At 33.2% G+C, this 57,671-nt stretch carries 51 protein-coding genes (2 of these 51 only partly in view); 34 read left to right on the forward strand and 17 right to left on the reverse strand.

Features of this window, described 5'->3' with window-relative positions:
- Window positions 1–969, reverse strand: the 5' portion of a protein-coding gene (locus VDP25_RS07265; RefSeq protein WP_334468279.1) for a DUF1800 domain-containing protein. It extends 393 nt beyond the left edge of the window; the window shows 969 of its 1,362 coding nt (coding positions 1–969); the start codon lies at window positions 967–969; its stop codon lies beyond the left edge, outside the window.
- Between the two features lie 115 nt (window positions 970–1,084).
- Complete coding sequence (amaB, locus tag VDP25_RS07270) at window positions 1,085–2,638, reverse strand: L-piperidine-6-carboxylate dehydrogenase (RefSeq protein ID WP_334468281.1); 1,554 nt, start codon at window positions 2,636–2,638, stop codon at window positions 1,085–1,087.
- 416 nt (window positions 2,639–3,054) lie between these two features.
- Here amaB and VDP25_RS07275 point away from each other — a divergent pair, with 416 nt between their 5' ends.
- The 13 genes from VDP25_RS07275 (at window position 3,055) to VDP25_RS07335 (ending at window position 20,068) form a co-directional block, all read left to right on the forward strand.
- A complete protein-coding gene (locus tag VDP25_RS07275) occupies window positions 3,055–3,825 on the forward strand; it encodes a DUF6090 family protein (protein WP_334468283.1) in 771 nt (256 codons plus the stop codon).
- A gap of 19 nt (window positions 3,826–3,844) precedes the next feature.
- A complete protein-coding gene (locus tag VDP25_RS07280; RefSeq protein ID WP_334468286.1) occupies window positions 3,845–4,180 on the forward strand; it encodes a hypothetical protein in 336 nt (111 codons plus the stop codon).
- On the forward strand, window positions 4,180–4,917 hold the full coding sequence (locus VDP25_RS07285) for a DUF6090 family protein (protein ID WP_334468288.1): 738 nt from the start codon (window positions 4,180–4,182) through the stop codon (window positions 4,915–4,917). Before VDP25_RS07280 ends, VDP25_RS07285 begins: the two co-directional genes overlap by 1 nt.
- Window positions 4,914–5,954 carry a hypothetical protein gene (locus VDP25_RS07290; RefSeq protein WP_334468290.1) on the forward strand — a complete coding sequence of 347 codons (1,041 nt, stop codon included), beginning with the start codon at window positions 4,914–4,916 and terminating at the stop codon, window positions 5,952–5,954. The genes VDP25_RS07285 and VDP25_RS07290 overlap by 4 nt, the downstream gene beginning before the upstream one ends.
- A 29-nt stretch (window positions 5,955–5,983) precedes the next feature.
- On the forward strand, window positions 5,984–6,700 hold the full coding sequence (locus VDP25_RS07295; RefSeq protein WP_334468292.1) for a DUF6090 family protein: 717 nt from the start codon (window positions 5,984–5,986) through the stop codon (window positions 6,698–6,700).
- A gap of 28 nt (window positions 6,701–6,728) precedes the next feature.
- The gene (locus tag VDP25_RS07300) at window positions 6,729–7,472 is read left to right on the forward strand and encodes a DUF6090 family protein (protein ID WP_443089854.1); all 744 of its coding nucleotides are present in this window, start codon (window positions 6,729–6,731) and stop codon (window positions 7,470–7,472) included.
- Between the two features lie 2 nt (window positions 7,473–7,474).
- Entirely contained in the window at window positions 7,475–8,182 is a 708-nt protein-coding gene (locus VDP25_RS07305) for a hypothetical protein (RefSeq protein WP_334468296.1), read from the forward strand.
- Between the two features lie 272 nt (window positions 8,183–8,454).
- Window positions 8,455–9,165 carry a DUF6090 family protein gene (locus VDP25_RS07310; RefSeq protein WP_334468298.1) on the forward strand — a complete coding sequence of 237 codons (711 nt, stop codon included), beginning with the start codon at window positions 8,455–8,457 and terminating at the stop codon, window positions 9,163–9,165.
- Between the two features lie 29 nt (window positions 9,166–9,194).
- Window positions 9,195–9,956 (forward strand): DUF6090 family protein, encoded by a 762-nt coding sequence (locus VDP25_RS07315; RefSeq protein WP_334468300.1) that lies wholly within the window; start codon window positions 9,195–9,197, stop codon window positions 9,954–9,956.
- Window positions 9,957–10,365: 409 nt separating this feature from the next.
- Complete coding sequence (locus tag VDP25_RS07320) at window positions 10,366–15,939, forward strand: MG2 domain-containing protein (protein WP_334468302.1); 5,574 nt, start codon at window positions 10,366–10,368, stop codon at window positions 15,937–15,939.
- A gap of 231 nt (window positions 15,940–16,170) precedes the next feature.
- Window positions 16,171–17,022: an SH3 domain-containing protein gene (locus VDP25_RS07325; RefSeq protein ID WP_334468304.1), complete on the forward strand. Its 852-nt coding sequence runs from the start codon at window positions 16,171–16,173 to the stop codon at window positions 17,020–17,022.
- Window positions 17,023–17,226: 204 nt separating this feature from the next.
- Window positions 17,227–19,578 carry a penicillin-binding protein 1C gene (gene pbpC / locus VDP25_RS07330; RefSeq protein WP_334468306.1) on the forward strand — a complete coding sequence of 784 codons (2,352 nt, stop codon included), beginning with the start codon at window positions 17,227–17,229 and terminating at the stop codon, window positions 19,576–19,578.
- A gap of 49 nt (window positions 19,579–19,627) precedes the next feature.
- Window positions 19,628–20,068: a hypothetical protein gene (locus VDP25_RS07335; RefSeq protein WP_334468405.1), complete on the forward strand. Its 441-nt coding sequence runs from the start codon at window positions 19,628–19,630 to the stop codon at window positions 20,066–20,068.
- A gap of 71 nt (window positions 20,069–20,139) precedes the next feature.
- Here VDP25_RS07335 and VDP25_RS07340 read toward each other — a convergent pair whose 3' ends face one another.
- Window positions 20,140–21,195, reverse strand: coding sequence for an endonuclease/exonuclease/phosphatase family protein (locus VDP25_RS07340; RefSeq protein WP_334468308.1), 1,056 nt, complete (start codon window positions 21,193–21,195; stop codon window positions 20,140–20,142).
- A gap of 137 nt (window positions 21,196–21,332) precedes the next feature.
- On the opposite strand from VDP25_RS07340, the gene VDP25_RS07345 reads away from it, so the two are divergent.
- The 3 genes from VDP25_RS07345 (at window position 21,333) to VDP25_RS07355 (ending at window position 26,121) form a co-directional block, all read left to right on the forward strand.
- On the forward strand, window positions 21,333–24,107 hold the full coding sequence (locus tag VDP25_RS07345; RefSeq protein ID WP_334468310.1) for a TonB-dependent receptor: 2,775 nt from the start codon (window positions 21,333–21,335) through the stop codon (window positions 24,105–24,107).
- 80 nt (window positions 24,108–24,187) lie between these two features.
- The gene (locus tag VDP25_RS07350; RefSeq protein ID WP_334468312.1) at window positions 24,188–25,588 is read left to right on the forward strand and encodes a DUF5689 domain-containing protein; all 1,401 of its coding nucleotides are present in this window, start codon (window positions 24,188–24,190) and stop codon (window positions 25,586–25,588) included.
- 170 nt (window positions 25,589–25,758) lie between these two features.
- Window positions 25,759–26,121, forward strand: a complete 363-nt coding sequence (locus VDP25_RS07355; protein ID WP_334468314.1) for a hypothetical protein — start codon at window positions 25,759–25,761, stop codon at window positions 26,119–26,121.
- Between the two features lie 57 nt (window positions 26,122–26,178).
- Here VDP25_RS07355 and VDP25_RS07360 read toward each other — a convergent pair whose 3' ends face one another.
- Window positions 26,179–26,694, reverse strand: a complete 516-nt coding sequence (locus tag VDP25_RS07360; RefSeq protein WP_334468316.1) for a heavy metal-associated domain-containing protein — start codon at window positions 26,692–26,694, stop codon at window positions 26,179–26,181.
- Between the two features lie 96 nt (window positions 26,695–26,790).
- Between VDP25_RS07360 and VDP25_RS07365 the strand changes: the two genes are divergently transcribed.
- Window positions 26,791–27,669, forward strand: a complete 879-nt coding sequence (locus VDP25_RS07365; protein WP_334468318.1) for a DMT family transporter — start codon at window positions 26,791–26,793, stop codon at window positions 27,667–27,669.
- A gap of 53 nt (window positions 27,670–27,722) precedes the next feature.
- Here VDP25_RS07365 and VDP25_RS07370 read toward each other — a convergent pair whose 3' ends face one another.
- Together VDP25_RS07370 and VDP25_RS07375 are read right to left on the reverse strand one after the other, a co-directional pair.
- Window positions 27,723–29,774 carry a M16 family metallopeptidase gene (locus tag VDP25_RS07370; RefSeq protein ID WP_334468320.1) on the reverse strand — a complete coding sequence of 684 codons (2,052 nt, stop codon included), beginning with the start codon at window positions 29,772–29,774 and terminating at the stop codon, window positions 27,723–27,725.
- Between the two features lie 19 nt (window positions 29,775–29,793).
- Window positions 29,794–31,110 (reverse strand): M16 family metallopeptidase, encoded by a 1,317-nt coding sequence (locus VDP25_RS07375; RefSeq protein ID WP_334468322.1) that lies wholly within the window; start codon window positions 31,108–31,110, stop codon window positions 29,794–29,796.
- A 299-nt stretch (window positions 31,111–31,409) separates the two neighbouring features.
- Here VDP25_RS07375 and rplU point away from each other — a divergent pair, with 299 nt between their 5' ends.
- Both rplU and rpmA read left to right on the forward strand, forming a co-directional pair.
- On the forward strand, window positions 31,410–32,048 hold the full coding sequence (gene rplU, locus VDP25_RS07380; RefSeq protein ID WP_215928236.1) for a 50S ribosomal protein L21: 639 nt from the start codon (window positions 31,410–31,412) through the stop codon (window positions 32,046–32,048).
- A gap of 41 nt (window positions 32,049–32,089) precedes the next feature.
- The gene (gene rpmA, locus VDP25_RS07385; protein WP_179337340.1) at window positions 32,090–32,350 is read left to right on the forward strand and encodes a 50S ribosomal protein L27; all 261 of its coding nucleotides are present in this window, start codon (window positions 32,090–32,092) and stop codon (window positions 32,348–32,350) included.
- A gap of 149 nt (window positions 32,351–32,499) precedes the next feature.
- Here rpmA and VDP25_RS07390 read toward each other — a convergent pair whose 3' ends face one another.
- The 4 genes from VDP25_RS07390 to VDP25_RS07405 all read right to left on the reverse strand — a co-directional run bounded on the left by VDP25_RS07390 (window position 32,500) and on the right by VDP25_RS07405 (window position 37,819).
- Window positions 32,500–34,284 (reverse strand): MutS-related protein, encoded by a 1,785-nt coding sequence (locus VDP25_RS07390; RefSeq protein ID WP_334468328.1) that lies wholly within the window; start codon window positions 34,282–34,284, stop codon window positions 32,500–32,502.
- 80 nt (window positions 34,285–34,364) lie between these two features.
- Window positions 34,365–35,111, reverse strand: a complete 747-nt coding sequence (locus VDP25_RS07395) for a succinate dehydrogenase/fumarate reductase iron-sulfur subunit (protein ID WP_215928238.1) — start codon at window positions 35,109–35,111, stop codon at window positions 34,365–34,367.
- A 7-nt stretch (window positions 35,112–35,118) separates the two neighbouring features.
- A complete protein-coding gene (locus tag VDP25_RS07400) occupies window positions 35,119–37,131 on the reverse strand; it encodes a fumarate reductase/succinate dehydrogenase flavoprotein subunit (RefSeq protein WP_334468331.1) in 2,013 nt (670 codons plus the stop codon).
- A gap of 13 nt (window positions 37,132–37,144) precedes the next feature.
- On the reverse strand, window positions 37,145–37,819 hold the full coding sequence (locus VDP25_RS07405) for a succinate dehydrogenase cytochrome b subunit (protein ID WP_215928240.1): 675 nt from the start codon (window positions 37,817–37,819) through the stop codon (window positions 37,145–37,147).
- A 427-nt stretch (window positions 37,820–38,246) separates the two neighbouring features.
- Here VDP25_RS07405 and VDP25_RS07410 point away from each other — a divergent pair, with 427 nt between their 5' ends.
- The gene (locus VDP25_RS07410; RefSeq protein WP_334468334.1) at window positions 38,247–39,539 is read left to right on the forward strand and encodes an aminopeptidase P family protein; all 1,293 of its coding nucleotides are present in this window, start codon (window positions 38,247–38,249) and stop codon (window positions 39,537–39,539) included.
- A gap of 66 nt (window positions 39,540–39,605) precedes the next feature.
- Here the strand turns inward: VDP25_RS07410 and VDP25_RS07415 are convergent, their stop codons facing one another.
- Window positions 39,606–40,310, reverse strand: a complete 705-nt coding sequence (locus tag VDP25_RS07415; RefSeq protein WP_334468336.1) for a DNA adenine methylase — start codon at window positions 40,308–40,310, stop codon at window positions 39,606–39,608.
- Window positions 40,311–40,317: 7 nt separating this feature from the next.
- On the reverse strand, window positions 40,318–41,868 hold the full coding sequence (locus VDP25_RS07420) for a serine hydrolase (RefSeq protein WP_334468338.1): 1,551 nt from the start codon (window positions 41,866–41,868) through the stop codon (window positions 40,318–40,320).
- 94 nt (window positions 41,869–41,962) lie between these two features.
- Here VDP25_RS07420 and VDP25_RS07425 point away from each other — a divergent pair, with 94 nt between their 5' ends.
- The 3 genes from VDP25_RS07425 to VDP25_RS07435 all read left to right on the forward strand — a co-directional run bounded on the left by VDP25_RS07425 (window position 41,963) and on the right by VDP25_RS07435 (window position 43,372).
- On the forward strand, window positions 41,963–42,739 hold the full coding sequence (locus VDP25_RS07425; protein WP_334468340.1) for an alpha/beta fold hydrolase: 777 nt from the start codon (window positions 41,963–41,965) through the stop codon (window positions 42,737–42,739).
- A 78-nt stretch (window positions 42,740–42,817) separates the two neighbouring features.
- The gene (locus tag VDP25_RS07430; RefSeq protein WP_215928245.1) at window positions 42,818–43,060 is read left to right on the forward strand and encodes a hypothetical protein; all 243 of its coding nucleotides are present in this window, start codon (window positions 42,818–42,820) and stop codon (window positions 43,058–43,060) included.
- Window positions 43,061–43,141: 81 nt separating this feature from the next.
- Window positions 43,142–43,372 carry a hypothetical protein gene (locus VDP25_RS07435; RefSeq protein WP_215928246.1) on the forward strand — a complete coding sequence of 77 codons (231 nt, stop codon included), beginning with the start codon at window positions 43,142–43,144 and terminating at the stop codon, window positions 43,370–43,372.
- Here VDP25_RS07435 and thiL read toward each other — a convergent pair.
- The gene (thiL, locus tag VDP25_RS07440; RefSeq protein ID WP_334468343.1) at window positions 43,356–44,408 is read right to left on the reverse strand and encodes a thiamine-phosphate kinase; all 1,053 of its coding nucleotides are present in this window, start codon (window positions 44,406–44,408) and stop codon (window positions 43,356–43,358) included. The genes VDP25_RS07435 and thiL overlap by 17 nt on opposite strands.
- Before the next feature lie 97 nt (window positions 44,409–44,505).
- On the opposite strand from thiL, the gene VDP25_RS07445 reads away from it, so the two are divergent.
- The 10 genes from VDP25_RS07445 (at window position 44,506) to sufD (ending at window position 53,889) form a co-directional block, all read left to right on the forward strand.
- Entirely contained in the window at window positions 44,506–45,723 is a 1,218-nt protein-coding gene (locus VDP25_RS07445) for a choice-of-anchor B family protein (RefSeq protein WP_334468345.1), read from the forward strand.
- Window position 45,724: 1 nt separating this feature from the next.
- Window positions 45,725–47,059, forward strand: a complete 1,335-nt coding sequence (locus tag VDP25_RS07450; RefSeq protein ID WP_334468347.1) for a hypothetical protein — start codon at window positions 45,725–45,727, stop codon at window positions 47,057–47,059.
- A 3-nt stretch (window positions 47,060–47,062) separates the two neighbouring features.
- Window positions 47,063–47,845 (forward strand): MbnP family protein, encoded by a 783-nt coding sequence (locus VDP25_RS07455; RefSeq protein ID WP_334468349.1) that lies wholly within the window; start codon window positions 47,063–47,065, stop codon window positions 47,843–47,845.
- An 11-nt stretch (window positions 47,846–47,856) separates the two neighbouring features.
- On the forward strand, window positions 47,857–48,918 hold the full coding sequence (locus VDP25_RS07460) for a cytochrome-c peroxidase (RefSeq protein WP_334468351.1): 1,062 nt from the start codon (window positions 47,857–47,859) through the stop codon (window positions 48,916–48,918).
- Window positions 48,919–49,027: 109 nt separating this feature from the next.
- On the forward strand, window positions 49,028–49,267 hold the full coding sequence (locus tag VDP25_RS07465) for a hypothetical protein (protein ID WP_215928255.1): 240 nt from the start codon (window positions 49,028–49,030) through the stop codon (window positions 49,265–49,267).
- 136 nt (window positions 49,268–49,403) lie between these two features.
- Window positions 49,404–49,733 (forward strand): HesB/IscA family protein, encoded by a 330-nt coding sequence (locus VDP25_RS07470; RefSeq protein WP_215928256.1) that lies wholly within the window; start codon window positions 49,404–49,406, stop codon window positions 49,731–49,733.
- A gap of 15 nt (window positions 49,734–49,748) precedes the next feature.
- On the forward strand, window positions 49,749–51,197 hold the full coding sequence (sufB, locus tag VDP25_RS07475; protein WP_334468356.1) for a Fe-S cluster assembly protein SufB: 1,449 nt from the start codon (window positions 49,749–49,751) through the stop codon (window positions 51,195–51,197).
- A gap of 63 nt (window positions 51,198–51,260) precedes the next feature.
- A complete protein-coding gene (locus VDP25_RS07480) occupies window positions 51,261–51,668 on the forward strand; it encodes a hypothetical protein (protein ID WP_334468358.1) in 408 nt (135 codons plus the stop codon).
- Window positions 51,669–51,672: 4 nt separating this feature from the next.
- Window positions 51,673–52,425 carry a Fe-S cluster assembly ATPase SufC gene (gene sufC, locus VDP25_RS07485; protein WP_215928261.1) on the forward strand — a complete coding sequence of 251 codons (753 nt, stop codon included), beginning with the start codon at window positions 51,673–51,675 and terminating at the stop codon, window positions 52,423–52,425.
- 150 nt (window positions 52,426–52,575) lie between these two features.
- Entirely contained in the window at window positions 52,576–53,889 is a 1,314-nt protein-coding gene (sufD, locus tag VDP25_RS07490) for a Fe-S cluster assembly protein SufD (protein ID WP_215928263.1), read from the forward strand.
- Between the two features lie 39 nt (window positions 53,890–53,928).
- On the opposite strand, the gene VDP25_RS07495 is transcribed toward sufD, so the two are convergent.
- Genes VDP25_RS07495 through VDP25_RS07510 form a run of 4 tightly spaced genes read right to left on the reverse strand, consistent with a single transcriptional unit; the run spans window position 53,929 to window position 56,526 of the window.
- Window positions 53,929–55,584 (reverse strand): serine hydrolase domain-containing protein, encoded by a 1,656-nt coding sequence (locus VDP25_RS07495; RefSeq protein ID WP_334468361.1) that lies wholly within the window; start codon window positions 55,582–55,584, stop codon window positions 53,929–53,931.
- Window positions 55,572–55,751: a hypothetical protein gene (locus tag VDP25_RS07500; RefSeq protein WP_092466156.1), complete on the reverse strand. Its 180-nt coding sequence runs from the start codon at window positions 55,749–55,751 to the stop codon at window positions 55,572–55,574. Before VDP25_RS07500 ends, VDP25_RS07495 begins: the two co-directional genes overlap by 13 nt.
- Before the next feature lie 11 nt (window positions 55,752–55,762).
- Entirely contained in the window at window positions 55,763–56,191 is a 429-nt protein-coding gene (locus VDP25_RS07505) for a hypothetical protein (protein ID WP_334468368.1), read from the reverse strand.
- Window positions 56,192–56,193: 2 nt separating this feature from the next.
- Window positions 56,194–56,526, reverse strand: coding sequence for a PadR family transcriptional regulator (locus VDP25_RS07510; protein WP_115817209.1), 333 nt, complete (start codon window positions 56,524–56,526; stop codon window positions 56,194–56,196).
- Window positions 56,527–56,649: 123 nt separating this feature from the next.
- On the opposite strand from VDP25_RS07510, the gene VDP25_RS07515 reads away from it, so the two are divergent.
- Window positions 56,650–57,671: the 5' portion of an aminotransferase class V-fold PLP-dependent enzyme gene (locus VDP25_RS07515; protein WP_334468372.1), read on the forward strand. 193 nt of this gene lie beyond the right edge of the window; 1,022 of the gene's 1,215 nt are visible here — the first part of the coding sequence; it begins with the start codon at window positions 56,650–56,652; its stop codon lies off the right edge, out of view.

Consider the following 57,671-nt stretch of genomic DNA (forward strand, 5'->3'; position numbering starts at 1 on the left):
CTTAATAAGATCTCTTTCTTTTTCAAATGTAACAGGAACTGTATTAGTTAAGCCTACTAAATACTCTATAGGAGATTTAATTTTTGACCCCATGTTTTCGTCGTCATAAAACCAATCAGACAGAAACACAAAACGCATTAGATTTTCAATATTATAATCTTTATAAAACACCTCAGCCATAGCCTGGATATGCTTTTTATTCGGCTTTGGATTTACAAAATAACGGTAGATTTTATCTGAAATAAACACGGCACATTGTTTATTTTCGAGAATAATATCGATAATATCGTCGCCTGAAAAATTCCCCGTTTTCCCAAAAAAGGTTTTTAGACCTTCATCGTGTCGTCGTTTAGCTAATACAAAGTTTCCATCAAAATCATGATTATATCCTGTAAAGGCACGAGCACTTTCTTTAATATCTGTTTCAGAATAGTGTCCTTCACCTAATGTAAACAACTCCATTAATTCGCGGGCAAAATTCTCATTTGGTTTTGCTTTTCTATTTTGATTACCATTTAAGTATTTAAGCATGGCTGCCTCTTTTGAAATGGCTTTCACAAACGCTTTAAAATCACCGAGAGCGTGCACTCTTAATGTATTATTAAACTGCTGAGCATAAACCACATTATTAGACTTACATACAAAATGATTCGCCCAAAACAAAGTCATTTTCTCTCTTAAAAGTTCTTTAGGTTGTGCTAATTGATGTATCCAAGCGTAATTAAGATCTCTAAGTTTTTTTCTGCTTTTGTCTCTTATATCTTTAGCAAATTCAGGATTGTCTTTTATTTTTTTTATCGTCACACCTTCCATAAAAGATAAATCTAATTGTAGTGGTGTTGATGATTTGGAGTCGGTAAAAAGTTGCTCTACGACATCGTTTCTTCTTTTAGGCAAAGCATGCATGGTTTCAGGATGAATTCCAAAGCCTGCTCGCCAATATAAATGCTGTAATTCTTTTAGTGCCATATTACTTAGACTCTTATAATTATAAAACGTTTAAAACTAAAATTGATTGTTATTTTAAATAAAAAAAAGCCATATCTCACGATACGGCTCTCTTTTAACAATTATAAATTTAATTTTATAAATCAAACTTAATGCCTTGTGCTAATGGTAATTCATCTGAGTAGTTAACCGTATTGGTTTGTCTTCTCATATATACTTTCCATGCATCAGAACCAGACTCACGTCCACCTCCTGTTTCTTTTTCACCACCGAATGCGCCTCCAATCTCAGCACCCGACGTTCCGATGTTGACATTAGCAATACCACAGTCAGAACCAGCATAAGATAAGAACTTCTCCGCTTCTTTCATCTCGTTAGTCATAATGGCTGATGATAAACCTTGAGCCACACCATTTTGCATCTCTATCGCATTTTCAACCTCACCAGAATACTTCATTAAGTATAATATTGGAGCAAATGTTTCGTGTTGTACAATTTCAAAATGATTTTCAGCTTCGATGATTGCTGGTTTAACGTAGCAACCACTTTCATAACCTTCACCTTCTAAAACACCTCCTTCAACTAATACATTTCCACCTTCAGCTTTTGCTTTTTCAATCGCCGCTAAATAGGTATTAACTGACTCTTTATCGATTAATGGTCCAACGTGATTGTTTTCATCTAACGGATTACCAATTTTAATCTGTCCGTAAGCACCAACAATGGCATCGCGTACTTTATCGTAAACCGATTCGTGAATAATTAATCGGCGTGTCGATGTACAACGCTGACCACAAGTACCCACAGCACCAAACACAGCACCAGGAACCACCACTTTTAAATCGGCAGTTGGTGTAATAATAATAGCATTGTTTCCACCTAATTCTAATAACGACTTACCAAAACGTTCTGCTACTGTTTTACCAACAATACGTCCCATTCTTGTAGAACCTGTAGCAGATACTAAAGGAATTCTATGGTCTGTAGTCATCATTTCACCTACTTTGTAGTCTCCATTAATGATACAAGAAATACCTTCTGGTAAGTTATTTTCTTTTAGAATATCCGCAATAATATTCTGACAAGCTATTGAGCATAACAATGATTTTTCAGAGGCTTTCCAAACACAAACATCACCACAAATCCAAGCTAAAGCGGTATTCCAAGCCCAAACAGCCACTGGAAAGTTAAATGCCGAAATAATACCAACCACACCAATTGGGTGCCATTGTTCTCTCATCACGTGACCAGGACGTTCTGAAGGAATGGTTTGTCCGTTTAATTGACGTGATAACCCAACAGCAAAATCACAGATATCAATCATTTCTTGAACCTCACCGTAACCTTCTTGCAAGGATTTACCCATTTCATAAGACACTAATTTCCCTAATGGTTCTTTTAAGTCTCTTAATTTATTACCAAACTGACGTACAATTTCGCCACGTTGTGGTGCTGGTACATCTCTCCACGTTTTAAATGCGCTAGTGGCAGCATCCATAACTTTGTCGTAGTCTGCTCTTGTGGTTGTTTTTACTTTTCCTATTAATTTGCCATCTACAGGAGAGTAAGATTCTATAATTTCTCCATTAGAAAAATTATTTGAACCTGTAGAAGATCCTTCATTTATATCTTTTACGCCTAATTGTTTTAAGGCTTCTTTAATTCCGAAATCGGTAGCTACTGCTTCCATATTTGCTTATTTTTTATGAATTATTAAAATTTTATGCGAAGTTACTAATAAAATGTCAGCTTTTCTCATAGCAACCATGTCAAAAAAGAGAACACTAAAGCGCTTTAAAATTTTATCTCTTAAAAGTGTACGCTACTTTAAATAAAGCCAATCACTCCTATTTTTTTAAAGATTAAAATCAAATATAAAGGCATTATTTGTAACAATTTAATATATTTATACACAAATAGTTAACCAACCTCAACTACAACCATTGACCTAATTTACTTTCAACCTAAAGAAAGTAAATGAATACAATATTGCGCCAATTTAGGCATTATCGCAACACAATTTTGATTTTTTCAAAATCAAATGTCCTGTGGACATTTGATGACGATAGCCGTTTACGGACTTTTTATGAATCTAACGTATAGTTTATGATTACGATTTTTAGAAAAATCCGTCAAAATTTAGTATCCGATAACAAATTTTCGAAATACCTCATCTATGCTATTGGCGAAATTATCCTTGTGGTTGTCGGTATTCTTATTGCCTTACAGATTAACAACACTAGTAATTTCAATGAACAAAGAAAACTAGAACAAGAATATCTAACTTCTCTTCAATCAGAATTTAAAACAAATTTGACTAAAATAAACACGGCTATTCAAGAAAATGAACATCGCGTACAAACTCTAGAAAAGCTTTTGACCTTATTTGACAAAAAGGTGCTAGACACAGTCAGTGAACAGACAGTTTCTCATTTGCTGGCACCAATCTTTGGAAGTAATATAAATTATGCTCCTTCAACAGGAGTATTAAGTGATATTATAAGTTCTGGCAAGCTCAGCCTTATTTTGAATAAAGATTTACGACAACACTTAGCCTCCTTTGAAAGTTCATTAGACATATTAAGTACTCAGTTAAATGATGCAGATTTTACCGATAAAAAATTACAAAGTCTTTTTTTTAAATCAGGAAGCGCTCGCACTATTGTTACCGATATACAAATGATTGATTTCGAGTTTCATTCTATTTCTGAAAAAACTAATAACAAATTAATATTCAGTTCTGTTGAATTTGAAAATTATCTATTGGATTATTATCTGTTGGCTAAAACCACAAATGGACCTCGTTTATTTGGCGGCATAAAGGAACAAATAGAAACCATTCTAGATGTAATTGAACAAGAATTGAAAACGCATTAACGCTATTAAATAAAACATCGTGAAAAAGAGAAAGCCAGACTGGACCAAAACCGAATTACAGATTTACATTATGCTACTCTGTGCCAATGCAGATAAAAAAGAAACTGAGGAAGAATTAGAAATGATACAAAACAGTACATCCAAAATCACCTTTCTTAAAATGTATAAAAAATTCCATAAGCACTCTAAAGGTAAACGCTTAGACAAAATTGAAAAAGTGATTCATAATCATGATTACAGCCAAATGGAACTTGCCGCTTTTAGAAGAGAGATGTATAAAATTTTCTTTTCGGACAGTAAGTTTAGTATGCTAGAAGAGCGATTGGACATGACTTTAGATAATATTTTATACTAATGATTAAATTTTTTAGAAAAATAAGATTCAATCTCTTAAAATCAGGCAAAACATCTAAATATTTAAAATACGCCATTGGCGAAATTGTGCTTGTGGTTATTGGGATTCTTATCGCACTACAGATTAACAATTGGAATCAAGAAAGACAGCTGCAAAATGAAGAAAAAATTATCCTAAAAAATATACACACTGAATTTTTAGAAAATAAAGTTGCTTTAAAATTAGGTGTTGAAGAAAACAATCAAGGTTGCAAAGCTTCCATAGCGTTAATGAATCTTGTTGGACAAAAAAGAGAACATATCCTACAACACAATTTGGATAGTTTGATGTATGTAATGCTAGAAACCGGTTCATTCAGGCCTTCAGAAAATACAATTTCAGACTTATTACAGTCAGGTAAATTACAGTTATTACAAAATGAAGATTTAAAAAATTTACTTTATAAATGGACAAGAACCCTAAAGAAAACTGATGTCAGTTATAGTAGAGTTGAATTAAAAATTGATAATGAATTAATTCCTTATTTATCAAAACATTATTCCATGAAAGATATCGATACGCATGGCGTGTTACAATGGAAAAGCAAAACCTTACTAAACATAGACAAGCTTTATATATTCGAAGACATACAATTTGAAAACATTATGGATGATTATTTATACAGGGTAAAATCGGCTAGCAATAACCTGAAGCAGTTAGAAATAATTATTGATGCCATAATTAAAGAAACAGAATGATAAAATTCTTTAGAAAAATTAGACAAAATTTACTCGCAGAAGATAAAACTGGCAAATACTTTAAATACGCCATTGGCGAAATATTCCTTGTAGTTATTGGAATTCTCATTGCGGTAGGTATTAACAGTTTTTATAATGCGTCCCAAAATGAAGCAAAGATAAATACCATCCTTACTCAGGTTCAGCAAGATTTAAAAACAGACATTATAGATGCCAAACGTATTTATAATGTTTATATCGGAAAAGATTCACTGTTTCAAAAAATAATGAATGATTCCATCACTTTTGAGATGTATAAAAAGAACCCGTACCCTTTGCCAATTACTGGAAATTATGTCTCTTTTAGTAATAAAAAAAGCGGTTACAATCGATTATTAAATAACCTGGAAAATTTACCCGAAAAATATAATTATCTCATTCCTTATTTGAATAATCTACACGTTGAAATTCAAAACGAGATCGACGATTACAACACCTTTATTAAAAACACAGTGATGATAGATGGTCGTAAAGACCTAATGGTAAACCCAAAAATTGCCGACTACAGTATGGGAAGATATCTTGATGAGGCGATGGCCTATTATTTTAACGACCCATTTCTAAAAAACAAATCGTCAATATACATGAACGATTTAGGAAACATCTCTAATGCCGCTAACGAATATAGAGTTGAGAGTATCATACTCTATAAAAAAATAGATTCCTTATTGGATAAAACATCTACTGAATATAATGAACCGTTTATGCTATGCCCTAAAAAAGAAAGCATAAAAGATTTTTTAGGCGATTACAAAGGTGCTTCAGCAGTACTTGGTGTAACAGTATCTGTTAGTATGGAAAATGAACGATTAGTATTGAAATCACCAGTTATGCCAGACGTAAAGCTATACTGGCATGAGGGCGATTATTATTTTATTAAAGAAGCTAGTGTTATTGTTAAATTGTATAAAAACAAGCAAAACCAGGCTATTATTGAATTTAGTGGCTTTGGAGGGAATGATAGATTTATAAAAAACAAACAAGAGACTTCTAACTAAAAAGATTCCTGGTTACTCGGGAAATAACTATGATAAAATTCTTCCGCAAAATCCGCCAAAACCTTTTAAACGAAGGTAAAACCAGCAAATACTTTAAATACGCCATTGGCGAAATATTCCTCGTGGTTATTGGAATTTTAATTGCACTGCAACTTAATGATTGGAATGATGCACGAAAGAATCAAAACTACGAACAAGAAATTTTACTATTAATTAATCAAAATTTAGAAAATGACTCCATTGTTTTAACCGATAGATTAAAAAAGTCAAAGCAAGCCAATATATTAACAGATCAACTACTAGAGCAAGTGGCTTTGGGAAATTATGGTGACAGCTTAAATTATTGGATGGGGAAAATCATATGTTTTGAAAGGTTTAAATCTCAATCTAGTGCCTTTGAAGTCTTAAAATCAAAAGGAATAGAAACCATTTCCAATAATGAACTTCAATTAGTATTAATTTCATATTACGACGAAGTATTATACAATGTTTATCAAGCATTTAATGATGTAGAAACCTCATTTAAAGCAGATTGGCATCCCGTAATAAAACAAGAATTTTCAGATTTTAAGTGGCGCGAGTATTGTAAACCTACGGATTCAAAAGCCTTTTTTGAGACTCCATCTAACCTTACATTTTTTAAACTTTATAAAGATAATAGACTTGGTAACGTGACTAATATAGAGCTGGCATTAGAAAAAATATCAGAAATAAAAAAGCTTTCTAAAACAACTAAAAATGATTAAAATTTTTAGAAACATCCGCAAAAACCTCATTATGGAAAACAAAACATCCAAATACTTCAAATACGCCATAGGCGAAATTGTGCTTGTGGTTATTGGAATTCTCATAGCACTTCAAATTAATAACTGGAATGAAAACAGAAAGAATAATCAATACGAACAAAACTATCTGCAAAGAATTCTAAAGGATTTACACAAAGACCAAACTGAACTAGAGATGCATTTGAATAAAGACACGCTAAAACTGGATGCATTTACTCAGATGATGCGTATGATAAGAACAAATTCAATTACATCAAATCAACAAGCTTTCTTAGGAGCTTTAAACAGCGTTCAGGGGGCCAACTGGTTTGAAGGAAATGACGTAGTATTCAGCGAAATGAAATTTTCTGGTAAGCTAGCACTAATAACTTCAGAGGAATTAAGAGAAAGCATACAAAACTATTATAAGCATGTCGAAGAAGTTATAAAGCAAGAAAACACCTACATTTCCTTACAAACAAGTGCATATTACAGGCTGAATGATTATACGGATAATGCCTTTTTAAGGGAGGCTTCTATGGCACCTAGATGGAATTCAAATACTAACGCGATTACTTATGAAGATATCATTCACTTTTTTGATAATCTAAATGAAGATCAAAAAAAAGAAGCACTTAAAGATTTTACAATACTAAAAGAGAATATTTTGTTTTCTAACAAAGTTAGAGTTACCCATTACGAAAAAGGTAAAGCAACAATTAAACTCATAAATGATTATTTAGAAAAGATTTAAACATGATTAAATTCTTTAGAAAAATACGACAGCAATTACTCTCTGAAAACAAATTCAGTAAATATCTAATTTATGCCATTGGAGAAATAGTACTAGTCATAATAGGAATTCTAATTGCATTAGCTATTAACGAAAATGCAAAAGACAAAAACAACTTAGAATTACGCGATTTATATATCATTCAGTTAGAAGATGAAGCCAACCGCAACATAGAACGATTAAATGCGCTTAAAGATTTTACAATAGAAATGCTTAAAGAAGTTGATACTTTAAGTTACATATTATACACCCAAGACTACGATAACCCAAAATTACCACCAAAAGCATTTCGACTAATGGATACAGACTACTTTAACCCATCAACAATAACCTATGAAAATTTGAAATTTTCTGGCGACCTAAAATTGTTTAATGATTTAAACTTGCGTAACTCTATATCTAAACCTTATGAAACATTTAATGATATAAAAGTCAGTGAAAATTTAGATTTTGAAGGATTTAATAATTATTACACTGATTTTTTAGTTAAAAAAGTTAGCTTTTTTGAAATGCAGTTAACCGCAAAAAGTTATGCCAAAGAAATCCATTTTCAGAATTATATTTTAGCAAGACGAACCTCTTTAAATCTAAATAAAGAAGCCTATGAACGTTCCATAGAATCCTTAAAAAAACTAAAGTCCATTTTTGCAGAATTAAAAGATGATAATTAGATAACAAAAGCACAACAATGTAAATCATATTCATGCTGTAAGGCTTAACACCAATTACTAACCAATGATAAAATTTTATAGACGCATGAAAAAAAAACTCACTAATGAAAAACAAAACACTTTGTCATTCCTGCGAAGACAGACAAACCATTAGGTTCAGCGCAGCTAATCCACAAGTAAGTCTAAACTTTAAAATGGATTCCGCATTAAGTGCGGAATGACAAGCGGAATATATTATGATTAAGTTTTTTAGAAAAATACGATACGACCTTATGGAAAAAAACAAAATAGGCAAATACCTTAAATATGCCATTGGTGAGATTGTGCTTGTAGTTCTAGGTATTTTAATTGCCTTACAACTAAACAATCTCAATGATGAACGGAAAACTGAAAATGTAAGACAAGTTTATTATAAACAATTACTACAAGATTTTGAGAATGACAAAGCATATATAGAGAAGACATCTTTAGCCATAGATTCAAATATGGTAAAAATTAGAGCCTTTAAAGACATCTATAATCAACCAAACTTACCAATAATTGAAATAGTTTCTGCAACTGGAAATTTAGATTGGCAACTTTATACTGTTCAATTCAAATCTAATACAGTAAATACGTTACAGAATACTGGTGACATCAAATTAATACCACCAACCATTAGAGAACAATTAATCCGTTTAGATAAATATAAAGAAGAAACAGAAGAGGCTTCTGAATACAATAATGGTGAAGCTGGCAAAGCGGGCTCAATGGCAGCTAATAGATATGGGAGTCCAGAATTTGCCTATAAAAACATACAAAATCAACCCAAACTACGGGAACGGGTATTTGAAGAAAAAAACTTAATTGAGCTTCTTATTACATTAGAAAGGTGCCATTATATGAAGGCTGAATCGGAAAAAGGAAGTCTTAAAAGATTTAAGAAAATTCTATCTGATATGGAAGAAATTGAAATTCTTATTAATAAGGAATTGAAAAAATAACATACTTTATTATTAAAAATCGCTATTCAATGATAAAATTCTTTAGACGCATACGACAGCAATTACTCTCAGAAAATAAGTTTAGTAAATATTTACTTTATGCCATTGGAGAAATTATCCTCGTCGTTATTGGTATTCTTATTGCGCTTCAAATTAATAATTGGAATGAAAATAGAAAACAACAAAGACAAGAGCAAAAATTATTAGTATCATTAAAAACCGACTTATTAGAATCTAAAAATCGTTTACTAAAAACGATGTACATGCAAAAAAATGTGATTAGAAAAAGTAGCGAACTTATTAAAATGTATGAAGGTAAAATACCTCGTGCAAGTAACGACTCTATAAAGGATTTCATCATTTATGGTGCCCAAGGTTGGTATCGCGCTGAATTTTTAACAGGAGCTTACGATGCCTATATTAGTACAGGAAACGCTGAGTTATTAAGCAATAACCAACTTAGAAAAATGCTTGCCGAGTATTTTTCAATTGTAAAATTAGGATTTGAAGATCAAGACAACAGCATGAGTCTTTTAAGTAATATGCAAAATATAAGTGCTCCGGTAAATGCGCATCTAGAATTACCTTCTGCTCGAAAACAAGTGGGTTTAGACACCATTAAAAGCCCTAAAGAAAATATGGCGATTGACTTTATTTTTAAACAAGACGCCTATTTTGGCTATTTAATGAATAGAATTGCCGTTGAGCATCTTAGATATACGATCCAAGAAGAAGTGTTAAACAAAATATCACAAATAGTAGTGCTACTAAATGAAGAAATAGAAGTGTAAAATGATTAAGAATTTTTGATAAATCAGATACAATCTCTTCTAAACAGGAAAAACTGGCAAATAACTAAAATACGTCATCAGTAAAATTATCTCCCTCGTTAATGGGTTTCTCATTGCTTTATAGGTTGGCGGTTAGAAAAAAATCGTGAGCCGAATTACCTCCACATTCTTACCGTTAAAAACAGTACTCATTTTAGTATTTCTCTATGAGCAGGATTGACAAAACAATCCAATTTCACATAAACAATCTATCCCAATTTCATTAACTCATTTGAGTATAATTCTTAACTTTAAGACCAATTTAACAATTCACCTACGTCTAAAACTAAAAATTTAAGCGTACTTATTTAACAAGAAAGCACTTACCTTTGCTTGATAATCGAATCTTTTACTTAAATCCATCAACAACATGAACATCAAAAAGCACCTCGTCCTACTCCTAATTCTAGCATTTGTAAGTTCTTGTAAAAAGAAACCTGTTGAAACGGATAACATTTTTAAATTCAGAGACTATATTAGTTACACCACTTCAGGATTAGTATCTGTTGCAGATCCTATAAAAATTACGCTTTCAGATACAGTAAGCGGATGGGAAATAGATAAAACACTACCAACTGACCTTATCAAATTAACACCTCACGTTCAAGGACAATTAAAAGCCATGAACAATCATACGCTTTTGTTTACACCAGATGAATCTTTAGAACCTGCTACAGAATATACCGTAAACGTTAAATTGGGTGAAATTTATAATACCATACCAAAGGATTTTGAAGATTATACGTTTCAATTTAAAACCATTACACCAAGTTTCAATATTACCACTCAAAACCTACAATCGTATAGTAAAGAATGGCAGTATATGTTTGCGCAATTACGATCGGCTGACGTGATTTCACTTAATGAAGCTAAAAAATTAGTCGCTGCTTCCCAAAACTCAAAATCTTTAAACTTAGTATGGAATGAAGCTAATGAAACTTCAAAATTCTTCGAGTTTAAAATAGACAGTATCAACCGTTTAGTTGAAGACAGTAAAATTGATATCGCATGGGATGGCTCTGCCATAAAAGCGGACAATAAAGGCGAAAACTTTATTACTATTCCTGGAAAAAATAATTTTACGATTGTAACGACAGAAGTTGTTCAGAGTCCAGAACAATTCTTATCACTTAACTTTTCAGATCCTTTAGTAAAGCAGCAAAATTTTGCTGGATTGGTATCGCTTCAAGGTGTTAAAAACCCAAAATATATTGTTGATGGTAATGTACTAAGAGTGTATCCAGACACTAAATTGGTTGGAGATATCCAAGTCGATGTCTTTAAAGGCATTAAAAACACCGATGGTTTCAAATTAAAAACACCGTTTTCAGAACTGGTAACTTTTGAAGAATTAAAACCTGAAGTCCGACTTATTAGCAACGGAAGTATTCTTCCAAATTCAAAAGAATTGAAATTCAATTTTGAAGCCGTTAACTTGAGTAAAGTCGATGTCAGAATCATTAAAATATTTGAAGATAACGTTCTTCAATTTTTACAAGATTACAACCTTAATAGTGGCGACCAATATGCTATTAAAAAAGTAGGTAGACGTATTGCAAAGGAGACCATCACTTTAATTCAAGAAGAAAATCAAAACACCGGAAAATGGAAAGCTTACAGTATTGATTTATCAAAATACCTTAAAGCAGACCCTGGTGCCATTTACAGAGTAGAATTAAGCTTCAAAAAAGACTATTCCCTCTATGATTGTTCATCAAACGCCGAAACGACCAGCATTGATGAAGATGATTACTACGACGATTATTACGAGGAAGATTACTACGCTTCTGAGGACCTTTCTGAGGAAGAAGAAGAGTTACGAGAAGAACGCTATTGGGACAATTTAACCTATAGCTACAGAAACACCAATTACCGTTGGAGAGATAGAGACAATCCTTGTACGGACTCCTATTACAATTACGGCAATCGCGTGGTGTCTCAGAATTTAATCAGTTCAGATCTTGGAATTATTGCGAAACAAGGCGCGGATAATACTTATCTATTTGCGATAACGAATATTCTAACAACTAGTCCAGAAAGTGGTGCAAAAGTCACACTATACAATTACCAACAACAAGAATTAGCAAATGGCATTACCAATAAAGACGGTATTATAAAAATCGATGCTAAACACAGAGCTGCTTTCGCGATTGCGACTAAAGGTAGTAATGTGAGTTATATTAAATTACACGATGGTATGTCCTTATCACTGAGTAAATTTGATGTGTCTGGTAACCGACTACAACGTGGACTTAAAGGCTACATCTACGCAGAACGTGGTGTTTGGCGACCAGGAGATAGTTTGTTTTTAACGTTTATGTTGAATGATGTTGCAAACAAACTACCAAAACGTCATCCTGTAAAATTAGAAATCACAGATCCTGTTGGAAAATTAGTGTACAGAAAAATCTCTATAGATAACCTTAATAATTTCTATGATTTCACAGTACCAACCTCAACAGATTATAAAACCGGAAATTATAATGCAAAGGTTTCTGTTGGAGGAGCTACATTTTCTAAAGGTTTAAAAATTGAAACGGTAAAACCAAACCGATTAAAAATCAAAATCGATTTTGAAAATGATATTTTAACCAACGACAAGCCACTTCAAGGAGATTTAAATGTGACGTGGTTACACGGCGCACCGGCAAAAAATTTAAAAGCTGAAATAAAAGCTAAATTTACCTCAAGCTACACCAGTTTTAAAGGGTATAAAAACTATGTATTTAACGATCCTACACGAACATTCAATTCTGAAGAAACCAATGTTTTTGAAGGCAACTTAGATGCCGAAGGTAATGCGGTCATCAATTCAAAACTGAATATTGGCAAAAATGCACCAGGCATGTTAACAGCTCAATTCTTAGTGCGAGCGTTTGAAAATGGAGGTGATTTTTCCCTTGATGCCTTCACCATGCCTTATGCACCTTACGAAAGTTTTGTTGGGTTACAATCACCAAAAGGTAACAATTATGGTTCATTCTTTACAGATGAAAATCACACATTTGATGTGGCTACAGTTACAGCTGAAGGACAACCTATTCAACGTAAAAATCTAGAAGTAAAGGTTTATAAAGTCGAATGGCGTTGGTGGTGGAATTCCTCTTACGATAACTTATCGAGTTACGTATCGAGCAATTATCACAGACCTGTGCAATCCTTTTCTGTGAATACAGATGCTAATGGAAAAGCAAATTTCAAACTAAAAATCCCAGAAGACGAACGCGGACGCTACTTAATTAGAGTGGTAGATCCTGTAAGTGGACATGCCACAGGAAGAACGGCTTATTTCTATAAAAACTGGTGGTCTACAAATCCTTCAGGTGATAAGGAAGCGGCTAAAATGTTAGTCTTTTCAACGGATAAAGAAAATTATAATGTTGGCGACACAGCAAAATTAACCTTTCCTTCAGGCTCAGAAGGTAGAGCTTTGGTAAGTATTGAAAATGGCTCCGAAGTGCTACAACATCAATGGGTAAAAACCAAGCCAGGCGAAACCACTATTGATATTCCTGTAACTTCAGCAATGGCACCAAATGTATTTATTAATATTTCATTATTACAACCGCATGCTATTACCTCTAACGATTTACCAATTCGTTTGTATGGTGTGATTCCTATGATGGTTGAGGATCCTTCGACAAAATTAGAGCCACAAATTAAAATGCCAGATGTGATTCAGCCGGAGCAATCTTACGAGATAAAAGTATCTGAAAAGCATAACAAATCTATGACCTATACTATTGCCGTTGTAGAAGAAGGCTTGTTAGATTTAACGCGTTTTAAAACACCAAATGCTTGGGATAGTTTCTATGCACGTGAAGCTTTAGGTGTAAAAACTTGGGATATTTTTGATGATGTTATTGGAGCGTATTCTGGAAGTATTGACCAAGTCTTCGCTATCGGAGGAGATGGAAGTGCTGCTGGTGGAAAAAACAAGAAAGCCAACCGTTTTAAACCTGTGGTGACGTATTTAGGGCCTTTCCTTTTAGATAAAGGACAAACAAAAACGCATCAGCTAAAAATGCCAAATTATATTGGTGCGGTTAGAGCTATGGTTGTAGCAGGTAATAATGCCACAGAAGCTTATGGAAGTGCCGAGAAATCGGTTCAGGTTAAAAAACCATTAATGGTGTTAGCGACTTTACCACGCAAATTGAGTCCTGGTGAAAAAGTAACACTTCCTGTGACGGTTTTTGCCATGGAAGACAAAGTGAAAAACGTGACTCTATCCTTAAAATTAAGTGATGGTATTGTCGTAAAAGGCGACACTTCCCAATCGATAAGATTCGATAAACCAGATGAAAAAATGGTGTATTTTGAATTGGACGTTACCAAAGCAAAAGGCATCAATACCATTGAAGTCATCGCTACAGGAAACGGAGAAAAATCAACCTATAAAGTTGAAATTGATGTAGAGAATCCTAATCCGTTTACATCGCGTGTTATTGATAATGAATTAGAGGCAAATGCCAAACAAACAATAGATATCACAACCTTTGGTGTTGTAGGAACAAATTCAGCAACGGTAGAATTTTCAACCTTACCACCAATGGACTTTACAGGTAGATTGCAATATTTAATCCGCTATCCACATGGCTGTTTAGAACAAACCACATCTGGTGTATTCCCGCAACTATTTTTAGCTGATATATTTGATTTAACGCCTCAGAAGAAAAAAGAAGTGCAAAGTAATATTGAAAATGGTATTAAACGTTTAGGCAATTTCCAACAACCTAATGGAGGCATGAGCTATTGGATGGGAGAAAACACCGCTAATGATTGGAGTACAAGTTATGCTGGCCACTTTATGATTGAAGCTGAGAAAAAAGGCTTTGTATTGCCATTAACGTTTAAGAGCAACTGGATTGCTTACCAACAACAAGCCTCTAGAAATTGGAGACCTAGTTATCGTGTTTATCATTCCGATTTGGCACAAGCCTATCGTTTATACACCTTAGCTTTAGCTGGTAGCCCAGATTTAGCAAGCATGAATAGATTGCGTGAGTTTGAAGAACTATCTAACGAAGCTAAATGGAGATTAGCAGCAGCTTATGCTTTAGCAGGACAACAAGAAGCGAGTGATGCGATTTCTAAAACAGCAAACATCAATTTCCAACCGTCTAAATCTAATTATTACACCTATGGTTCAGTAGATCGAAATAGAGCTATGGCTTTAGAAACGATGATTATTACGGGTAACCCAAAAGCTAGAGATTTAGCAAAAACCATTGCTAAAGACTTATCAAGCAATAATTGGATGAGTACACAAACAACGGCCTACAGTTTATTAGCCATGGGGAAAATGGTCGTTAAAAATGGAGGTAAAGATTTAAAACTGACTTATAGTATTAATGGTAAATCAGAAACTATAGACACTAAAAACGCTATTGCGCAACGCAGTATTCCTATTAATGATGGCACTAATCAACTTACCATTACTAACGCAAAAGACAATTTGGTTTATGTGAGAGTACTAAATTCTGGTAAATTGAAATTAGGCGAAGAATTAGCAGAACAACGTGGCTTTACTATTTCAACTGTATACAAAGATTTACAAGGCAACAAAATAGATATTAAAACGCTTCAACAAGGTCAAGATTTTGTAGCGACAGTAAGTATTTCCAACTTAACTAATGACTATGTACACGATGTGGCCTTAACGCAAATTTTCCCTTCAGGTTGGGATATTGTCAATACAAGATTTACAGCTTTTGGAGATACCACAGTAAGTCAAGCGAGATACACAGATATTAGAGATGACAGAGTGAATTTCTATTTCGATATGAATCCTAAAGGCAAACATGGTACCAAAACGTTTACCGTATTGCTGAATGCCTCTTACCTAGGCACCTATTATTTACCAGGCTCACAAGCCGAAGCCATGTATGATAATGACTATTTGGTGAGAAACAAAGGAGAATGGATTACTGTTGAGAAGTAAGTCGATGGAACGAGACCTTGCAGGTTTTAAAAACCTAGCAGGTCTGCTATGAAGAAACGTTATTGCGAGCATAGCGTGGCAATCTGTTTATCAATTACGTTACCATTTATAAGATTGCCACATCCTACGTCCTCGTAATGACAAAACAATTAAACTAAATACTCGCCGTCCGGAAGGCAAGAATCCTAGAAACAAAACCGCTAAAAATGTTTAACCTTAAATCACAAAATTATGATAAATTTAAAGCAGATTTTAGCGATTGGAATGCTCTTCACTGTCGCATTAGTAACAGCACAACAAAATGCTTACGTAGCAGCAGAAAGCGGATTATCCCTTAGAGACCAACCCGATGTAAGTGGCAAAATGCTAAGCAAATTAGCCTATGGCGAGGCCATTGGAGTACTTGAAAAAACAGATAAAAAATTAGTTGTGCTTGATGGCGAAAAAAAAGTAAGCGGAGAATGGGTAAAAGTTGAAACCCGAAATCATATTGGTTATGTGTTTAATGGCTACTTATCTTCAACAAAAATTTCTAAAACTATTCGATTAGATTTAGACCTATTGAATGTTGAAATAAAAAATTTAGCGACTAGCGATTACAAAAGACTTCATAACTTAAAACAAACCGACTCCACAACAATCCATGTCGATTTAGGGGCGTCACCTGAAAAAAAACAAATTGTTTTAATTGATAATGATTATAAACACGTGAGCATCTTTCAACGCTACGAAAATAGCATTTCTTTTATGAGTGCAGATAAAAAATGTGATGCTAATGACTGGAAACATTTTGATTCGGAATGGAAGCCATTAAAACAAACGAGATCTAATACTTTTGAAACATTAGCGTATACTGAAAATGATTGGAAACAATTTATTGACACTTCTGTAGAGGATTTAAAAACCGAAGTTATTGACCAATGTGGAGCAGATTGGTTAGACTATTTTAAGACGATAAAAAATGTGAAGGATTATCCTATTGGAGTTGCAACAAATCGTGTTTTTCTTAAAATCATTTTGACCGATTTTGAAGATAATATCACTGAAAAAATCATAGAATTTGATATGCCAAATGGCTGCTAGTTTAATATAAATAAGACTTGATAGGTTTAAGATCTGTCAAGTCTTATTTTCATTTACTTCACTTTAATTAAAACGTAACATGAATTTACTTTTAGTTTAAGTTGCGTCATAAATATTTCAAAAGTCCAAGAAAACATTTAACAGCTTTAAATATATAGATAACTTTGCTTAACAAGTTTTAAGTAAGCGTTCGGTAAATTATTTATGCATAGATTAATTCATTTTTTTAAGCGAAATAAAATAAAATCCTTAGTGGTTTTAATACTTTTAGGTGCTTATTATTTTTGTTTACCAAAGACATTATTTAAAGATCCAACAGCAACTGTTATTACAAGTCAATCAAATGAATTATTAGGCGCCTTAATTGCCGACGATGGCCAGTGGAGATTTCCCGCTAATGATAGTGTTCCAGAAAAATTCAAAACTTGTATTCTTCAATTTGAAGATGAATATTTTTACAAACATCCTGGTTTTAATCCGGTTTCAATCTTTAAGGCTTTAAAAGGTAATCTAAGTTCTGGCACTATAAAACGAGGCGGAAGTACCTTAACACAACAAGTCATTCGATTATCTCGAAAAGGACAATCACGTACCTATTTTGAAAAACTAAAAGAACTCATTTTAGCCACACGATTAGAGTTCAGATTGTCTAAAGATGACATTTTAAATCTTTATGCCAGTCATGCTCCGTTTGGAGGAAATGTTGTTGGCATAGACGCAGCATCTTGGCGTTATTTTAATCGAAATGCCTATAATTTATCTTGGGCCGAAAGTGCCACTTTAGCGGTTTTACCCAATGCTCCAAGTTTAATCTATCCTGGAAAAAATCAAATACGATTATTAGAAAAACGCAATCGGTTACTAAAAAAGCTTCATAAAAATGGCACGATAGACGAACTTACATATAAGCTATCTATTGCTGAAGGCTTACCGCAAAAGCCCTATCCATTACCACAAATCGCACCTCATTTACTTCAAAAAACAGCAAAAAAACATAAAGGTAAACGTGTAAAAACCACGGTTAACATAGCGCTTCAAGAACAAACTAATAGCATTGTAAAGCAACATTACAACCGCTTAAAACAAAATGAAATTTATAATATTTCCGTTTTGGTTTTAGATGTAAAAACAAGAGAGGTTTTAACTTACGTGGGCAATTCGCCTACAGACAAAGCCCATCAAAACAGTGTTGATATTATTGACAAACCCAGAAGTACAGGAAGTATATTAAAACCCTTTTTATATGCTGCCATGTTAGATGCAGGTGATGTATTACCCAACACTCTAATTGCAGATGTACCTACACAATTTGGAAGTTATCACCCCGAAAACTATAACCAAACTTACGATGGCGCTGTACATGCTAATGAAGCGTTATCACGTTCTTTAAATGTTCCTATTGTTAACATGCTTCAAGAGTTTGGATTAGATCGGTTTTATCATTACCTCAAAGCGCTTCAACTTAAAGATTTAAAATACAACGCCAACCATTATGGCTTGTCTTTAATACTTGGAGGTGCAGAAAGCAATCTTTGGGATTTGTGTAAAAGTTATGCTGCTATGTCTTCGACTTTAAATCATTTTAATGCCAATTCTAGTCAGTATTTCAATAATGAATTTTGCCAGCCAATTTACAATTCAAAACAATCTGTTGATTTCGGAAAACTATCTACAGAAAAAGAAGTCTTTGATGCCGCTTCCATTTATCTCACCTATGAAAGCATGAAACAAGTTAACCGACCACAAAGTGATGAAAGCTGGGAATACTATGATTCTTCTCAGGAAATTGCATGGAAAACAGGAACAAGTTTTGGTTTTAGAGATGCTTGGGCAATCGGAACCACCAAAGACTATGTGGTTGGCGTTTGGGTTGGTAATGCCGATGGAGAAGGACGGCCTGGTTTAGTTGGAGTGCAAGCATCTGCACCTATTTTGTTTGAAGTTTTTGACTTACTACCAAAAAGCGACTGGTTTGCAATGCCATATGACGAAATGTTAGAAGTTAATATCTGTAAAAAAAGTGGGTATCGTGCATCATCTATTTGCGATGAAACCGAAATGCGTTATATACAAGCAAGCGGAAAGAAAACCGAGCCTTGCCCTTATCATAAATTAGTCCATTTAGATGCTTCTGAACAGTTTCAGGTAAACACTTCATGTGAAGCCATTTCAAACATTAAAAATAAATCTTGGTTTATTTTACCTCCTTTACAAGCCTATTATTTTAAAACTAAAAACCCGTTTTACAAACCGTTACCACCTTACAGAGCAGATTGCACTGAATCCATTGGAACTCCCATGGAATTTATTTACCCAAATCAACAAAGTACTATTTATTTGCCAAAAGATTTTGACGGTAATATTAATGAGTTAATCTTAAAAGTAGCGCATTCGAAACCTGAACTAGAATTGTATTGGTACGTTGATAGTGAATATATTGGAAGCACAAAAGACATTCACGACATGGCTATTCTTCCAAGTTCTGGAAACCATATCATCACCGTTATAGACGAATTAGGAAACGAACTAAAACATAAAATTACAATTTCAGAGTAATTACATTCACCCTTAAATCCTTATTTTTACAGAAATTAATCAACTTATTATTATGGAAACTGTACAGTTTATACATTCAACATGGGCTTATTTAGTACTTCTAGTATTAGTACTTGCTACATTTAATGCACTAATTAAATTTTTTGGCGACAAGGAATTTGATGCAAAAGATTTTAGAATTTCATTATTTGCACTAATAACAATGCACATTCAATTGCTCATTGGTATTGTATTGTTTTTTATGAAAGATTATTTTTCAGTAATAGAACAAGTTGGAGGTATGGGAGAAGTAATGGGAAACAAAGCTTTAAGAAATCTCATTGTAGAACACCCACTAACTATGATAATTGCAATAGCGTTATTAACTATAGGCTATTCAAAGCACAAAAAGAAATTAACATCTAAACCAAAATTTAAAATGCTAGCTATTTTTTATACCTTAGCTTTAGTTTTAGTCTTGGCTAAAATTCCGTGGAACCTTTGGTTTTAAAACCCAACTTATTACATATAAAAAAAGCGTCTAAATAGTATTTAGACGCTTTTTTAGTTTCACAATTTCGCTTATTCTATTTCTTTAACTAAGTAGATATACACAGGGAAGTGATCGCTATAACCACCCGAAAGTCCGGCATCAACCATACGATAAGGATAGTCTTTATAACGTCCTTCTTTATTAGTTAAATAAGACTTATTAAAAATTCCTGCTTTATAAAATCTAAATGAAGAATAGTCTTTTTCTAAAAATGGTTGCGTGAATAAAATCATATCAAACAAACTCCAAGCATCTCTGTAACCAGTTGTTCCTAAACCTTTTTTCTTATATAGGTTTTCATAAGGGTTATAAACACCTTTTAACTTTACTTTATCTTTGTCTGCTTCGGTTTTTAACTCCTTTTTCATACTGTCATTTATAGGGTTATCGTTAAAATCTCCCATTGTAATAACTTTAGCATAAGGATCTATAGATTGTAAAGAATCTATAATACGCTTGTTTAATTTTCCTGCAGCAACACGTTTAAATCTACTTCTTGCTTCGCCTCCACTTCGAGATGGCCAGTGATTAACAATAATATGAATTAAATCACCTTCTAATTCACCACTAACCAATAACTGATCTCTTGTATATACACGTTCTCTTGAAGAATCATCATAAATAAGTAACTCATGAGAGCTTGTTTCAATAGGCTTAAAAAGTGCTTTTTGATATAGTAAAGCGACATCAATTCCTCTCTTATCAGGAGAATCAAAATGAACAATACCATAATCTTTATTCAATAACTGAGGGTCATTAACCAAATCTACAAGTACTTGTCTGTTTTCAACTTCAGAAACTCCAATTATTGCAGGTGAGTTTTTAGTGTCTTTAAGACCTATATCAGCAACTACTTTTGCCATATTTTTAAGCTTCTTTTCATAAGCTTCTGCTCTTAGAGCTTGATTTAGCTCCATAATAGGACTTGCTTCATCATACTTAGTAGTATCATTTATAGTGTCAAATAAATTTTCTAAGTTATAAAAAGCAACCGTATGGATTTTATACTTTTTCTTTTCCTGTGCATTTGTACTTATAAACGCAAAAAGAAGCATTACTATTAAAGTGAGTTTTAAATTTTTCATTTAGTAGATGTTATGTTAACATTAATTACTTTACAAATCTTGAGCCAAAAGTAGATATTTATTATAAATAATGTAAATTTGCACGCCTTAAATAACTTTTATTTAATGTACAAAGATTAATAACTTTAAAATTAGGTATGAAAAAAAGTTTAATTATTTTATTATTTGGAATTTTTTCTTCCTTTACAATGATGGCGCAAAGCACCATTATTAAAGGTAGTGTAAAAGATGCTACATCCTCAGAACCAATCCCTGATGTAACTATTACCATTGAAGAAACTCAACAATCAACTTTAACAAATGGTTTCGGTGAATTTATTTTCTCTAGCAACGTACCATTAGGAGAACAGGTTTTAAAAATCTCAAAAACAGGTTACGAAACAAAACGTTATCCTATTATTGTTAACGAAGGACAAACCGTGAATATTACGGATATGACTTTAGACTTGGACGTTTCAGACGTGCAAGATATGTTTACAATTACACTTTCTGACGACGAGCTAAATGACGACACAAGTGGTGCAGATAATATTTCTGGATTACTATCTTCTTCATTAGATATTTTTCAAAGAACAGCTGCTTTTGAATTTAGTTCTTCATTCTTCAAAGTAAGAGGTTTAGATTCTGAAAACGGTTCAGTTTTAATGAACGGTATTGAAATGAATAAGCTTTATAACGGAAGACCACAATGGAGTAACTGGGGCGGATTAAATGATATGATGCGTAACCAAGTATTAACAACTGGTCTTACTCCTTCAGATTATAATTTTGGCGGTATTTTAGGATCATCTAATATTATTACAAGAGCATCTTCTTACAGAAAAGGTGGACGTATAACATATTCATCATCTAATAGAAGTTATACAAATCGTGCTATGGCTAGTTATGCTTCTGGTTTAGTTGAAGGAGGCTGGTCTTACGCTTTTATGATTGGAAGACGTTGGGGAGATGAAGGTTTTATAGACGGAACATTATATGATTCTAACTCATTTTTCGCTTCTATAGAAAAGAAAATAAACGACAAGCACAGTATTAACTTTACTTCGGTTTATACTCCTAATAGAAGAGGAAAATCTTCACCAAATACACAAGAAGTTTATGACCTAAAAGGGATTAAATACAATGAGTATTGGGGAAATTTAGACGGAGAACAACGTAATTCTCGTATTAAAGAAGTTGAAGAACCAATTTTTATGTTGAATCATTATTGGGACATTTCTTCTAAAACAAAATTAAACACCAATGTTGGTTACCAATTTGGTAAATTAGGAAACAGTAGATTAGATTACAGTGGTGGTGGTAACCCAAGTCCTGCTTATTACCAATTACTACCTAGCTATCACGAACAAAGAGATGATCTTGTAGGTGCTTATTTAGCACAACAGAAATTTGTTGATGATGGACAAATAGATTGGGAACGTATTCTAGATGCTAACGTAACCAACAACATTAATGACATTAGCTCTGCATATGCTTTATACGAAGACAGAGCAGATGACACTCAATTAACAGTTAACTCAATCTTCACTTCTGAAATTAATGACAACATCATTATTAATGGAGCTGTAAACTACAAAAATTTAAAATCAGAAAACTTTGGTGAAGTTTTAGACTTATTAGGATCTGAGGTAGGTTTATTAAACGTAGATTCTTTTGATGGTTTTGAGTACGATAATAAAAACCCTGGACGTTTAGTAGGCGAAGGAGATAAATACAGATATAACTATAACTTATATGCAGATGTGATCTCGGCTTATGCACAAGGGCAGTTTAAATACAATAAAGTAGATTTTTATGTTTCTGCTAATGTAACAAGCACAACATACCAAAGAGAAGGTTTATGGGAAAACAGTAGATTTGACGGCCTTGATGGACGACCAGAATCTTATGGTAAAGGTGAAGAACTTTCTTTTACTGGTGTAGGTGCAAAAGCAGGATTTACGTATAAAATTTCTGGGAAACACTTAATTGATGTTAATGGAGGGTACCTTACAAGAGCCCCTAACCTAAGAAACACATACTCTAACTCTAGAGAAAACCATAATATCGTAAAAAATATTAGTGAAGAAACCGTAACTTCATTTGATGCAAGTTATATTTTTAGATCTCCAATTGTTAACGCTAAAATTACAGGATTCTATTCTAAAATTGAAGATGCTAATGAAGTTGGATTCTATTATGCAGATGGTTTAAGTGGAGGAAATGATATTGAAGATAATGACACGTCTGCTTTTGTACAAGAAGTTTTACAAGGTATAGATAAAAAACACTTAGGTGTAGAATTAGGAATTGAAGCACAAGTAACACCAACTATTAAATTAAAAGGTGCTGCTTCTGTTGGTCAATATACTTATGACAACAATCCTGATTTATATTTAACCTCAGCTAGCTTTAATACAGCAGATGGTTCTATTCCTTATGGTAAAGCTAATCTAAAAGATTATAAACTTGCTGGTGGACCTCAAAGAGCTGCTTCTATTGGGTTTGAATATAGAGACCCTAATTTCTGGTGGTTTGGTGCAACAGCTAACTTTTTCTCTCATGCTTACATAGATGTAAATGCATTAACAAGAACAGAGAATTTTTATTTAGATTCAGACGGATTACCTATTAATGATTATGATGAAGAATTAGCTACTGAATTACTAAAACAAGAAAAGATTAGCGACTATATGGTGGTAAACCTTGTTGGTGGTAAATCATGGAAAGTTGGTGATTATTATATCAGTCTTTTTGCTAGCGTTGGTAACATCTTAGACGAAGTTTATAAAACAGGTGGTTTTGAGCAAGGTAGAAATGCTAACTATAGAGAACTTAGAGATGATAATGCTGATGGCAACCCTAGGTTTGGCTCAAAATATTGGTATGGTCGTGGTGCCAATTATTTTGTTAACTTAAACGTACGATTCTAAAAAAAGAAAAATTAATAAATAAAATTACTATTATGAAATGTTTAAATTTCATAAATTCAATAATTATAAATAAAAAAGTTATGAATAAAGCGATTAAATCTTTAAAATTAATGTTAATCCTAGTAGCTTCCGTAGCTATTACATCTTGTGTACAAGATGACGATTATACTATTCCTAGTAGTTTAGGAGACGAAGAAAATAAAGCTCTTACATTATTGCTAGAGACTGGAAATGAATTATCGTTCGCAGAAGTTAAAGCATTATATCAAGGTGGAGAGTTCATTGAGCCTGAAGATACTAATGTCTATGTAAAAGGATATGTGTCATCATCTGACCAAACTGGAAACTTTTTTAAAGAGTTTTTCATTCAAGATAGTCCAACAAACCCTACATCAGGTTTAAAAGTTATTTTAAATCAAGTTGATACATACAACCAATTCAATTTAGGAAGAGAAGTATATATCAGCTTACAAGGTCTTTATATTGGTGAAGAACGTGTTGGAAACGGAGTAATTACTATTGGTGGAGGAACTGAAACTGATCAATACGGTACTACTGTAACAAGTTTAAATGAAATTCAAATAAGACAAAAAGTTTTAAGATCTTCAGTTACAGAAACTATTACACCTTTAAATATAGGTTTAACTGCTATTACTGGTGACCATGTTGGTTTATTAGTTAAAGTTGACAATGTAGAATTTGCTGATAATTTAGCTGGAGAAAATTATTTTGATTCATCTGAAGTTTATGACACACAAAGAATCTTACAAGATTGTAGTGGTTTTACTTACCCACAATTTATATTAGAAACGAGTAGTTTTGCAAGTTTTAAAAATGAAAGATTACCTATATACAACGGATCAATTACTGCTGTAGTTAGTAAAACTTTTGATGGATCTAGTTTAGTATTAGCCTTAAATACAACTGATGATGTGGATATGGTAAACCCAAGATGTACATTATTAGATATTGAAGATTTTGAAATTGTTTTTAACGAAGGCTTTGATAGTGGTTTAGGTGATTGGGAAGTTATCAATACATTAGGTACACAGGAATGGTATGCTAGTAACTACCAAGGAGAAGGTTATGTAAGAGGATCTGCTTATGATGATGGTGACATAGTAGAAATGATTAGCTGGTTAATATCGCCTTCAATAAATTTTGATGCTAATGAAAATGAACGTCTTATTCTACAAGTTGCAGATGCTTTCAGTAATGGACAACCATTAAAAGCTTATTACTCTAATGATTATGTAGCAGGTACCAATCCTGATGATGCTACATGGACAGAAATAGGAGCTTCAGAAATTGCTGCTTTACCTGAGAATACTGGTTTCTTCAACAATGTTTATGATGCTACTGGCCTAATTAATATTTCAATGATTAGTGGTGATGCTGTTCTAGCATTTGTTTATGACAGTGATGATGCTTCAATATCTTCTACTTTAGATTTAAGTAATGTGCAAATTTTAGCGCAATAGAAATTTTTATAAAAGAATAAAAAAAAGACTGTCTGAAAAGACAGTCTTTTTTTATGTAAATATTTGACTAAACACATCTGCCCAAGGTGTAACTATTATGTTTTATTTAATTAATAGTCATTTAGTGTAAATCACTATATTTATAACCTTAAAAAAAGGATATCACCTATATGTTAGACACCATATATATTTCAATATTTAACCACTATAAGAAAGCTTTAGGAAAAAAAAGTATCAATATAGCCTTACTTTATATTTGTACTCTAGAGCTATCTATAGCACTTGCATTAGGTGCCTTTTTTATAGCTTTTGCTAGTCAGATGAAAATGCTAGTAATGTCTTCTACTAAGTTTTGGGTATTATTCTCATTAATCGCATTGTTTATCATTTCTAAAAACTGGATGCGCTATAATGGAAAGAAAAGAACAATACTTAACGCTAAGTCCAAGCGCAGTGATACATCTATCTATTTATTATGGCTTTTGCCTTTAGGATGCTTCGCAATAGCTTTTATACTGCTTCAGGTGCAATAAAAAACGCCACCCATTCGGATAGCGTTGTATTTTAATATAATTGATATAGAAAGTAACTTATTCTGCTTTCTTTTCTTTACTGCAACATTCTTTTTTACAATCTGCTTTACAAGCTTTTTTTTCAGCTTCAGATTTATTAGCGCAACATTCCTTTTTGCAATCTGCATCACACGCCTTTTTTCCTAAACCAAAGTCTTCGACCTTATGTATATCTTTAACTTTGTAGATGTCTGCTACTTTGCTAACAGCTTCTTCTAAAGATTTAGGTGTTACTTTAGCTTCGTCATATTCTACCATTGCTAAACGTGAATCAAAATCTACTTTTGCAGATTTTACTCCTTCCATTTTAGCCATTTTCTTTTCAATGGTTTTTGCACAACCCATAGCACAAGTCATTCCTTCAATACCAAATTCTACTTTGACATAAGTTGCATTTGGATCTAAAGTATGAGCAACATCTTTTTCAGAAACTTCTACCTCTACGGTTTTAACTTCTGGTTGTGTTTCGTTTTTACAAGACGAGATTGTTATCGCTAATATTGAAACGAAAAATATATTCTTTAATGCCTTCATATATTTAAACTATTAAATTTTGTATAAATCTAATAAATATTGGTGTTTCTTGCATATGAATTAACGAATTTTGTGATTTAATAGCTGCAAATAAGTATGAAAGACCTTAATATTAAGTGGATTTACCTGTTAATACTTTCCATTATTTGGGGAAGCTCATTTATTTTAATCAAAAAATCACTTTTAGGTCTTACGGCTTATCAATTAGGCGCGCTCAGAACTATTATAACTGGCCTAATTCTTTTAACTTTTGGCTTTAATAAACTTAAAACGATACCTAAATCGAAGTGGAAATGGCTTCTCCTCTCTGGCCTCTTAGGTTCTTTTATTCCTGCTTTCTTTTTTGCCATTGCTGAAACTGAAATAGATAGTGCTGTGGCTTCTATATTAAATTCTTTAGTTCCTTTAAATACTATTTTGTTTGGGTTTGCTGTATTTAAAATTACCTCAACAAAACGACAGGTTTCAGGTGTTATCATTGGCTTTATTGGTACTGCTATCCTAATTTTAAAAGGTTCAGAATTAAATCCCAATCAAAATTATATATATGCTGGTTTTGTTATTGCATCCACAATAATGTATGCTGCCAATGTAAATATTATAAAACGTTATTTACAAGATATAAAACCATTAGCGATTGCAGCTGGTAATTATGCTTTTATAGTAATACCTGCATTAATTATTCTCGTTTTTAGCGACTTTTTCACATCCAAAACTTTTGAGAATCCTGCTTTTATAAATGCCTTTATTTATGTTACCATTCTTTCTGTTTTTGGCACCGCAATAGCAAAAGTGTTATTTTTTAAGTTGGTACAAATTTCTACACCTGTATTTGCATCGTCAGTAACTTATATCATGCCTATTGTAGCCTTAATTTGGGGTATTATAGATGGCGAATCTTTTAGCTTTATTCAGGGACTTGCTGCTTTATTAATATTAGTGGGCGTTTATTTATCTCATAACCGTAAGGCATAAAAAAACCGAAGCTCTCGCTTCGGTTTTAATATATTATCTAAGACAATTTCTGATTAATCGAAATCAGCATCAGAAACACCTTCGTTTACTTTTATTTCTTTTACAATAAAATCAAATTTACGTGGTCCCATTGTTTGAGAAATTTTAAAAGGGAACATAATTCCATCAACTTCTTTATAATCTGCATAGAATGTAGATTGAGAACCCATTGGAGATGTTTTCTCTTCTTTAATTTTTAAGCCTGTTTCAACACTATAGAAAATAGACGTTATATCATCTACTTTTACTTTATAAGCATTTTCTCCATCAACTTTTTCTATCTTTTCTAAAGTAACACCACCACTTAAATAGTTAACTTCTGGAAAAGGAGATGATTCTGCTTTAGCATCTTTAAGTTCGTCTTCGCTCATATCTTTACGTTGACCTTGCATAACCATATAACCACCATCTACACCAACAACAGTTTTCATAACCGACTGTCCCATTGCTGTAATCTCTTGTGCAAACTGTTTTTTACTTGTTTTTTTCATTTCAAGATTCATCATTACACCTGGCTGTAACTCTGCTTCCGCCATCATTTTAACAGAATTTACACCATCTAAACGCTCTTTACCACCAATTTTAGCGATATATGCGTTTAAAACTTTAGTAACATCCATATCTGCTGGCATTGGAATGTCGTAAGTTGGCTTTTCTACTGAATTAGCGTATGCATCGTAATACTTAATTGGAATCCCTGTTTTTTCAAGGTTTTCTATGACATCACTTCCTTTACCAACGATAACAACTCTAGCATTTTCTGTCTTTAAATATTTATTAGCAACTCTTTGTACATCTTCTACACTAACATCATTAATTTTCTGTAAATATGTAGAATAGAAATCTTTAGGTAAATCATTCAACTTTATGTTTAAAGCGTAATTAGCAACTGTTTGAGGACTTTCTAACCCCATAATAAAATTACCAACATATTTTGCTTTAGCATCTTTAAGTATTTGAGGATCTACAGGTTCCGTTTTAATACGATTAATCTCTTTTAAAGCCTCAACAACAGCACTATCTGTAACCATATTTCTTACTTTAGCCGAAGCATTAAAACGTCCTGCACCATATCTGTTTGCTCTTAAGCTAGAATAGGCACCGTAAGTATAACCATGTTCTTCACGAAGGTTTTTGAATAAGTAACCTTCACCTCCACCACCTAAGATGTTGTTTGTGATTAAAGCAGCATGGTAATCTTCATCATTCATCTTCAAATCTACATTGTTGGTAATAGATATGCTAGACTGCGTTGCTGTTGGCATATCAACAAAGTTAATTTGAGTGTATTGTGCATTAGGGTTAACCTTAGGAAGTGTTGTAGTTATATCAACAGATTTTTTCCAATTACCAAAGTGTTTTTTTATTTGCTTTTTAACTGTTTTAAAATCTACATCACCAATTACAACTAAATAAGCATTGTTTGGATTAAAATATTTCTCGTAAAATGCTAAAGCATCACCAAATGATACATTGTTAATAGTTTCTTCTGTAACAAATTCTCCATAAGGGTGTTTTGTTCCATAAGATAATGCATCACCTACACGACTACCAATAGCATCAATACTCTTTTCGTTTTGCTTTAAGCTTTCAATTAGCTTAGTCTTTTCTTTATCAAACTCTTCTTCAGTTAATAATGGGTTTAATGCTGCATCTGCCATTAATTCTAAAATACGATCAGAGTATTTAGTTAATGAACTTGCAAAACCACCACTAAAACCAAAATTAAGTCTAGCACCTAAGAAATCGATTTCTTCGTTAAATTCATCTTTAGAAATTGACGTTGTTCCATTTCCTAACATGCTTCCAATTAAGCTTTCTACTCCAGCTTTTTTTCCTGTAGCAATAGGCTTATTATCTATTCTTAAAGAGTAAGATACTCTTGGCAACTTGTGGTTTTCAACAACTAATACTTTTAAGCCGTTTTTTAATTCAAATTCCTGAGGAACTTCTAATGTAATTTCAGGCTCTGGTCCAGCTTTTGGCTGTTTAGATCTATCTATTTGTGCATTAACACCTATAGTTACTAAAAACAATAGGATAAATGCAGATAATTTTGTTTTCATAATATATGTTGTTTTCATCTTACTGATCTTCTTTTTTAGGTAAATATTCTATTTCAACACGCTGATTTGGGCTTAAATACTTTTTAGCTACAGCTTGAATTTCTTCTCTTGTAATAGATCTGTAAATGTCTATTTCTTTGTTAATTAAATTTACATCGCCGTATAATAAGTAGTACGTTGCTAAAGAACTTGCAATACCTGCAATACTAGAGTTAGCGTTTACAAATTGGTTTTCAAATTGATTTAATAATTTTTGATGATCACGTTCTGAGATTAATTCATTTTGCATTTTAGCAACTTCTACATCAATTTCAGATAACAATGTACTTAACTCTACCTCTCCTAAAGGAATAGCAAATAATGCAAATATGCTGTAATCCATTTGTGAAATGTTTACCGCTTGTACTGCTAACGCTTGTTTTTGTTGATCTACTAATTTCTTATACAAAACAGAACTTTTACCTCCACTTAAGTAAGATGAAATCATGTCTAAAATATAAGCATCACGTGTTCCATGGCCTGGTGTTCTATAAGTTGCTATAATTGCAGGCACTTGAATGTTTTTATCAAAAGCTTGAGCTTTAATTGTCTCAGTAATAGGCTCTTCTTTTGGGAAGTTTCTAACCACTTCTGGTCTTTTCTTAACAGCGCTAAAATAATCTCTTACTAATTTCTTAGTTTCTTCAATATCTATATCTCCTGCAACTACTAAAACAGCATTATTAGGACCATAATATTTATCAAAATAGGCATTAAACTCTTCTAAAGTTGCTGCATCTAAATGCTCCATATACCCAATATTAGGATCTTTATAAGGGTGTACTTTAAAAAGATTAGAACCAATAGCTTCTAAAATACCACCATAAGGCGCATCATAACGTTGACGTTTTTCTTCTTTTACAACTTCATTTTGAGTATCTACTCCAACTTGGTCTATAACAGGGTGTAACATACGCTCTGACTCTAACCATAATCCTAATTCTAATTTATTAGAAGGAAAAATTTCGTAATAATACGTTCTGTCTTGAGACGTATTAGCGTTAAACGTTCCTCCATTAGCTGGAATAATTTTCATGAATTCTCCACGTCCAATGTTTTCAGAACCTTCAAATAAAAGGTGTTCAAAAAAGTGAGCAAAACCCGTACGAGCTCTATCTCCATCTTTTCCTCCTACATCATACATTACAGAAGTAATAACCACTGGTGCTGTGTTATCTTGATGCAAGATTACATGTAATCCATTGTCTAAATCAAACTCTTCGAATTCTACTTGTTGAGCTGTTGAATTAAATCCAACCAACAACAAAATAGCTAGAGTAAATAAGCCTTTTTTCATTATTAAGTGTGTTTAAATTTAAATTGTTTTAAATATTTGTCTTTACTAAATGCTTTTTGTTACATGAAGTCTCACAAAAATAAGGAATGATTTGTCTTTTTAACATAATTAAGTGTAAAAACTCAATTAATAACTTTCTGCCGTTCTCTGTTTTTTTTAATAATTACTTACGAGCTTACAAAAACAGCTTGAAAAGCCTTAAAACGTTTGTAGATTAATAATTTAGGAGTATATTTGCATCCGCTTTCTGAGAAGAAGGCTATTTTATTTAACAAACAAATTAATAAAAACGTTACGCTATGTACGCAATTGTAGAGATAGCAGGGCATCAATTTAAAGTTGAAAAAGACCAAAGAGTTTTTGTTAACCGTTTAGCAACAGAAGAAGGTTCGAAAGTAGATTTCGATAACGTTCTTTTAATTGGAGATGGTAACAATGTAACTTTAGGCGCCCCAGCTATAGATGGAGCACAAGTAAGTGCAAAAGTCTTAAAGCACCTTAAAGGTGATAAAGTAATAGTCTTCAAAAAGAAAAGACGTAAAGGTTACCGTGTTAAAAATGGACACAGACAATCTTTAACTGAAATCGTAATTGAAAGCATTACAGCTTCTGGAGCTAAAAAAGCTGCTCCTAAAAAAGAAGCAAAGAAAGCTGAACCAAAAGCAGAAGCGAAAGCTAAAAAAGCAACTGGTAAAGCTGATGATTTAAAGAAAATTGAAGGTATTGGTCCTAAAATCGCATCTACATTAGTAGAAGCAGGTATCGCTACTTACGCTGATTTAGCTAAAGCTAAGCCAGAAGCAATTTCTGAAATCATTGCAGATGTTCGTGGTAACCATGTTACTGATACTTGGCCAGCTCAAGCACAATTAGCTGCTGATGGTAAGTGGGACGAACTTAAAAAATGGCAAGACGAATTAGATGGTGGTAAAGCTTAATTGCCAAACCACTTAAGTATAACAATATAAAACCTTAGATCATGGCTCATAAAAAAGGAGTTGGTAGTTCGAAGAATGGTAGAGAATCAGAATCAAAACGTTTAGGCGTTAAGATATTTGGTGGACAAGCTGCTATTGCTGGAAACATCATTTTAAGACAACGTGGTAATACACATCACCCAGCTGAGAACGTATACCAAGGAAAAGATCATACTTTACATGCTAAAGTTGACGGTCTAGTAAAATTTACTAAGAAAAAAGATAACAAATCTTACGTTTCTATTGAACCTTTCGAGGCTTAAGAAACATATTTCTTTATAATTTATAAAACCCTTTCTATTTTTAGAGAGGGTTTTTTATTTTACTCAAATACCTTTATAAAAACACAACCGGACTTAATAACCTATTATTTAATAGTAGAACCAAATACTAATCCGTTTGGCAAGGCTAATTATATAATCTCCATCTTTTTTAATAGGAAACTCGCATTCATATTTTGACAAACACCTTGTTTCAATTTATAGTCAAAAAAGAGTTCATCATTAATGATTTCTGCATCAAAGTAGTAATTTTTTACAGCTTCTAACTCGGTTTCAATTTCAGTAAGACTTAAATCGTGAGTAGCAATGATTCCTGTAGCATTTTGTTTTACCAGTTTCTCTACAAATTTTCGAGAGCCAATAGCTTTATCTGTACTGTTGGTTCCTTTTAAAATTTCATCTAAAATCACAAAATAATTTTTATCATTTTCAATGGTGTCAACCACAAATTTTAATCGCGTAAGCTCACTAAAGAAATACGAACTATCATCGGTTAACGAATCGGTTGTTCGCATACTTGTAATTAGCTTAATTGGCTTGTATTTACTTTGTTTCGCACAAATAGGCAATCCAACATTGGCCATCACAATATGAAGCGCAACAGTTCTTAAAAACGTGCTTTTTCCTGCCATATTTGCTCCTGTTACAATAAAGAATTGTTCTTCTTCAAGCTTTAAATTACTATCTACTCGTTTTTCAGGATTTAATAGTGGATGCCCTAAGCCCTCTGCTAAAATTGTCACAGGTTCTTCGGTTAATATTGGATAGGTAAATTTTTGATGATTAAAAGCATAGTTTCCAAAGCTATTAAAAGCATCAAAAAACGTCACCACTTCAAACCAATCATCAACCTTATGTCCATATTTACTAATCCATTGTTCTATCTTATAAGTTTGCCTTATGTCTAAAAGCAAAAGACCGTTACCAAATATCGCAGATATTAAATTATTTCGATTGTCTAAAGCATCTAAAGCTTTTGAAAATTTAGAAAATATCTCAGAGGCTTTCATACCTTCAGATTGAATTTTCTGTTGTTGCTCATTGAGTAGCGGAGATTTAAATTCATTATTTTCAATTAACTCTAACAAAAAAGCATATTGTTTAAATGTATCCTTAGCCATTTCAGTATTCTGAGCAACTAAATTTATTTTCTTCAAATAAAATGCGGTTATTCCTAACCCTAAAATTAACCATCCTAACAACAAATAACCTGAACGTTCCATTGGAATAACCTCAAGAACACCTAAAGTCAATATAAGCACTGAAATAACACTATAAGCAATTGTAAACCAATAATGAAAAAGATTTAAAAACGGTTTGTAATCCTTAAGCCAATTTATAATTGATGTTGCAGAATGCTCTACCTCTACACCTTGGGAAACACCTGAATAATTTTGTCTCCATTTTGGTAACGATGCTAATTCTTGTATCGCTTTTTGTCTATTTTCAATATTAGAAATATCATTAGCAAGCAATTGCTGCGTCAACTTTTCCGTCCCTTCTTTTATGGTTGTTCTATTTATATATTGAAAGAAGGAACCTTTCCCAAATAAATCGATATCGAGACTAAAAAAATGCTTCGGATTTTGAAATTGAGAACCGTCTGGTCTCCCATCAAAATTCCCTTTGGCAATTTTTAATTCATCTTCATTTATTGTAATCAGCCGTTTGTGTAAATTTCTTTTCGACTTTAAATCTGTATATCTAGAAAGCAAAAAGAGAAAGAGCGCCATTCCTGCAACTCCAATCCCAACTGCAATTTTCCAATTTTGATAGGTAAAATAGATTCCTACTCCCGTAAGAATAAAAATAGAGAGTCTTAGTATACTATAAAGACTAAGTTGTTTAAATATACGCTTAGACTCAGCTTTATTAATTTCTAATTGTTCTGTATAAAAAGAATTTGGGTTTTGCATAATGCTAAATTAAAAAATCCCAAGATAAGACTTTACCTTGGGATTCTGTATTTTGTAATTCCTGCTTTAACAGGGATTTATTAACCTTTTAATGTTGCCGACAAATACTCACGATTCATACGTGCAATATTTTCTAAAGAGATACCTTTAGGACATTCTACTTCACAAGCTCCAGTATTGGTACAGTTACCAAAACCTTCTTCATCCATTTGTCTTACCATATTTAAAACTCGGTCAGTAGCTTCTACTTTACCTTGTGGTAATAATGCAAATTGAGACACTTTTGCTCCAACAAATAACATGGCGCTAGAATTTTTACAACTCGCTACACAAGCACCACATCCAATACAAGTAGCCGCTTCAAAAGCTTTATCTGCATCGTGTTTGTTTACAGGTATTGAGTTAGCATCAATAGTATTTCCAGAAGTGTTTACAGAAATAAAACCTCCTGCATGCTGAATACGATCAAAAGATGTTCTATCTACAATTAAATCTTTAATAACAGGAAAAGCGGTTGCTCTAAATGGCTCAATTGTAATTGTATCACCGTCTTTAAACATTCTCATGTGTAATTGACAAGTAGTAATACCACGATCTGGACCATGAGCTTCTCCATTAATGTATAAAGAACACATTCCACAAATTCCCTCACGACAATCATGATCAAAAGCAATTGGGCTTTCATCTTTATTAACTAACTGCTCGTTTAAAACATCTAGCATTTCTAGGAAAGACATGTCTGGAGAAATATCGTTGACTTTATAATCAACCATTTTTCCTTTATCACTAGCGTTTTTTTGACGCCAAATTTTTAGTGTTAAATTCATTGCTTTCTTATTTGTATGATCTTTGTTTTAATTCTATATCCTTGAACTCTAATTGTTCCTTGTGCAATACGGCATCACTTGGCTCTCCTTTATATTCCCAAGCTGCTACATAAGCAAAGTTTTCATCGTCACGTTTTGCTTCTCCTTTTTGCTCTCCATCTAACTCAACAGAATCTTCTCTAAAGTGTCCACCACAAGACTCTTCTCTGTTTAAAGCATCTTTAGCAAATAACTCTCCTAATTCTAAGAAGTCTGCCACACGACCAGCTTTTGCCAATTCTTCGTTGTATTCTTCGTTAGTTCCAGGCACTTTAACATCTTTCCAAAACTCTTCACGAAGTGCTTTAATTTCTGAAATAGCCTCTGTTAAACCTTTCACATTACGTGCCATTCCAACTTTGTTCCACATGATTTTTCCTAATTTCTTATGGAAATAATCTACAGAATGAGAACCGTTATTGTTAATTAAATGATCTATATTTTTTCTTACTTCAGCTTCAACTTCTTCAAATTCTTTGGTATCTGTAGAAATTGGTCCTGTTCTAATATCATTTGATAAATAATCGCCAATAGTATATGGTAATACAAAATAACCATCTGCTAAACCTTGCATTAAAGCCGAAGCCCCAAGTCTGTTTGCACCATGATCAGAGAAGTTAGCCTCTCCAATACAGTATAAACCAGGAACGGTTGTCATTAAGTTATAATCTACCCAAATACCTCCCATTGTATAATGTACCGCAGGATAAATCATCATTGGTGTATTGTATGGATCTTGATCTACAATCTTCTCATACATTTGGAATAAGTTTCCGTATTTATTTTTGATGACTTCTTGACCTAACTTCTTAACAAGCTCTGCATCATTTTCATCTAAACCTCTAACATGTGCCGTTTCTTTTCCGTAACGCTCTATTGCTGAAGCAAAATCTAAGAATACAGCTTCTCCTGTTGCATTAACACCATAACCAGCATCACAACGTTCTTTTGCTGCACGAGATGCAACATCACGAGGGACTAAGTTACCAAAGGCAGGATAACGACGCTCTAAGTAGTAATCGCGATCTTCTTCTGCTAAATCTTTTGGTTTTAATGTTCCTGCTTTAATTGCCTCTACATCTTTTTTATGTTTTGGCACCCAAATACGGCCATCGTTACGTAAAGACTCAGACATCAATGTTAATTTAGATTGATGGTCTCCAGAAACAGGAATACATGTTGGGTGAATTTGTGTGTAACAAGGGTTTGCAAAGAAAGCACCGCGTTTGTGAGCTTTCCAAGCAGCTGTTACATTACTTCCCATCGCATTAGTTGATAAGAAGAATACGTTACCATAACCACCAGTTCCCAGAACTACAGCGTGAGCTGAATGTCTTTCGATTTCACCAGTAATTAAGTTACGTGTTATAATACCTCGAGCTTTTCCATCAATTTTTACAATGTCAAGCATTTCATGACGGTTGTACATTTTGATTTTACCACGACCTATTTGACGATTCATGGCAGAATACGCTCCTAATAATAATTGTTGTCCTGTTTGTCCTGCAGCATAAAATGTACGTGATACTAATACACCACCAAACGAACGGTTATCTAATAAGCCACCATATTCACGTGCAAAAGGCACACCTTGAGCAACACATTGGTCAATAATATTTGCCGAAACCTCAGCCAAACGATATACGTTAGCTTCACGCGAACGATAATCCCCCCCTTTTACAGTATCGTAAAATAATCTGTATGTTGAATCACCATCTCCTTGGTAGTTTTTTGCGGCATTTATTCCACCTTGAGCTGCAATAGAGTGTGCACGCCTAGGTGAATCTTGAAAACAAAATGCTTTTACATTATATCCTAGCTCTGCTAAAGTCGCAGCAGCAGATCCTCCAGCTAAACCTGTACCAACAATAATAACGTCTATGTTACGCTTGTTTGCAGGATTAACTAAATTTATGTGATTTTTATAATCTGTCCATTTATCTTTAATTGGACCTTTTGGTATTTTTGAGTCTAAAGCCATATTAAGCTATTTTTTAGTGTCCTGTTAAATGATGAAACAATGCAATGAAAATAAATCCTAAAGGAATACCTATAGCATAAATTTTACTGAAAGTCTTTAAGCCTTTTGTGTACTTATTATTTGCTCCAACTGATTGAAATGCCGAATTGAATCCATGTAATAAGTGCAAGGCTAAGAATACAAATGCTACAACATATGCTCCTACCCTAAGTGGACTATGAAATTTTTCAACTAATTCATGAAAATACCTATACTCACCATTGTGCATACCAGACATATCACCAACAATATATTTTGTGTTTATTTCTGGAATCCAAAAATCAATAAAGTGAAGTACTATAAACGCTAAAATTGCTAAACCGCTCCAAATCATATTCCTACTCATCCAAGTAGAATTTGCTGCTCCATTATTTTTAGCATAAGTAATTTGTCTTGCCTTATTGTTTTTAATTTCTAATACAAATCCCATTACAAAATGGAAAATAACACCAAAAATTAATACAGGCTGCATCACATATTGAATTACCCAAAACGTCCCCATATAATGCGATACTTCGTTAAAAGTGTCTGCGCTAAATACAGATAATAAGTTAATTGCAAAATGTTGTAATAAGAAAATCATTAGGAAGAGTGCCGAAAGTGCCATGGCAAATTTTCTTCCAATCGAAGAATTTAAAATTCCGCTCATTGTATATGTAGTTGATTATTTGTCTAACAAAGATACAGCACAATTAACTTTCTCCCAACTACGCTGAGAGATAATTAATTTATTTAGAATGAATTTAATCTAGTTACACTAAATATTTTTGACTTAACTTAATAATTACTAGTTGCTGAGAAAAAAAAACTCAAAATAAAAAAAACACAGATTGAAACTTCATAAATGTCTCTTAAAATTTATCAGATTATAAGCTTTACCTTTTGCTAGCGGTTTTGTTTGTTTATTTTTGGATAATCAAGGAAAAACAATCAAATGTCAGCTTGAGTATTGTTGGCCTTAAAATATATTTTAAGCCAAAACAGCTCACAAAGCACGTTAAAAACCTCTGTTTATATTTTTCAAAAGAGCGTTACAACAACACTCAATATGACAATTTTTAAAACTATTCTCTATTATGAAATACGATTTAATCGACAAGCAACTTTTTATAAAAAACCGCAAAAACTTTACGGCTCAAATGAAGCCAAACAGTTTAGCTGTTTTTAACTCTAACGACATTTATCCAATAAGCGCAGATAGCACTTTACCTTTTGCACAACATCGCGATATTTTTTACTTAAGCGGAGTAGACCAAGAAGAAAGTATCTTAGTTTTATTTCCAGATTGCCCAAAAGAAAACCATCGTGAAATTTTATTCTTAAAAGAAACTAACGAGCATATTGCTGTTTGGGAAGGTGAAAAACTCACTAAAGAAAAAGCATTTGAAACTTCTGGCATTACAACCGTATATTGGTTACAAGACATGGAGAAAGTAATGTTTGAATTAATGACGCAATGCGACACCATTTACATTAATACCAACGAACATTACAGAGCGAATGTAGAAACGGAAACCCGAGAGGATCGTTTTACCAAATGGTTAAAGGATAAATATCCTGCGCATAGTGTAGCAAAAAGTAATCCTATTTTACAACGCTTACGTTCTGTAAAAGACCAAATAGAATTAGATTTAATTCAGCAAGCTTGTAATATTACCGAAAAAGGATTTAGACGTGTTTTAAAATTTACAAAACCTGGTGTTTGGGAATATAATTTAGAAGCAGAGTTTATGCACGAATTCCTAAACAACCGCTCTAAAGGATTTTCATACACACCTATTATTGGATCAGGAAATAATGCTAACGTTTTACACTATATCGAAAACAACCAACAATGTAAAGCTGGTGATTTAATTTTAATTGATGCCGGAGCAGAATACGCAAACTACTCTAGTGATATGACGCGTACAATTCCAGTTTCTGGTAAATTTAACGATAGACAAAAAGCGGTTTACAATGCCGTAAACAGAGTTAAAAATGAAGCCACTAAAATGCTTGTCCCAGGCACACTATGGGAACAATACCATATTGAAGTTGGTAAACTCATGACTTCAGAACTTTTAGGTTTAGGCCTTTTAGACAAAGCTGACGTACAAAACGAAAATAAAGATTGGCCAGCTTATAAAAAGTATTTTATGCACGGTACATCTCACCACATGGGCTTAGACACACATGATTATGGGATTTTAACTGAACCAATGCAAGCTAACATGGTGTTTACGGTTGAACCAGGAATTTATATTCCAGATGAAGGATTTGGCATTCGATTAGAAGATGATGTTGTAATTCAGGAGAAGGGTGAACCTTTCAACTTAATGCGCAATATTCCTATTGAAGTAGAAGAGATTGAAGATATTATGAATTCGTAAACTCAAAAACTAGAAAACAAAACCTACAAGTTAAAACAGCTTGTAGGTTTTTTTTATTCCTCTATGTTAAGCTTCAAAAACAAACAGACGCTCAACACTTGTTTTAGGCGCTAAATTTTCAGCATGCCAAGAAAATGTTGTTTTTGCCGGCATTTCCCAAACAGATTTAAAATCTTTTGGAGCATTATATTCACTTACAAAAACCTGATGACCGGCCTTACTTTGCTGCCTACACCATTCCCAAAATTGTTCGTGATTAAAATCATCCCTATATTTTGTTGTGGAGGCATAAGGCGGATCACAATACACAATACTTTGTTTTGGAATATCTAATTCTAAATACGATTTACACGACAAAACAACTCCTTCAAGATTTGGAATTTGTTTTGTAATATTTCTATAATGTTCTCCCCAATAATCACGCTTACCTTGCTTATCTCTTCGGTATCCAGAAAACCATTTTCCACCAAAAGAATTAAAACCAACATAACCAACCAAATGTTTGGGATATTGATCTTGATGCGCTCTAATTTTACGATAATCTTCTTCAGTCACCGATTTTGGAGGGTCCCAATTATCATAAATTAAAGCTTGCCACATCGCCATTAATTCTTCATGTTGGTCGTTAGCAATTCTCACACCTGTAACCTTATCAATCATATTCATACCTCCAGCAAACGGCTCAACATAAACTTGCTCAGGAACTCTGTTTTTAAGAAGTATTGGTAATAAATATTTGGCAAAACGCGCCTTGCTTCCCATGTATTTCATGGACTAATCATTGTTTTTTAAGTTCTAAATCATGAAAATCAAAACTAAAATCAGTAATAGGAGCTATGTACTTCATAGATGCAGAAACAGCATCTCCTTTTTCATTAAAGGTAAATTGTACATAGACATCTGCGTCATAACTTCTATCATGCCATTTAGCAACAAACGTAGTGGCATTTAATGGTAATAATTCTCCAAAAAGTCTAGACGAACGCTTACTCTTTATAGTATACCCTTTTTTTACTTCATGCAAAATATCAATATCACCAAACCAATCGTCTGTATACGTTCCAACAATTTGTTCTGGTTTTGGCAATGTTTTTAGCTTTTTCGCCTTTTCAACTTTAGAATAAACAGCGTTTTTTATACTGTCGTTATACTTAATATAATCTGCATTTCTTTTGCCATATTTTTCTAACCAATTTCTGTTTTCATATCCTAAATAAGAATCTTTAATTGTGTTAGTAATAGTACTAAAAGCAGAACCATTCATTTGATTGGTTAACACCACAATTCCCAAATCTAAATCCGGAATCATAGTAAATTGTGTAACTGTCCCTAATAAACCTCCTGTATGATAAACTTGTTTATATCCACCTTTAACATCTGAAACAAACCAACCTAAACCATACCCCTTAAAGTTAGAATTATAAGAATCATTAGGATTTACATTTAAAGGAGTCTGTAATTGCCAAAGTTCATGAAACTGTTTTTCACTTAATAGACGTTCGCCATTCTTGGTAACAGCATTATTCATTAAAAATTCTGCCCAAGCCAACATATCTGGAACATTACTAACAATACCTCCTGCTGGATTTGCTATTTCACTCCAGTCATGTGGAATTTGAATAACCTCACCCTCAGTCATTGTATGCGCATCAATAATATTCGATTTATCTGTCACACGATTGTAAGATGCTTTACTATGCGTCATTCCAACCGGTTGCAATATTTTAGTTTCAATAAACGCTTCCCACGACAACCCACTTACACGCTTTAAAACTTCACCTGCAATAATGAACATATTATTATTGTACTGAAACTCACTTCTAAACGAGCTTTCTGGCTCCAAATAGCGCACATTCGCAATCACATCATCCACACTAAAATTATTACCTTCAGGAAAAAACATTAAATCTCCTGCTCCTAATCCTAAACCACTGCGATGTGTTACTAAGTCTCTCACTGTAAATTCTTGAGTCACCCAAGCATCATGCAACTGAAATTCAGGAATGTGCTGGCGTACCTTATCGTCCCAATTTAATTTACCAGCATCAACCATCATAGCCAAAGCAAAACAGGTAAACCCTTTACTATTTGAAGCAACACCAACTAAAGTTTCGTCGTTCATCGCTTTTTTATTCACTAATGAACGAAGCCCATGACCTTTAGAATATACAATTTCTCCATCCTTATAAATACCCACAGAAATTCCAGGTACATCAAAAGTGGTTAAAGTTTCTTTTATGAGCTTATCGAGTTGTTGCTCTTTAATTTGAGCGTTTAATAAAAGCGCTGTAAAACATAAAACTGAGGCAAAAAATTGTTTTAAAAACATGAAATATTGAATTTAGTTTTGAATGTTTCCAAAGATACTAAAATGTTATAATGAATAATGGCATTGCATACTTTCAAAATATATCTTTGTAATCATGAATATAGATTACAAAAACAGCAAGATTTACTACAGCATTGAAGGCAAAGGTGACCCCATCATTTTGCTACACGGATTTCTTGAAACTGTTGCCATGTGGAATGATATAACTCCAGAGTTATCAAAAACACATCAAGTTATAGGTATTGATTTACTTGGCCACGGACAAACGGATTGTTTGGGCTATATACATACTATGGAGGATATGGCAGAAGCGGTTATTGCGGTTTTAAAACATCACAATATTAAGAACGCAAATTTCATTGGACATTCTATGGGAGGCTATGTGGCTTTAGCACTTGCAGAGAAACAACCCGAATTAGTTAAAGGCTTATGCTTAATGAATTCTACGTTTGAAGCAGATGATGATGAAAAAAAACTATTACGAACACGAGCCAATGCCATGGCTAAAACAAATTTTCAAAATTTAGTACGCATGTCTTTTGTAAATCTATTTGCCCCTGAAAGCAAACTTAAATTTAAAAATAAGTTTAACAACGCTTTACAAATTGCTTTACAAACTCCGGTTCAAGGCTACATCGCTGCCTCAGAAGGCATGAAACTTAGACCCAATCGTTTTGAAGTTTTAAAAAACCTCAAAGCGAACAAATTAATTATTATTGGCAAAAAAGACGGCTTAATAGACGGTGAGCAGCTTATTAATAAAATTACAGGTACAGATATTGAGTATATAGAATTTTCAGAAGGACATATGAGTCATATTGAAAATAAATCAGAATTAACTTACAATTTAATACACTTTGTCGAAAAATAAACCACTTAAACGTTTTGTTTGTCTTTTTTTTCTAAACTTGTATCATAGATTCAAAAATAAATTGTAAAACAAACCTGTATGAAACCTACTAAACTATACTGTGATTTATTTGGCCATAACTATCAAATAAGTAAAAAAGTAACCAATCATGTAAAAGAGTACACTTGTAAGTGCTGTAAAAAACAGTTAACAACAAACAGCAATGGAAGACTTACAGAATTAACAGCCAAACGTCAAGAAATAAATTCGGCACTAGAACGCATTTACAACAACAGAACGATGCGTTTAAAGCAAAAAATGCTCAGTTCATCGATTTGTTAATTGTTAATAACTTCTTCGTAACTAATTTTCTTATATTACAGTCCTTTACGAGATTACTAATCCCTATAAGAAAACTAGTTAATGAAAAACGTTTATTGCTCATTATTTGGTCATGACTACAAGGTCTCCAAAGAAGTGACTTACCATGTAAAAGAATACAAGTGCAAAAATTGTAAATCTGAAATGACCATTGATGGTAATGGAAAATTTATTCCTTTAACACCTAAGTTCAAAGAAATTAATTCTGTATTACATCGTGTACATACAAAACGCTTAGAAAAAAGCCAACGTTTTTTTATTCTTGATTTTTAAGAGCATTCCAACCTTTAGCAATTATCTGAATCTTTTCATCTGCTCTAGTTACCAAATGCATTCCTCTATCTTCTTCTGTTATATAACCTATAACCGTTAAGTTTGGATTACCTTTTATTTTAGGGAAATCTTCTTGGGAAATTGTCATTAATAATTCATAATCCTCACCACCATTTAAAGCAATAGTTGTGCTATCTAAATTGAATTCTTCACAAGTAGAAATCACCTGAGGATCTAATGGTATTTTTGTTTCATAAATATCTGCACCAACCTTACTTTGCTTACATAAATGAATGATTTCAGATGAAATTCCATCACTAACATCAATCATGCTCGTTGGTTTTACACCTAACTCCTTCAATAATTCAACTACATCCTTACGAGCTTCTGGTTTTAACTGACGCTCAATAATGTACGTATACATAGATAAATCGGGCTGATTATTAGGATTAACTTTAAAGACTTCTTTTTCACGCTCTAAAACCTGCAATCCCATAAAAGCGCCACCAACATCACCTGTTACCACAATTAAATCATTTGGTTTTGCTCCAGATCTTAAAACTTCATTACCTTTTTCAACCTCACCAATTGCAGTTACCGAAATAATTAATCCAGATGTGGAAGAAGTTGTATCTCCGCCAACGACATCGACATTATAAAATTTTGCCGCTAATGTAATTCCTGCATATAATTCTTCTAGTGCCTCTAAAGGAAAACGATTAGACACAGCAATAGAAACTGTAACCTGCGTTGCCATAGCATTCATGGCATAAATATCTGAAAGGTTAACAACTATTGCTTTATAACCTAAATGCTTTAATGGAGCATAGCTTAAATCAAAATGTACTCCTTCAACCAATAAATCTGTTGAAACAACAATTTGCTTTTTTCCAAAATTTAGAACAGCAGCATCGTCGCCAACACCTTTGATGGTTGATTTCTGACTCACTTTAAAGTGATCTGTTAAATGCTCAATAAGTTTAAATTCTCCTAATTCACTTAAAGGAGTTCGCTGTGGGTTCTTATCTTCAATCATAATGCAAAAATATTATGCTTTTCTGACATAGAAGTACATTATACTAAATGAATTTTATTTCAACACTAAAAATTCCTTAAATTGCTAAAAAAAGATTATGAAATTTAACACTTGGGCTTTTATGGCTTCTGCATTATTTATGCTAACCAATTGCTCTAACGACGACACTACCAGAACAAGCGACCCTGTTACTGAAGCCCAATTTCCTTGCGTCAATGGAATGGCTGGCGCCTACCCTTGCGACGGTTTTGATTTAATGAGCCATATTTCTGTTGAAGAATTAGGAGGCGTTGGTGCCGAAGGCAATGATTCTTGGGGCTGGACAGACCCAGAAACAGGCAAAGAATACGCCTTAATTGGCACTACAACGAGTTCTGCTTTTGTTGATATGTCAGATCCTGCAAATCCCATCTTATTAGGAAGACTACCAACAGCTACCACCAATAGTCTATGGCGCGATATTAAAGTTTATAACAACCATGCTTTTATAGTAAGCGAAGCAGCAGGTCATGGCATGCAAGTCTTTGATTTAACACGCCTTAGAAATGTAGAAAACCCTCCGCAAACCTTCACTGCAGATGCTAATTATAATGAATTTGGAAACGCACATAATATTGTAATTAATGAAGATAGTGGTTTTGCATATATTGTTGGATCCAATACATTTAATGGAGGACCACATTTTGTAAATATTCAAAACCCATCAAACCCTACAGCAGCGGGAGGACATGCAGATGATTCTTACTCTCACGACGCTCAAGTAGTTACTTATAACGGACCAGATACAGATTACACAGGCAAAGAAATACTAATAGGCAGCAATGAAAATGAAGTCGTTATTGTAGATGTAACAGATAAAAATGCCCCAACACAAATATCAACCATAGATTACAGCAACATAGGCTACACACATCAAGGTTGGTTTACGGAAGATATGACCTATTTTATATTAGGTGACGAATTAGATGAAATTAATTTTGGTTCAAACTCTAGAACTTTAGTCTTCGATTTTACAGATCTTGACAACCCGACTTTTCACATGGAATATTTAGGCCCAACAGCTGCTATAGACCATAATGTTTACGTGATTGACAACACCTTATATATTGCTAATTATTCCGCAGGTATTAGAGCTGTTGATATCTCTAATATTAATTCGGGAATAATGGTTGAAACAGGATATATAGATACATTTCCTACAAATAACAATACAGCATTTAATGGTGCCTGGAATATCTATCCTTTTTTTGCAAGCGGAAATATTGTAGTAAGCGATATTGAAGGAGGCTTATTTATAGTTAGACTCACAGAATAAAATGCTACCTAAACCTAAATTCTTTATATTTTACATCTTAATTCTTCTCATTTTAGAGAGTTGCAGCAAGGATAATGCTATTACATTAACTCCCACTGTTAATGTGAGTTTTATCAAAACCTTAGGAGGCACAAAAAACGATAGCGGACAATCTGTTGTTGCCACTACTGACGGTGGCTATGCCATACTAGGATTTACCCAAAGCACGAATGGAGACATTACTGATAAAACCAATGAAAGTTTTGATTTTTGGGTATTAAAATACAATGCTTCGGGAGATTTACAATGGCAAAAAACATTTGGAGGCTCTGCAGATGAACGCGGGAGTTCAATCATACAAACTCAAGATGGTGGTTATGCTATTTTAGGCTTTAGTTTTAGTAACGATGGAGACCTTAATAACAACTCAGGATTACAAGATTACTGGTTAGCAAAACTAGATGCTAACGGCAATTTATCTTGGCAAAAATCATTTGGATTTCAAGGAGCCGATTCAGGAATTTCAGTTATTCAAACCAATGATCAAGGCTATTTGCTTACTGGAATTTTAGACGTTACTGCTTCTGGCGGTGAAGGAAACACCTCTAGAAACACAAACAGACATGCTGGTGGAGATTATTGGGCAATAAAACTAAACACAACAGGCACAATAGAATGGAGTCAATACTTTGGCGGCAACTTTACAGACACACCTAATGGTGTTATTCAAACCGAAGATAATGGATTTATAATAGTAGGAAGCTCGGATAGTGACGATACCGACATTTCTAATAACATTGGCACTTACGATTTTTGGATTGTAAAAATTTCAGCAGTAGGTAATTTGGCTTGGGAAAAATCTTTTGGCGGCACTCAAATTGACGAAGCCAGAGCCATAACTTCAACTAATGATGGCAATTATTTAATTGCTGGCGACACAAGAAGCTATGACAATGATATCTCTAACAATAAAGGAGCTGCAGATTTATGGTTAATCAAAATATCACCAGAAGGCAACTTACTTTGGGAAAAAACAATAGGAGGTTCAAGTTTTGACGTGGCCCGTTCTATTGTTAAATCTCAAAATAACGGTTTTATTTTAGCTGGAAGTTCTCGAAGTAATGATTTAGATGTTTCTGAAAACAAAGGACAAAACGATGCTTGGATTTTAAAAGTAGATAACAACGGTAATTTGCAATGGGAAACTACTATTGGCGGTTCAAATATAGATTTTGCTTATAGTGTTGCAGAACTTAATGACGGCTCAACTATTGCCGTAGGAGATAGCACAAGCAATGATGGAGATATTATAGAAAATAAAGGATTCACAGATTTATTAATTGTAAAAATTGATTAAATAATGACAACAGCAATACCTATGAAAAAGATTTTAACTCTTACCCTAATTATACTTTTGAGTTTCACCTCCTGTAGCGAAGACAATGATGATAATTTAAGTCCGCAATCAATAGCTACATTCAATTTTACGCATAACTGGGACGGGACTTTAATCACTAATGCAAATTTTAACAGCATTGAATACACTAATGCCAAAGGAAACCTGTTAAGCATTGAAAGATTGCGCTATATAATCTCAGATATTACGTTTACATCCAGCACCAACGAAAGCATCGTTTTAGACAACTACAATTTAGTCGATGTCACAAATAATAGCGGTTTAAGCTATACAACCGAAATACCTACTGGCTCATATAATGTTTCATTCACATTTGGATTGGATAACGAAGACAACACTGAAAATTATCTCGATTTAAATTCGGCATCATTCAATGTACCAGATATGATAGGAGGCGGTTATCATTACATGCAATTTGATGGTAAATTTATCAACACCTCTAATGAAGAACAAGGATTCAATTACCACGCTATTAGAGCAGTTGATAACGCTGGTACAAACCCAACATTTCCGCAAGACACATTCTTTTCAGTAGATTTAGGCACCATAACTATTTCGGCAAATACCGAAATTGAAGTACAAATGAATATTGCAGAATGGTTTAAAAACCCGAATCTTTGGGATTTGAATGTATTTAACCAAATGCTCATGCCCAATTCTACAGCACAAATAATGATGTTTGATAACGGACAGAGTGTTTTTAGTTTAGGAACAGTAAGTCAATAAGTCACAGTTTTATGCAAAAAAGGCTCTACTTAATATCAGCATTAATTCTCACATGTCTAAGCTGCTCCAGTGATGATACAACAAGTTATGAACCAGTACCTCAACCTTTAACTATTCCACAAATATTTTCGGACCATATTATCCCACCTATTATCCCAACCAATAATCCACAAACAGTTGAAGGAGTTGCATTAGGAAAAAAATTATTTTTCGATACTATTTTATCTTCAAATGGCACACAAGCTTGCGCCAGCTGTCATGCACCACAAAATGCTTTTACAGATAACACAGCAACAAGTGTAGGTATAGATGGTGTTTTTGGTACTCGTAATGCTATGCCTTTATTTAATTTAGCTTGGAATTACAACGAACGTTTTAATTGGGACGGCACCGCTCTAAGCATAGAAAGACAAGCCGAAGAACCTGTAGAAAATCCAATAGAACTTCATAGCAATTGGGACAATGTTGTCTCAAGATTACAAGCACATCCTGAATATCCAGAACTTTTTAGATTGGCTTTTAAAACAACAACCATAACCAAAGAACTAACCACTAAAGCAATTGCTCAATTTGAACGCACCTTAATTTCTGCAAATTCAAAATTTGATAATTACACTTTGGGCAATGCCACTTTAACAGCTCAAGAATTAAACGGCTTAGATGTTTTTTTAAGAGAAGATAAGGGAGATTGCTTTCATTGCCATGGCAACCCTAGCAACCCATTATGGACAGATAACTTATTCCATAACAATGGTTTAGATGCCACTTTTACAGACTTAGGTTTAGGAACCGTTACAGGAGATCCAAATGACAACGGAAAATTTAAATCACCCTCACTACGTAATTTAGCTTTTACAGCACCTTATATGCACGATGGTAGATTTAGCACGCTAGATGAAGTAATAAATCACTACAGTGAAGGACTTCAAAATTCGGCAACTATAGACCCATTAATGAAACAAATTACCCAAGGAGGAGTTCAGCTTACAGATGAAGATAAAGCCGATTTAAAAGCCTTCTTATTGACACTTTCAGATGCTTCATTTATTACTAACCCCTTGTATCAGAATTAATTTCACCTTTCGAAATTACAATTTTTATGTATTTCATCGAAAAATCAGGTATTTTAACTTAAATTGAATATGGTTTTATAAATTGGTCATCCCTAAGTCTATATTAAGTATGAAACCTAAACCAACAGAAACCTTACCGTGTTCCGTTTTTGGTCATAATTATGTAAGATCAAAAACCAATTTAGATCACTCTATTGAAATGACTTGTTCGCACTGCGATGTAGTTGTGGTTACAGATGTTCACGGAAATTTTGAAAACCATACGTTTTCTAACACCCAAATTAAAGATACGCTACAAGAGTTATATCGTCTTACAAAACGTATCACAAAAACAAAAGTAGCCTTCTAATTGCACTTTTGTTACACATTTGCATTGATAGCCAAATCTTATCAAACCATATGCTAATATAATGTTAGTACCTATGGTAAAACCTTTGTTATATCGTATATTTGCATTCTATTTAGAACTAATCTAGTTAAACGATATGATTAAAGTCTCAGATCAGGCAAAAAAGAAAGTCATGGAACTCATGACTGATGACGGCTTCAACCCAAGCACAGACTATGTTAGAGTTGGTGTAAAAAGTGGTGGCTGCTCTGGTTTATCTTACGAGTTAAAGTTTGATAAATCCCAAGTAGAAGACGATAAAGTCTTTGAAGATAATGACATTAAAATTATTGTAGACAAAAAGAGCTTTCTATACCTTATTGGTACAACTTTAGAATATTCTGGTGGATTAAACGGAACTGGTTTCGTATTTAACAATCCTAATGCTAACCGAACTTGCGGTTGTGGTGAATCTTTTTCACTTTAAAAAACTAAAACACACATGTCAAAATATACAGAAGACGATCTTAGAGAAGAATTAAAAACCAAAGAGTATGAATATGGTTTTTATACAGATATTGAATCTGAAACATTTCCTATTGGATTAAATGAAGACATCGTTCGCGCTATTTCAAAGAAAAAAGAAGAGCCAGAATGGATGACAGAATGGAGACTTGAAGCTTTTAAAGCTTGGAAGGAAATGACTGAGCCAGAATGGGCAAATGTACATTACCAAAAACCCGATTTTCAATCTATTGCATATTATTCGGCACCTGTTGCTGTAGATCCTAATAAAACATTAGACGATGTAGATCCGGATCTTTTAGCAATGTATAAAAAGCTAGGAATATCTGTTGATGAACAAAAAAAGATGAACAATGTTGCTATGGATATTGTTGTAGATTCTGTTTCTGTTGCAACAACATTTAAAAAGACCTTAGGTGAAAAAGGCATCATCTTTATGAGCATATCTGAAGCCATAAAGGAGCATCCTGAATTAGTAAAGAAATACCTTGGTACTGTTGTACCTCAGAAAGATAATTTTTATGCAGCACTAAATAGCGCTGTATTTAGCGATGGATCATTCTGTTATATTCCAAAAGGCGTTCGTTGCCCAATGGAATTATCTACCTATTTTAGAATTAATCAGGCAGGAACTGGACAATTTGAAAGAACCTTAGTCATTGCAGACGAAGGAAGTTACGTATCGTATTTAGAAGGTTGTACAGCACCAAGTAGAGACGAAAACCAATTGCACGCTGCCGTTGTAGAATTAATTGCACTAGATGATGCCGAAATAAAATATTCAACAGTACAAAACTGGTTCCCAGGAACTGCTGAAGGAAAAGGCGGTGTTTACAATTTCGTAACTAAAAGAGGCCTTTGTGAGAAAAACGCTAAAATCTCTTGGACACAAGTTGAAACAGGTTCTGCTGTAACTTGGAAATACCCAAGTTGTGTATTAAAAGGAGATAATTCTGTAGGCGAATTTTACTCTATCGCAGTAACAAATAATTATCAGCAAGCAGATACTGGTACCAAAATGATTCATTTAGGTAAAAACACAAAATCAACGATTATATCTAAAGGAATTTCTGCTGGTAAATCTCAAAACTCATATCGTGGACTAGTACAGGTTGGGTCTCGTGCAGATAATGCACGTAATTTTTCTCAATGTGACAGTTTATTAATGGGAAATGAATGTGGCGCACACACCTTCCCATATATAGAAGCAAAAAACAAAAGTGCCATGATTGAGCACGAAGCCACCACAAGTAAAATTGGAGAAGACCAAATATTTTACTGTAACCAAAGAGGTATTGATACCGAAAAAGCCATTGCCCTAATAGTAAATGGTTTTAGTAAAGAAGTCTTAAATAAATTACCAATGGAATTTGCTGTGGAAGCTCAAAAACTATTAGAAATAAGTTTAGAAGGTTCTGTAGGATAATTAAAATAATATGTCATCACACTCTGAGTACTGATAAAATGCTTAGAGTATAAAATTTTCGAAATGAAAAAAATCAATCTTATCATTATTTTAGCTTTAGTAATGTTCGCTTGTAAAAACGAAACAAAACAAGCTGTTGACTTAGAAGAAAATCGTTCAAAATCTTACGACCAAAACGATGGATTTATAACCCTTAAAGGCGACTTCGTCTATTATGCAGATGCAGCTGTTTTACAAACACCATCAGAAATTTACGGTGTCGTTATCGATGAAAACTTACAGCTTTTAGAGAACCAAGTAAAGCCATTTAAAAAAGAAGCTACTGATATGGTTCCGGTTACCGTACGTGTTAGAAAATTTGAAAAACCTAAAGACGAAGAAGGCTGGCAATACAGAGTAGAAATAAAAGAAATATTAAAGGTAGATACACCTAATCCAGAATCAAAAGACGTTATAAAATTAGCAAATTAAGACTATGTTAAAGATTAATAACTTGCACGCAAGTATAGAAGACAAAGCCATATTAAAAGGTATAAATTTAGAAGTTAAAGCAGGAGAAGTTCACGCTATAATGGGTCCTAATGGCTCAGGTAAAAGTACTTTAGCTTCTGTAATTGCTGGTAAAGAAGAGTACGAAGTTACCGAAGGTAACATTTTACTAGACAATGAAGATATAGAAGAATTAGCCGCCGAAGAACGTGCTCATAAAGGGGTGTTTTTATCATTTCAATACCCTGTTGAAATTCCTGGAGTTAGTGTCACTAACTTTATGAAAACAGCAATTAATGAGACACGTAAAGCTAAAGGCTTAGACGACATGCCTGCTAAAGACATGTTGAAAATGATTCGTGAAAAATCTGAGCTTTTAGAAATAGACCGTAAGTTCTTATCACGTTCTCTAAATGAAGGATTTTCTGGTGGAGAAAAGAAACGTAACGAGATTTTTCAAATGGCTATGTTAGAACCAAAATTAGCCATCTTAGACGAAACTGATTCTGGTCTAGATATCGATGCGCTTCGTATTGTTGCCAATGGTGTAAACAAATTAAAATCTAAAGACAACGCTGTTATTGTCATTACACACTACCAACGTTTATTAGATCATATTGTACCCGATTTTGTTCATGTTTTATACAATGGGAAAATTGTAAAATCTGGAGGAAAAGAATTAGCACACGAGCTAGAAGCTAAAGGTTACGATTGGATTAAAGAAGAGGTTAACGCTTAATTAGTGGACAGTGGTCAGCCACCAGTAAGTAGTAACTTACTCAAATGTGACCATTTGTAGCAAAAACATTAAATCAAGTATTAATTTCACAGTTATAGTTGCCATTGAGCGAACTGCCGACTGAGGACTTATTACTGAAGACTTAAAAAAATGAGTTTAAAAGAAAAATTAGTATCGTCATTTATGGCCTTTGAGGACACCGTTGATGTGCACTCGTCAATACATGACATTCGTACTGAAGCCATAAAGACTTTTGAAGCTGAAGGGTTTCCTACTAAACGATTAGAAAACTGGAAATACACATCCTTGAATTCGGTTTTAAAGCACGATTATAGCGTGTTTCCTAAACATGAAAACAAGCTAGAATTTAATGATGTAAAAAAATATTTTATTCACGAAATTGATGCTTATAAAATCATCTTTATCGATGGTAAATACGCATCGCATTTATCACAAACTACACATGACGGTTTAGATGTCTGCCTAATGTCTGCAGCCTTAACAAAACCAAAATATAAAGTTATTATTGATAATTATTTCAATAAAATTGCTGCAAAAGATAGTTTATCTTCCTTAAATACTGCCTTTTCAAGCGAAGGAGCGTATATTAATATCCCTAAGAATAAAGTCGTTGATAAGCCTATTCAGATCATTCATTTTTCAACAGGAAGTGAAGCTGCCGTAATGTTACAACCTCGTAACTTAATTGTAGTAAACGAAAACGCACATGTTCAAATCATAGAACGTCATCAGAGTTTAACAGACAATCCTGTTTTAACAAATTCTGTTACGGAGATTTTCACAAACAAACGTGCTATTGTAGATTATTACAAGATTCAAAACGATAAAGAAAACGCCTCTTTAATAGACAATACATTTGTTAATCAAAAACAAGAGAGTTTAGCCAAAGTACATACCTTTTCTTTTGGCGGAAAATTAACTAGAAACAATCTTAACTTTTACCAAAACGGTGAACGTATTGATTCTACCATGAAAGGTATCACCATCATTGGTAACAAACAACATGTAGACCACAACACATTAGTGCATCATATTGAACCAAATTGTGAAAGTCACCAAGATTATAAAGGTATTTTTAACGATAGCTCAACAGGAGTTTTTAATGGTAAAGTTGTTGTTGAAAAACTAGCGCAAAAAACCAATGCATTCCAAGCCAACAACAATGTTTTAATGAGCGACAAGGCTACCATCAACACTAAACCTCAACTTGAGATTTTTGCAGATGACGTAAAATGTTCTCACGGTTGTACAATTGGTCAATTAGATGAAAGCGCTATGTTTTATTTACGCTCTAGAGGAATTCCGGAAAAAGAAGCAAGAGCATTGCTAATGTTTGCTTTTAGTAACAACGTTATGGATTCAGTTAAAATACCTGAACTTAAAAATAGAATTACTAAGATTATCGCTAAGAAATTAGGTGTAAATATTGGGTTTGACTTATAAGTTTTACCAAAAAAATATAATGTAAAAAAGGATTGCTATTTAGCGATCCTTTTCTTTTTTAAATACAATCTCTTTTACAGTGCCATCACAAGATAAAAGCATACCTGTAATGGTGTCATTTTTACCTTTTATAAAATGATAAAGCGTTCTATCATTATTTCCAAATTGATTTAACTGAACAGGATGTAAATTTACGTTTTCCTTTTCTGCATAAGTTAATTTAAGCATTGCGTCTTCTTCAAAAAAACGATAAACAACATCCAATTCTTCAGAATAAAAATTACCTACAAAATCTGAGACTTCAACAGATTCAGCATCAATAAAGTTAGCCTGTTCAAAATAAAATGGTGTTCCACCAAATGAAATAATCATATCGTGAGATACTGAAGGTGTAAAATCGTATTTCACATTTTGGCTTTGCGTTCTATGAAATTTATTTTCGTCATATTGCACAAGAGCTGCAGCAGTTCTTCCCATAGAGCCAACTGATTTTAGCGTGTCATTTTCTACAAATATTTTCATAGTCATATCACTATTAATTTCTTTGTATTCGCCAATAAATTCTTTAAAATTTTGTGCCTTGAATACCATTTCCTCTTCCTTTTCATTTTTAATTCTTTCGCCATTTTTCATCAAAATATCTAAAATTTGATACGCTATTCTTGGAGCATCTATCCCTTGTGAATTAGTTAGAACTATAATGCCTATTTGCTTTTCTGGAACTGTAATTAATTGTGAACGTCCACCAAAACCAAATCCGCTGTGATTTATAGTTTCATAACCTTTATAATTATCTAACATTAATCCACGTGCATATTTCGCTTTCTTGCCTGAAATTAGTGTTTCAGTCGTTTTTAAAAATTCCGCTAAAGATTTAAATTCTAAAATCTGGTCATTCAGCATTTGCATCCAAATAGCCATATCATTTACTGAAGAACCCATGCTTCCTGCACCATAACTCAATTGGTCATTTGTATAAAACCTATAACCATCTCGATGTTTTTGATAACCAACCGCTTTATTACTAATGGGTTTTCCATGTTCAACTCTTACAAAAGTTGAATTCATTTTTAAAGGATTCAAAATTTTCTCTTTCAAATACTCATTCAGGTTTTGCCCTGAAATACGCTCAATAATAATAGCCAATAAATTATAATTGGTATTAGAATAGCTCACTTTTTCGCCAACTAAATGGTTTAAATTTTTCTGTTTAATGGCTAAATCTAAAACCGTATTATTATCGTAATAATGAGTATCATAATCAAAACCTGCCAAGTACATTAATGTCATATAATTACGAATACCACTCGTGTGGTTCAGTAAATGTTTTATTCTAATGGTTTCTTCGTACTCTGGAAATTCTGGCAAATACATTCTAATATCATCCTCTAAACTGATTTCACCATCATTTGCCAAAGCCCAAATAGCCGAAGCTGTAAATTGTTTTGCAATGGATGCTAAACTAAAAACGGTAGAATCAGAATTCTTAATGTTATAATCTAAACTAGAAAGCCCAAAACCTTTAGAATAGATTGATTTTCCTTTATTTATAACTTTTACACTCAATCCTGGCGTATCATTAGAAACATATGTTGCTAACAATTCATCAATTTTTTGATTTGCATTTGTTTGTGCTTTTGAACTTAAAAAGACAAATACACCAATCAATAAGCACGCGTTTCTTAAATTGAACATTGCTTATATTTTTGATAGAAATAGGTTGGAATCAGTCCGAAATTAAGAAAGAGAAAGCCAATAAAAACAATGATTCCTCTGTATGGCCAAGTTAAAAACTCGAACATAGCACCAATACCGAGAATAAAAAAAGTAATGAATCCGAGGATGTAAAATGATTTCTTCATGATAAAATGATTTAAGAAAATTTATGAATAGATTTTTTATAGCTCGCGTAAAAATGAACTGGTAGTATGACTAATACTGCAATGACAATAGCGCCAAGTAACCAAGCATTAGCATAAGGCCATTGCATCATTTGAAAAACCAAACTAACCACCAACAATAAAATCACCATAAATCCTGCAGAGAATTTCAACTTATTGAATGTCATAAGTTGCTTCGCAAACTTTTGATAATTGGTTTCTAATTGTAAATTCTGAAAACTAGAATACCCACCAAATTTCTGCAACGCTTGTTGATACAATGCATTAAAATCATTAGAATTTTGATGCTCTATATACGTACAGATATGGTCCAGTAAATCCTCTCTTAAATCTTTATTTTTAACACCATATAAGGTTAAATTATTTTCAATAAAAGTGATATGCTTTTCTGATAATTCCATGATTATATCGGTTTTGGATTAAAAATTAAATTTAAGGTCTCAATAAAATCATTGATTTCTTCAGTAACAGTCTCTACCATTTTCTTCCCTTCTTTAGTGACTTTATAATATTTCCGAACACGCTTACCAATAAAAACCTTTTCAGTTTCTAAAACCTTTTTTGCTTCAAGCTTATGTAAAATGGGATATAATGCACCTTCCGAAATATCTATTTTTCCTGAAGTCATCGTTTTCACTTCTTGTGTAATCTCGTAACCATACATTCTACCCTTTTCATTTATAAGTTTTAAAATGATAGGTTGCAATGTTCCTTTTGTTAATTCTTTACTATACATATCACAAATATACATTTTATATAAATGTATCCTAATAAAATGTGTATTAAATATTTTAATGACTAATTATAAGTTTTTCTTTAAGAACAATGCGTTGTATCTTTGTAACTAGGAATTAAGCCCATGTTAGACGTACAAAAAATAAGAAAAGACTTCCCCATTCTCAATAGAACGGTTAATGGGAAACCACTCATATATTTCGATAATGCTGCAACTTCGCAAACACCTCAGCAAGTCATTGATGTTATTGTAGATTATTACAGCAATTACAATGCAAATATTCATAGAGGCGTGCATAGTTTAAGCCAGGAAGCAACGGATGCTTACGAGCAAGCACGTATTAAGATTCAGAAACATTTTAATGCTAAACACAGTTACGAAATCATTTATACTGCTGGCACAACGCATAGTATTAATTTAGTTGCTAACGGATTTTCTTCACTCTTAAAAAAAGGAGATGAAATTATTGTTTCTGCTTTAGAGCACCACAGTAATATTGTGCCATGGCAAATGCTTTGTGAGCGTACAGGAGCGAGTTTAAAAGTCATTCCTATGAATGAAAATGGCGAATTAATTCTTTCGGACTATGATGCGCTTTTAAACGAACACACGAAATTGGTTTTTGTAAACCATATTTCAAATGCTCTTGGCACCATAAATCCTATTGAATCTATTATAGAAAAAGCACATGCTGTTGGCGCTGCTGTTTTAATTGATGGCGCACAATCTTGTCCGCATTTAAAACCAGACGTTCAAGCGTTAGATGTTGATTTCTATGTCTGTTCTGCCCACAAAATTTGTGGACCAACAGGAGTTGGTATGTTATACGGAAAGGAAGAATGGCTAAATAAATTACCACCTTACCAAGGAGGAGGCGAAATGATTGCAGAAGTGTCGTTCGAAAAAACGACTTATGCTGGACTACCTCATAAATTTGAAGCTGGTACACCAAACATCTGTGGAGGCATTGCTTTTGGAGCCGCTTTAGACTATATGAATAACATAGGCTTCGAAAATATTGCCAAATACGAAAATGAACTTTTAGACTACGGAACAGAACAGTTACTTAAAATTGAAGGTTTAAAAATTTACGGCACAGCAAAAGAGAAAACCTCTGTAATATCTTTTAATGTAGGCACTATTCA

Source organism: Winogradskyella sp. ECml5-4 (assembly GCF_036903175.1).
In the GTDB taxonomy this organism is placed as follows: domain Bacteria; phylum Bacteroidota; class Bacteroidia; order Flavobacteriales; family Flavobacteriaceae; genus Winogradskyella; species Winogradskyella damuponensis.

What these genes read in the sequence shown, in the direction of transcription:
- amaB (WP_334468281.1), bottom strand. Translation starts at nt 2,638, where the DNA reads ATGGAAGCAGTAGCTACCGATTTCGGAATTAAAGAAGCCTTAAAACAA.
- VDP25_RS07275 (WP_334468283.1), top strand. Translation starts at nt 3,055, where the DNA reads ATGATTACGATTTTTAGAAAAATCCGTCAAAATTTAGTATCCGATAAC.
- VDP25_RS07285 (WP_334468288.1), top strand. Translation starts at nt 4,180, where the DNA reads ATGATTAAATTTTTTAGAAAAATAAGATTCAATCTCTTAAAATCAGGC.
- VDP25_RS07290 (WP_334468290.1), top strand. Translation starts at nt 4,914, where the DNA reads ATGATAAAATTCTTTAGAAAAATTAGACAAAATTTACTCGCAGAAGAT.
- VDP25_RS07295 (WP_334468292.1), top strand. Translation starts at nt 5,984, where the DNA reads ATGATAAAATTCTTCCGCAAAATCCGCCAAAACCTTTTAAACGAAGGT.
- VDP25_RS07305 (WP_334468296.1), top strand. Translation starts at nt 7,475, where the DNA reads ATGATTAAATTCTTTAGAAAAATACGACAGCAATTACTCTCTGAAAAC.
- VDP25_RS07310 (WP_334468298.1), top strand. Translation starts at nt 8,455, where the DNA reads ATGGAAAAAAACAAAATAGGCAAATACCTTAAATATGCCATTGGTGAG.
- VDP25_RS07315 (WP_334468300.1), top strand. Translation starts at nt 9,195, where the DNA reads ATGATAAAATTCTTTAGACGCATACGACAGCAATTACTCTCAGAAAAT.
- VDP25_RS07320 (WP_334468302.1), top strand. Translation starts at nt 10,366, where the DNA reads ATGAACATCAAAAAGCACCTCGTCCTACTCCTAATTCTAGCATTTGTA.
- VDP25_RS07325 (WP_334468304.1), top strand. Translation starts at nt 16,171, where the DNA reads ATGATAAATTTAAAGCAGATTTTAGCGATTGGAATGCTCTTCACTGTC.
- pbpC (WP_334468306.1), top strand. Translation starts at nt 17,227, where the DNA reads ATGCATAGATTAATTCATTTTTTTAAGCGAAATAAAATAAAATCCTTA.
- VDP25_RS07340 (WP_334468308.1), bottom strand. Translation starts at nt 21,195, where the DNA reads ATGAAAAATTTAAAACTCACTTTAATAGTAATGCTTCTTTTTGCGTTT.
- VDP25_RS07345 (WP_334468310.1), top strand. Translation starts at nt 21,333, where the DNA reads ATGAAAAAAAGTTTAATTATTTTATTATTTGGAATTTTTTCTTCCTTT.
- VDP25_RS07350 (WP_334468312.1), top strand. Translation starts at nt 24,188, where the DNA reads ATGAATAAAGCGATTAAATCTTTAAAATTAATGTTAATCCTAGTAGCT.
- VDP25_RS07355 (WP_334468314.1), top strand. Translation starts at nt 25,759, where the DNA reads ATGTTAGACACCATATATATTTCAATATTTAACCACTATAAGAAAGCT.
- VDP25_RS07360 (WP_334468316.1), bottom strand. Translation starts at nt 26,694, where the DNA reads ATGAAGGCATTAAAGAATATATTTTTCGTTTCAATATTAGCGATAACA.
- VDP25_RS07365 (WP_334468318.1), top strand. Translation starts at nt 26,791, where the DNA reads ATGAAAGACCTTAATATTAAGTGGATTTACCTGTTAATACTTTCCATT.
- VDP25_RS07370 (WP_334468320.1), bottom strand. Translation starts at nt 29,774, where the DNA reads ATGAAAACAAAATTATCTGCATTTATCCTATTGTTTTTAGTAACTATA.
- VDP25_RS07375 (WP_334468322.1), bottom strand. Translation starts at nt 31,110, where the DNA reads ATGAAAAAAGGCTTATTTACTCTAGCTATTTTGTTGTTGGTTGGATTT.
- rplU (WP_215928236.1), top strand. Translation starts at nt 31,410, where the DNA reads ATGTACGCAATTGTAGAGATAGCAGGGCATCAATTTAAAGTTGAAAAA.
- rpmA (WP_179337340.1), top strand. Translation starts at nt 32,090, where the DNA reads ATGGCTCATAAAAAAGGAGTTGGTAGTTCGAAGAATGGTAGAGAATCA.
- VDP25_RS07390 (WP_334468328.1), bottom strand. Translation starts at nt 34,284, where the DNA reads ATGCAAAACCCAAATTCTTTTTATACAGAACAATTAGAAATTAATAAA.
- VDP25_RS07395 (WP_215928238.1), bottom strand. Translation starts at nt 35,111, where the DNA reads ATGAATTTAACACTAAAAATTTGGCGTCAAAAAAACGCTAGTGATAAA.
- VDP25_RS07400 (WP_334468331.1), bottom strand. Translation starts at nt 37,131, where the DNA reads ATGGCTTTAGACTCAAAAATACCAAAAGGTCCAATTAAAGATAAATGG.
- VDP25_RS07405 (WP_215928240.1), bottom strand. Translation starts at nt 37,819, where the DNA reads ATGAGCGGAATTTTAAATTCTTCGATTGGAAGAAAATTTGCCATGGCA.
- VDP25_RS07410 (WP_334468334.1), top strand. Translation starts at nt 38,247, where the DNA reads ATGAAATACGATTTAATCGACAAGCAACTTTTTATAAAAAACCGCAAA.
- VDP25_RS07415 (WP_334468336.1), bottom strand. Translation starts at nt 40,310, where the DNA reads ATGAAATACATGGGAAGCAAGGCGCGTTTTGCCAAATATTTATTACCA.
- VDP25_RS07420 (WP_334468338.1), bottom strand. Translation starts at nt 41,868, where the DNA reads ATGTTTTTAAAACAATTTTTTGCCTCAGTTTTATGTTTTACAGCGCTT.
- VDP25_RS07425 (WP_334468340.1), top strand. Translation starts at nt 41,963, where the DNA reads ATGAATATAGATTACAAAAACAGCAAGATTTACTACAGCATTGAAGGC.
- VDP25_RS07430 (WP_215928245.1), top strand. Translation starts at nt 42,818, where the DNA reads ATGAAACCTACTAAACTATACTGTGATTTATTTGGCCATAACTATCAA.
- VDP25_RS07435 (WP_215928246.1), top strand. Translation starts at nt 43,142, where the DNA reads ATGAAAAACGTTTATTGCTCATTATTTGGTCATGACTACAAGGTCTCC.
- thiL (WP_334468343.1), bottom strand. Translation starts at nt 44,408, where the DNA reads ATGATTGAAGATAAGAACCCACAGCGAACTCCTTTAAGTGAATTAGGA.
- VDP25_RS07445 (WP_334468345.1), top strand. Translation starts at nt 44,506, where the DNA reads ATGAAATTTAACACTTGGGCTTTTATGGCTTCTGCATTATTTATGCTA.
- VDP25_RS07450 (WP_334468347.1), top strand. Translation starts at nt 45,725, where the DNA reads ATGCTACCTAAACCTAAATTCTTTATATTTTACATCTTAATTCTTCTC.
- VDP25_RS07455 (WP_334468349.1), top strand. Translation starts at nt 47,063, where the DNA reads ATGACAACAGCAATACCTATGAAAAAGATTTTAACTCTTACCCTAATT.
- VDP25_RS07460 (WP_334468351.1), top strand. Translation starts at nt 47,857, where the DNA reads ATGCAAAAAAGGCTCTACTTAATATCAGCATTAATTCTCACATGTCTA.
- VDP25_RS07465 (WP_215928255.1), top strand. Translation starts at nt 49,028, where the DNA reads ATGAAACCTAAACCAACAGAAACCTTACCGTGTTCCGTTTTTGGTCAT.
- VDP25_RS07470 (WP_215928256.1), top strand. Translation starts at nt 49,404, where the DNA reads ATGATTAAAGTCTCAGATCAGGCAAAAAAGAAAGTCATGGAACTCATG.
- sufB (WP_334468356.1), top strand. Translation starts at nt 49,749, where the DNA reads ATGTCAAAATATACAGAAGACGATCTTAGAGAAGAATTAAAAACCAAA.
- VDP25_RS07480 (WP_334468358.1), top strand. Translation starts at nt 51,261, where the DNA reads ATGAAAAAAATCAATCTTATCATTATTTTAGCTTTAGTAATGTTCGCT.
- sufC (WP_215928261.1), top strand. Translation starts at nt 51,673, where the DNA reads ATGTTAAAGATTAATAACTTGCACGCAAGTATAGAAGACAAAGCCATA.
- sufD (WP_215928263.1), top strand. Translation starts at nt 52,576, where the DNA reads ATGAGTTTAAAAGAAAAATTAGTATCGTCATTTATGGCCTTTGAGGAC.
- VDP25_RS07495 (WP_334468361.1), bottom strand. Translation starts at nt 55,584, where the DNA reads ATGTTCAATTTAAGAAACGCGTGCTTATTGATTGGTGTATTTGTCTTT.
- VDP25_RS07500 (WP_092466156.1), bottom strand. Translation starts at nt 55,751, where the DNA reads ATGAAGAAATCATTTTACATCCTCGGATTCATTACTTTTTTTATTCTC.
- VDP25_RS07505 (WP_334468368.1), bottom strand. Translation starts at nt 56,191, where the DNA reads ATGGAATTATCAGAAAAGCATATCACTTTTATTGAAAATAATTTAACC.
- VDP25_RS07510 (WP_115817209.1), bottom strand. Translation starts at nt 56,526, where the DNA reads ATGTATAGTAAAGAATTAACAAAAGGAACATTGCAACCTATCATTTTA.